The sequence below is a fragment of the Novosphingobium sp. GV079 genome (assembly GCF_003058045.1).
Classification (GTDB): Bacteria; Pseudomonadota; Alphaproteobacteria; order Sphingomonadales; family Sphingomonadaceae; genus Novosphingobium; species Novosphingobium capsulatum.
Window position 1 is genome coordinate 1 of the sequence record NZ_QBUE01000012.1, and the last position, 57,435, is coordinate 57,435.

Annotated in this window: 49 protein-coding genes and 1 tRNA gene (1 of these 50 only partly in view); 24 read left to right on the forward strand and 26 right to left on the reverse strand. The window is 64.2% G+C overall.

Annotated elements, in window-relative coordinates; all coding sequences use genetic code 11:
• The first annotated feature begins 319 nt into the window (after positions 1-319).
• The 5 genes from C8K14_RS15095 (at position 320) to C8K14_RS15115 (ending at position 4,352) form a co-directional block, all read left to right on the forward strand.
• The gene (locus tag C8K14_RS15095) at positions 320-1,558 is read left to right on the forward strand and encodes a tyrosine-type recombinase/integrase (protein WP_107717272.1); all 1,239 of its coding nucleotides are present in this window, start codon (positions 320-322) and stop codon (positions 1,556-1,558) included.
• Between the two features lie 37 nt (positions 1,559-1,595).
• Positions 1,596-1,955 carry a type II toxin-antitoxin system RelE/ParE family toxin gene (locus C8K14_RS15100; protein WP_107717273.1) on the forward strand — a complete coding sequence of 120 codons (360 nt, stop codon included), beginning with the start codon at positions 1,596-1,598 and terminating at the stop codon, positions 1,953-1,955.
• On the forward strand, positions 1,948-2,286 hold the full coding sequence (locus C8K14_RS15105) for a helix-turn-helix domain-containing protein (RefSeq protein ID WP_107717274.1): 339 nt from the start codon (positions 1,948-1,950) through the stop codon (positions 2,284-2,286). Before C8K14_RS15100 ends, C8K14_RS15105 begins: the two co-directional genes overlap by 8 nt.
• A 462-nt stretch (positions 2,287-2,748) precedes the next feature.
• On the forward strand, positions 2,749-3,783 hold the full coding sequence (locus C8K14_RS15110) for a DUF2188 domain-containing protein (protein WP_107717275.1): 1,035 nt from the start codon (positions 2,749-2,751) through the stop codon (positions 3,781-3,783).
• Positions 3,783-4,352 carry a hypothetical protein gene (locus C8K14_RS15115; protein WP_107717276.1) on the forward strand — a complete coding sequence of 190 codons (570 nt, stop codon included), beginning with the start codon at positions 3,783-3,785 and terminating at the stop codon, positions 4,350-4,352. The genes C8K14_RS15110 and C8K14_RS15115 overlap by 1 nt, the downstream gene beginning before the upstream one ends.
• Positions 4,353-4,399: 47 nt before the next feature.
• Here the strand turns inward: C8K14_RS15115 and C8K14_RS15120 are convergent, their stop codons facing one another.
• The 12 genes from C8K14_RS15120 to C8K14_RS15175 form a co-directional block, all read right to left on the reverse strand.
• Positions 4,400-7,333 (reverse strand): DEAD/DEAH box helicase family protein, encoded by a 2,934-nt coding sequence (locus C8K14_RS15120; protein WP_107717277.1) that lies wholly within the window; start codon positions 7,331-7,333, stop codon positions 4,400-4,402.
• The gene (locus C8K14_RS15125) at positions 7,333-9,234 is read right to left on the reverse strand and encodes a DNA methyltransferase (protein ID WP_107717278.1); all 1,902 of its coding nucleotides are present in this window, start codon (positions 9,232-9,234) and stop codon (positions 7,333-7,335) included. Before C8K14_RS15125 ends, C8K14_RS15120 begins: the two co-directional genes overlap by 1 nt.
• A 58-nt stretch (positions 9,235-9,292) precedes the next feature.
• Positions 9,293-9,622, reverse strand: a complete 330-nt coding sequence (locus C8K14_RS15130) for a HigA family addiction module antitoxin (RefSeq protein ID WP_107717279.1) — start codon at positions 9,620-9,622, stop codon at positions 9,293-9,295.
• Positions 9,623-9,631: 9 nt separating this feature from the next.
• A complete protein-coding gene (locus C8K14_RS15135) occupies positions 9,632-9,922 on the reverse strand; it encodes a type II toxin-antitoxin system RelE/ParE family toxin (RefSeq protein WP_107717280.1) in 291 nt (96 codons plus the stop codon).
• Positions 9,923-9,986: 64 nt separating this feature from the next.
• Positions 9,987-10,871 carry an ArdC family protein gene (locus C8K14_RS15140; protein WP_107717281.1) on the reverse strand — a complete coding sequence of 295 codons (885 nt, stop codon included), beginning with the start codon at positions 10,869-10,871 and terminating at the stop codon, positions 9,987-9,989.
• Positions 10,872-11,093: 222 nt separating this feature from the next.
• Entirely contained in the window at positions 11,094-13,835 is a 2,742-nt protein-coding gene (mobF, locus tag C8K14_RS15145; RefSeq protein ID WP_107717406.1) for a MobF family relaxase, read from the reverse strand.
• Entirely contained in the window at positions 13,835-15,658 is a 1,824-nt protein-coding gene (locus C8K14_RS15150; protein ID WP_199223745.1) for a type IV secretion system DNA-binding domain-containing protein, read from the reverse strand. Before C8K14_RS15150 ends, mobF begins: the two co-directional genes overlap by 1 nt.
• Positions 15,655-16,029, reverse strand: a complete 375-nt coding sequence (locus tag C8K14_RS15155) for a hypothetical protein (protein ID WP_107717282.1) — start codon at positions 16,027-16,029, stop codon at positions 15,655-15,657. The genes C8K14_RS15150 and C8K14_RS15155 overlap by 4 nt, the downstream gene beginning before the upstream one ends.
• A 204-nt stretch (positions 16,030-16,233) precedes the next feature.
• Positions 16,234-16,737 (reverse strand): hypothetical protein, encoded by a 504-nt coding sequence (locus C8K14_RS15160; protein ID WP_108350161.1) that lies wholly within the window; start codon positions 16,735-16,737, stop codon positions 16,234-16,236.
• Positions 16,738-16,857: 120 nt separating this feature from the next.
• Positions 16,858-17,055, reverse strand: coding sequence for an AlpA family transcriptional regulator (locus tag C8K14_RS15165; RefSeq protein ID WP_107717285.1), 198 nt, complete (start codon positions 17,053-17,055; stop codon positions 16,858-16,860).
• A gap of 71 nt (positions 17,056-17,126) precedes the next feature.
• Complete coding sequence (locus C8K14_RS15170; protein WP_107717287.1) at positions 17,127-18,032, reverse strand: hypothetical protein; 906 nt, start codon at positions 18,030-18,032, stop codon at positions 17,127-17,129.
• A 226-nt stretch (positions 18,033-18,258) separates the two neighbouring features.
• Positions 18,259-18,335, reverse strand: a tRNA-Pro gene (locus C8K14_RS15175).
• 270 nt (positions 18,336-18,605) lie between these two features.
• On the opposite strand from C8K14_RS15175, the gene yajC reads away from it, so the two are divergent.
• From yajC to secF, 3 genes are all read left to right on the forward strand, one after another.
• Complete coding sequence (yajC, locus tag C8K14_RS15180) at positions 18,606-18,929, forward strand: preprotein translocase subunit YajC (RefSeq protein ID WP_022675251.1); 324 nt, start codon at positions 18,606-18,608, stop codon at positions 18,927-18,929.
• A 77-nt stretch (positions 18,930-19,006) separates the two neighbouring features.
• A complete protein-coding gene (secD, locus tag C8K14_RS15185; RefSeq protein WP_022675250.1) occupies positions 19,007-20,605 on the forward strand; it encodes a protein translocase subunit SecD in 1,599 nt (532 codons plus the stop codon).
• Between the two features lie 17 nt (positions 20,606-20,622).
• Positions 20,623-21,600, forward strand: coding sequence for a protein translocase subunit SecF (gene secF, locus C8K14_RS15190; protein ID WP_022675249.1), 978 nt, complete (start codon positions 20,623-20,625; stop codon positions 21,598-21,600).
• A 147-nt stretch (positions 21,601-21,747) separates the two neighbouring features.
• Here the strand turns inward: secF and C8K14_RS15195 are convergent, their stop codons facing one another.
• Positions 21,748-22,944, reverse strand: coding sequence for a glycosyltransferase (locus tag C8K14_RS15195; RefSeq protein ID WP_199223746.1), 1,197 nt, complete (start codon positions 22,942-22,944; stop codon positions 21,748-21,750).
• A 98-nt stretch (positions 22,945-23,042) separates the two neighbouring features.
• Entirely contained in the window at positions 23,043-23,615 is a 573-nt protein-coding gene (locus C8K14_RS15200; RefSeq protein ID WP_022676005.1) for a helix-turn-helix domain-containing protein, read from the reverse strand.
• Positions 23,616-23,831: 216 nt separating this feature from the next.
• Between C8K14_RS15200 and C8K14_RS15205 the strand changes: the two genes are divergently transcribed.
• On the forward strand, positions 23,832-25,658 hold the full coding sequence (locus C8K14_RS15205) for a DUF885 family protein (protein ID WP_233251101.1): 1,827 nt from the start codon (positions 23,832-23,834) through the stop codon (positions 25,656-25,658).
• Between the two features lie 54 nt (positions 25,659-25,712).
• On the opposite strand, the gene C8K14_RS15210 is transcribed toward C8K14_RS15205, so the two are convergent.
• Positions 25,713-27,506 (reverse strand): ABC-F family ATP-binding cassette domain-containing protein, encoded by a 1,794-nt coding sequence (locus tag C8K14_RS15210; protein ID WP_107717289.1) that lies wholly within the window; start codon positions 27,504-27,506, stop codon positions 25,713-25,715.
• 107 nt (positions 27,507-27,613) lie between these two features.
• On the opposite strand from C8K14_RS15210, the gene C8K14_RS15215 reads away from it, so the two are divergent.
• The 3 genes from C8K14_RS15215 (at position 27,614) to C8K14_RS15225 (ending at position 30,177) form a co-directional block, all read left to right on the forward strand.
• The gene (locus C8K14_RS15215; RefSeq protein WP_369801227.1) at positions 27,614-27,916 is read left to right on the forward strand and encodes a hypothetical protein; all 303 of its coding nucleotides are present in this window, start codon (positions 27,614-27,616) and stop codon (positions 27,914-27,916) included.
• Positions 27,917-28,061: 145 nt separating this feature from the next.
• Positions 28,062-28,736, forward strand: coding sequence for a response regulator transcription factor (locus C8K14_RS15220; protein WP_022676009.1), 675 nt, complete (start codon positions 28,062-28,064; stop codon positions 28,734-28,736).
• Positions 28,737-28,857: 121 nt separating this feature from the next.
• The gene (locus C8K14_RS15225; protein ID WP_107717415.1) at positions 28,858-30,177 is read left to right on the forward strand and encodes a sensor histidine kinase; all 1,320 of its coding nucleotides are present in this window, start codon (positions 28,858-28,860) and stop codon (positions 30,175-30,177) included.
• Positions 30,178-30,244: 67 nt separating this feature from the next.
• Here the strand turns inward: C8K14_RS15225 and C8K14_RS15230 are convergent, their stop codons facing one another.
• The 4 genes from C8K14_RS15230 to rph form a co-directional block, all read right to left on the reverse strand.
• Complete coding sequence (locus C8K14_RS15230) at positions 30,245-31,144, reverse strand: tyrosine recombinase XerC (RefSeq protein ID WP_054130973.1); 900 nt, start codon at positions 31,142-31,144, stop codon at positions 30,245-30,247.
• A 12-nt stretch (positions 31,145-31,156) separates the two neighbouring features.
• Positions 31,157-32,308, reverse strand: a complete 1,152-nt coding sequence (gene hemW / locus C8K14_RS15235) for a radical SAM family heme chaperone HemW (RefSeq protein ID WP_107717291.1) — start codon at positions 32,306-32,308, stop codon at positions 31,157-31,159.
• A 146-nt stretch (positions 32,309-32,454) separates the two neighbouring features.
• Positions 32,455-33,084 (reverse strand): RdgB/HAM1 family non-canonical purine NTP pyrophosphatase, encoded by a 630-nt coding sequence (rdgB, locus tag C8K14_RS15240; protein WP_107717292.1) that lies wholly within the window; start codon positions 33,082-33,084, stop codon positions 32,455-32,457.
• Positions 33,081-33,797, reverse strand: coding sequence for a ribonuclease PH (gene rph, locus C8K14_RS15245; protein ID WP_107717294.1), 717 nt, complete (start codon positions 33,795-33,797; stop codon positions 33,081-33,083). Before rph ends, rdgB begins: the two co-directional genes overlap by 4 nt.
• Before the next feature lie 135 nt (positions 33,798-33,932).
• Here rph and hrcA point away from each other — a divergent pair, with 135 nt between their 5' ends.
• The 3 genes from hrcA (at position 33,933) to C8K14_RS15260 (ending at position 36,034) form a co-directional block, all read left to right on the forward strand.
• A complete protein-coding gene (gene hrcA / locus C8K14_RS15250) occupies positions 33,933-35,009 on the forward strand; it encodes a heat-inducible transcriptional repressor HrcA (RefSeq protein ID WP_107717296.1) in 1,077 nt (358 codons plus the stop codon).
• Positions 35,006-35,572 carry a nucleotide exchange factor GrpE gene (gene grpE / locus C8K14_RS15255; RefSeq protein WP_022677505.1) on the forward strand — a complete coding sequence of 189 codons (567 nt, stop codon included), beginning with the start codon at positions 35,006-35,008 and terminating at the stop codon, positions 35,570-35,572. The genes hrcA and grpE overlap by 4 nt, the downstream gene beginning before the upstream one ends.
• A 210-nt stretch (positions 35,573-35,782) precedes the next feature.
• Positions 35,783-36,034 (forward strand): glycine zipper domain-containing protein, encoded by a 252-nt coding sequence (locus tag C8K14_RS15260; protein ID WP_022677504.1) that lies wholly within the window; start codon positions 35,783-35,785, stop codon positions 36,032-36,034.
• Here C8K14_RS15260 and C8K14_RS15265 read toward each other — a convergent pair whose 3' ends face one another.
• Positions 36,035-36,484 (reverse strand): vgr related protein, encoded by a 450-nt coding sequence (locus C8K14_RS15265; RefSeq protein WP_107717298.1) that lies wholly within the window; start codon positions 36,482-36,484, stop codon positions 36,035-36,037.
• Between the two features lie 15 nt (positions 36,485-36,499).
• The gene (locus tag C8K14_RS15270; RefSeq protein WP_107717300.1) at positions 36,500-37,045 is read right to left on the reverse strand and encodes a copper chaperone PCu(A)C; all 546 of its coding nucleotides are present in this window, start codon (positions 37,043-37,045) and stop codon (positions 36,500-36,502) included.
• Positions 37,046-37,223: 178 nt separating this feature from the next.
• On the opposite strand from C8K14_RS15270, the gene dnaK reads away from it, so the two are divergent.
• Both dnaK and dnaJ read left to right on the forward strand, forming a co-directional pair.
• Positions 37,224-39,131 carry a molecular chaperone DnaK gene (dnaK, locus tag C8K14_RS15275; protein WP_054130975.1) on the forward strand — a complete coding sequence of 636 codons (1,908 nt, stop codon included), beginning with the start codon at positions 37,224-37,226 and terminating at the stop codon, positions 39,129-39,131.
• 120 nt (positions 39,132-39,251) lie between these two features.
• A complete protein-coding gene (dnaJ, locus tag C8K14_RS15280; protein ID WP_022677501.1) occupies positions 39,252-40,391 on the forward strand; it encodes a molecular chaperone DnaJ in 1,140 nt (379 codons plus the stop codon).
• Positions 40,392-40,454: 63 nt separating this feature from the next.
• Here dnaJ and C8K14_RS15285 read toward each other — a convergent pair whose 3' ends face one another.
• Positions 40,455-42,791 carry a patatin-like protein gene (locus tag C8K14_RS15285; RefSeq protein WP_233253933.1) on the reverse strand — a complete coding sequence of 779 codons (2,337 nt, stop codon included), beginning with the start codon at positions 42,789-42,791 and terminating at the stop codon, positions 40,455-40,457.
• A 252-nt stretch (positions 42,792-43,043) separates the two neighbouring features.
• On the opposite strand from C8K14_RS15285, the gene C8K14_RS15290 reads away from it, so the two are divergent.
• Genes C8K14_RS15290 through C8K14_RS15305 form a run of 4 tightly spaced genes read left to right on the forward strand, consistent with a single transcriptional unit; the run spans position 43,044 to position 49,559 of the window.
• Complete coding sequence (locus C8K14_RS15290) at positions 43,044-44,429, forward strand: TIGR03013 family XrtA/PEP-CTERM system glycosyltransferase (protein WP_107717305.1); 1,386 nt, start codon at positions 43,044-43,046, stop codon at positions 44,427-44,429.
• Positions 44,430-44,444: 15 nt separating this feature from the next.
• A complete protein-coding gene (prsK, locus tag C8K14_RS15295; protein ID WP_107717307.1) occupies positions 44,445-46,595 on the forward strand; it encodes an XrtA/PEP-CTERM system histidine kinase PrsK in 2,151 nt (716 codons plus the stop codon).
• The gene (prsR, locus tag C8K14_RS15300) at positions 46,595-47,971 is read left to right on the forward strand and encodes a PEP-CTERM-box response regulator transcription factor (RefSeq protein WP_107717417.1); all 1,377 of its coding nucleotides are present in this window, start codon (positions 46,595-46,597) and stop codon (positions 47,969-47,971) included. Before prsK ends, prsR begins: the two co-directional genes overlap by 1 nt.
• Positions 47,964-49,559, forward strand: coding sequence for a tetratricopeptide repeat protein (locus C8K14_RS15305; protein WP_107717309.1), 1,596 nt, complete (start codon positions 47,964-47,966; stop codon positions 49,557-49,559). Before prsR ends, C8K14_RS15305 begins: the two co-directional genes overlap by 8 nt.
• A gap of 7 nt (positions 49,560-49,566) precedes the next feature.
• On the opposite strand, the gene panB is transcribed toward C8K14_RS15305, so the two are convergent.
• A complete protein-coding gene (gene panB, locus C8K14_RS15310; RefSeq protein WP_054130978.1) occupies positions 49,567-50,436 on the reverse strand; it encodes a 3-methyl-2-oxobutanoate hydroxymethyltransferase in 870 nt (289 codons plus the stop codon).
• 228 nt (positions 50,437-50,664) lie between these two features.
• Here panB and C8K14_RS15315 point away from each other — a divergent pair, with 228 nt between their 5' ends.
• On the forward strand, positions 50,665-52,185 hold the full coding sequence (locus C8K14_RS15315; RefSeq protein WP_107717311.1) for an amino acid permease: 1,521 nt from the start codon (positions 50,665-50,667) through the stop codon (positions 52,183-52,185).
• Positions 52,186-52,273: 88 nt separating this feature from the next.
• Here C8K14_RS15315 and C8K14_RS15320 read toward each other — a convergent pair whose 3' ends face one another.
• On the reverse strand, positions 52,274-52,756 hold the full coding sequence (locus tag C8K14_RS15320) for a pyridoxamine 5'-phosphate oxidase family protein (protein WP_107717313.1): 483 nt from the start codon (positions 52,754-52,756) through the stop codon (positions 52,274-52,276).
• 32 nt (positions 52,757-52,788) lie between these two features.
• Positions 52,789-53,682, reverse strand: coding sequence for an alpha/beta fold hydrolase (locus tag C8K14_RS15325; RefSeq protein WP_107717315.1), 894 nt, complete (start codon positions 53,680-53,682; stop codon positions 52,789-52,791).
• Positions 53,683-53,829: 147 nt separating this feature from the next.
• On the opposite strand from C8K14_RS15325, the gene C8K14_RS15330 reads away from it, so the two are divergent.
• Together C8K14_RS15330 and C8K14_RS15335 are read left to right on the forward strand one after the other, a co-directional pair.
• A complete protein-coding gene (locus tag C8K14_RS15330; RefSeq protein ID WP_107717317.1) occupies positions 53,830-55,077 on the forward strand; it encodes a putative DNA modification/repair radical SAM protein in 1,248 nt (415 codons plus the stop codon).
• A 3-nt stretch (positions 55,078-55,080) separates the two neighbouring features.
• Complete coding sequence (locus tag C8K14_RS15335; RefSeq protein WP_107717319.1) at positions 55,081-56,523, forward strand: UdgX family uracil-DNA binding protein; 1,443 nt, start codon at positions 55,081-55,083, stop codon at positions 56,521-56,523.
• Between the two features lie 61 nt (positions 56,524-56,584).
• Here the strand turns inward: C8K14_RS15335 and C8K14_RS15340 are convergent, their stop codons facing one another.
• Positions 56,585-57,435, reverse strand: the 3' portion of a protein-coding gene (locus C8K14_RS15340; protein WP_107717321.1) for a hypothetical protein. 1,876 nt of this gene lie beyond the right edge of the window; only the last 851 of its 2,727 coding nucleotides appear in the window; the start codon falls outside the window, past its right edge; it ends in the stop codon at positions 56,585-56,587.

Here is a 57,435-nt window from a genome sequence, read left to right on the forward strand (position 1 = left end):
GCCCCGATCGGGGCCCCTGTGCTTTGAATCTGCCGCAACGTCAGTGGCCTACTTTTACTCCGCCACAGTGGCCGGTTTTTGCTCCGCCGTTGACAGGACGAGAGGATTCGAACCTCCGACCCCCACACCCCCAGCCGCAATTTTAGGGGGTTCAGGATGCCTCCGGACGCATCTCAAAAACTTGCTTATTCCAGTCGCTTATGGCATCAAAGAACCAGATTGGTTGTGTGTTTTGGGCGCTTTTTGTTCCGCCGTGTTGCAGGAAGTTGCACCACCACAGCACCACCAGAACGAGGTGATTCGAGTTTTGAGGTGATCCATGCGAGCCGTATTGACACAGGCCATAGTCGAAAAAGCGGTGTTTCCGGTTAAGCCGGTTGACCACCGCGATACACGCCTAAAAGGGCTGGTCTTGCGGGTGATGCCCAGTGGGGTGAAGTCCTTTTATTGCGAATATGCGCGGGGCAAACGGATATGGCTTGGGCGGGCTGATGTGCTGGGGCTGGCCGAGGCGCGCGAGAGTGCCCGCGCTATCCTGGCCGACGTTTATCGCGGCATCGATCCCATCGCGGCGCGCAAGCCGAAGCAGGAGGTTCCAACTTTTCGCACCTTTCTGAATGACGACTATGCGGTGTGGGCAAAGGCCAATCAAAAGGCCCATGCCCAAAACCTCAAGCGGCTTTCGACTGCGTTCAAGGGGCTGTTGGACAAGCGGCTCGACGAAATCAAGGGCCTGGATATCGAACGCTGGCGAGCAGGAGAGGTTGAGCGTGGCCTGAGCCATGAAACGATCAACCGCGACATTTCCTCGATCAAGGCGGCGTTCAACCGGGCGGTGGATTGGGAGATTATCCCCACCAACCCGCTCGCCAAGGTCAAGAAGTCGCGCACGGACGACCTGTTGAAAGTGCGCTACCTGACCGATGCCGAGGAGACCCGGTTGCGCAAGGCGCTCGATGCCCGCGAGGAGCGCCGCCGCGCCGAACGCGATTCGGCCAATCACTGGCGGCGCGAACGGGGCTACGTCCAGTTGCCTAGTCTGCGCACCGTCATGTTCACCGACCATGTTAAGCCGCTGATCCTGCTCTCGATCAACACGGGGTGCCGTCGCGGCGAACTGTTTGACCTCACCTGGTCGAATGTTGATCTGGACCGCCGCATTTTGACCGTGACTGGCGCGACGGCGAAGTCCAAGCGGACGCGCCACATTCCTCTCAATCGCGAGGCCACCCGTGTCTTGCAAGGCTGGCGCGCGCAGGCGGAGGACGACAAGGGGCTGGTCTTCCTCAACGACGAGGGCAAGCGCTTTGACCGGGTTAATTTTTCCTGGCGGCATTTGCTCAAGGATGCCTGCATCTCCAGCTTCCGCTGGCACGATATGCGTCATCATTTCGCGTCGCGGCTGGTGATGGGCGGCGTTGATCTGAACACGGTGCGCGAGCTGCTCGGTCACAGCGATTATGCGATGACCTTGCGCTACGCCCATCTCGCGCCGGAGTTCAAGTTGACGGCGGTGGAGGTTCTGGATCGGCGAACTTCTCTCGCGGCGGTGGCTTGATGGCTCGAATTGACTTTGTTGGCAGATTTGACTACATATGGCCAAGGCTCGTAAAACACTGCGCGCGATCTCGTGGATCAAGGCAGCAAGGAGAGATTTCGAGGCGTTCCCGCCTCGGGCAATGGATCGGGCGTTTGATGCTCTGACCATTGTGGCCGATGGTGGAACGCCCGACATTGCCAAGCCGCTTGCGGGCTTGGGCGCGGGTGTGTGGGAGTTGGCAATCAAGGAGCGTGGTGACGCCTATCGCGTTGTTTACGCTCTGCAATTGGGCGATGATATCTGGGTGGTCCATGCCTTCCAGAAGAAATCGACCAAAGGAATTTCGACGCCTCGCCACGAAATCGACCTCGTGCGGGAGCGGATCAAGCGGTTGAAGGATGTGCTCGATGGCTGACCATGACGATGATTTCGAGCTGGTGCGCGGCTCTGGCAACGTCTTTGCCGATTTCGCCCAGCCAGATGCCAGCATTCGCCAGTTTCGCGCGATCCTTGCCGCCGAAATTGTCAAGGCGCTAGATGCTGGGCGGCTGACGGTGCGTGATGCCGAAGCGCGCACAGGCATCGCGGCGGCAGATTTTTCGCGTATTCGTCAGGCCAAGCTGGACCGCTTTACCATCGATCGGTTAATGCGCATTCTTGACCGATTGAACCAGGATGTCCGTGTGAAGATTTCTGTTATGCCGCGAACGGGGTTGGCGGAGTTGGCGCCTTCTCTCGCTGCCTGACCTGAGCTGATCCCGAGTTGCGACCGAAGGGAGCGGCCCGCGTTGAGGTCCGGGCGGGCGGATAACATGAATGGCCGCCCTGGTCGGGGCTGACTCGGTCAAAGGTGGTTATGCTCCTGCCATCACCTCCGCCGGGTTCGGATGTTGGTGCAGCAAGGCAACGGTTCGCTCGGCATGGGCCCCACAGTTGTACCTTGCAGGGAGGAAGAGGCAGCGCCTCTTTCTCACTCCTAACAGGGAAGGGATGCGCCGCTGGCGGCGCCCATCAGAGGGCAGACGTACCCGCTCTATTTCGTGGCAGAAATTGCAGACTGCCGGTGCGAAATGGTAATCCCTGGTCCGTTGGACGAGCGATGTAGGCCAAGCTGAACGTTACGTGCTGCTTCTGATCGTTGTCTACTTGGCATTTCAGCTATGCAAGGCAATAAAGCCAAGGATCGAATGCGTTGGAGCGGTTAAGCAATGAGCACAACATACCACATGGTACACTATCGTTGCTTTGAAGCGGACGCGACGGCTCTGAATGGCAAGACGCTGGAAACGCTTTGCCGAGAAGCATTGAATACGAGCAATGGCTCCGCTGCCCTTTGGGCGCGACCGGAAGATCGCGTGTTCGACCTAGGCAGTGGTGATGGCCGCAAGATATTCCTGAACAAAGTTGCGGATTTATCCAGCGCAGTATTTGGGGAAATGTGCCTTGCACAATCTAAGGACTTGCAGGCGCTACTCAACATGAAGCCTTCCGAAGTGAAGTTGTCAAACCTGACCACGGCTACCGTCTATGACCTCGACGAGCGGGAAGCTCCGCAGGGATCGCAGTTTGTCCGGGGGCTGGCGTACTGGCTCGCCATCGGGAATCATATGCTATTCGTGAAAACACACTCGATGACGCCCGAACTGGTGCGGTTGTATCTCGATTGGCTGCTCAAATCGCGTGGCGCGGTTGTGGACCCAACCTTGTCGTTCACCCTGAATGCCGAGTTCGACAAGACAGCGACAGCGGGCGACATTGGCGAGATACGCAACCTCCGGGTCGCCGGAAAATCCGCACCACAGGTCATCAATTTTGAGGGCGAAACCGAGAATCGGATGGTCAAAACCTCCCGGAGCATCGCGGACAAGTTCGCCCAGATGCAACAAGCCGTCCCGATCGTAAAGGCGCTGTTCGGCGAGACGAAGGCCAAGTCGCTCATTGAAAGCCTTGGTCCCGAGGAGTATCTTGCTGTCGAAGCATCGGTGAAAGTCCGTGGGCGCCGGACCGAGGAATCGCGCAAGAAGTTTCAAGCCATTGCGAACGATCTTGCGGACGAATCGGACGCCCAGGTGCAAATTGAGGGCAAAGACGGCCAGATCAGGGATGGCGATGCCATCCTGCGGACCCGTATGCCGTTCCACCTACCACACGAAGGCAGCAACCTTTTGGAGTTCGATAACGTCGCCGACCAGCTCCAAGAGGTGTATGCTCGCTTCGTCAAGGACGGAAAGATAACGGCCTGATGGCCCGAACGAAGACCATTGTTGTTACCTTTCTCGCGACCGGACTGTTTGCCTGGGCGGTTCCCCTTGCGCGCCTCTACGGGGCGTTTCAGCCACTCATCGTCGCCCTTTCCATCATGGTCGCTGCCGTGTTTGTGCGGCTGAATCGCGGGATGCCCGCACTCGAATGGAAGAGCCTCGAACCTGACAAGCGCAAAGAACTCACAGCCTCCATTGTCAGAGTGACTACCGAATATGGGTGGATCATCGGTATCAACGCGGTCGCCCTGGCCAGCCTGGTCACGCTGTCGGTGATCGGCGGTACCGATGCCGCGCTGTGGCCGGAGGGTGTCCGCCGGGCCGTCGCCGGCGCGGTGGGCGGTCTTGTCACCCTCTGCGCTGCGCGCATGGCATATGTTGTATGGCGTGATATTGACATCGTTCGATTACAGAAACGCCTAATCGACGGGGCGGCCTCGCGGGAATTAGACGAGCGAGAACGTGCTCTCGCCGATGAGAAGGTGGCGAGCATCCGATCCGCAAACGTCCGGCCCGTCGAGGTCAAGCCTCCCAAGGCATGGGGCGAATAGGCGGCTTGCGCGCTCCCGCTGGCCGGTTCGCTTCGACCATGACGTTATCAAAACGCGAATTTGGCTTGGCCTTTGTCCTCTACCGGCCGCAGTCGAGCGTAAGCGAGAAGTTCGGCAACCGATCCGCCTTTGTCGCGCCAGCTGTAGAAAGTGCCTTCCCCTAGTAGAACGTAATGCCATTCGGCTTTGCTGCGATGTTCGGGTGCAAGCGCATTGATGCGATCACACCATGAGACAGCCGCTTTCCGTTTCCGCAGGACATTCGGGCTTGTGAGCTGGCCTTGGGCTTTCGTCTCCACCAGATAAATTGTGCCGCCCGCTCTCACGAGAAAGTCAGGTGAATAGAAGGCAGGCAAGCCATCTTCCTTGATATAGCGGAGCCGGGCAAACGTGTGTTTCTGTTCATTGATCTTGCAGAACGCATCAACACTGGCGTCCTTCTCGCAAGTCTCCATGAAGCCTTGTTCCAGCCCGCCGTTACGGGATGGATACGGAAGACGGAGGTAAATTGCCTTTCCGACCGCCAGCGACGAGCCTTCGCGCATGGCGAGTTTGGGCACTTCGGACAGGCTGCGGTGCGCCACTTCCGCATCCGCCACAATCACACTGTCTTCCGCTTCGAGAATCGCCCGCGCCCAAACCTTGATGATGTGGTCCGTCACAGGATCGAGCAGCAGCACCCGCCAATTTTCATCGGCCAGCGGCTCGAAATCCTGCTTGAACAGATATTGCCGGATGAAGCCGTCTATGCCTTCGGCCAGTTCGGCGCGGTTGATCTGGATATAGGGAAACTTGCTCGCGTTGGCGAACGTCTTGGAACTGCCGGTGGCTTCCGTCAGCGTAACCGCCTCCGTGATACGGCGCGTGATCCGGGCCAGATAGTCATTATAGCCGGTGGCCGTCATCACCCCGCCATGCACCCGATAATCACCGAACCGGGTCTTTGCCTGCACATCCTCGGAGTGAAATTTCTCCCCGTGACCCAACTGATTTTTCAACTGATCGAGAGAGAATGACCCGAACGACTGCAATGCCGCCGGATCAATCTGAGTATCTTCCAGTTCCTCGACCTGTTCACGCAGGATGAACGGAATGGCAAAGTCGTATTCCTCAAAGCCGTTGCGCAGGCCGACCGAGATAAGATCGCCCGTCGAACTGCCATTCTGATCGTCCTCATCCTCCGATTCAGCGGCCAGCCCCTCGTGGATCAACTCATCATAGAAGCTCTGGAATGCCGGGTGTTCGACAATGGAAAGAATGTCGATCATGTTATTCGGGGTCTTGCCGGTGCGGATTAGCTGCCGGTTTTCCCGCTTAATGTCGTCATATTCGTTGCCGCGCCACATCAGGCGCAGGCCCCGCCCTATGGTCTGTTCCAGCAGGATGCCCGCGCCCGCCGCGCGCAACGGCACGATGACGCAGATATTATTCACGTCGAAACCTTCGCGCAGCATCAGGACGCTGACGATCACGCGCGGCGACTTATGCCGGTCAACGTCGAACAGCCGTTCGCGCAGCACCTTCCATTCGTCAGGCTTCAATTCGCCCTTGCGGTTGGAATCGACCCGCAGCACCTCGTCATCGGCGAGCCCCTCAAGCTGCATGAAATCGGCCACCAGCGGCGTGACTGTGGTGTCCTCGCAGACAACCAGCATCTTCGGATGCTTGTCAGGATCGAGAGCGGCGAAATCCGCTTCGAGCTTTCGGAGTTTGGTCAGCCCCGCCCGCAGCATGATCCGCTGCCCTTCCGAGAGCATCGGATTGCCGTTTTCGTCGCGATCCGCCTTAAAATCCAGTTCCTCGTCGGAAAGCGCGCCGATTTCCGAACGTTTGTCCAGCACCAGCGACTTGACCAGTCCCGCCCTCATGGCTGTCTTTAGGTCGAAATCTACGACGATATGAGGAAAGTAAGATTTGCGGGAGTTCTTTCCAGTACCAACCTCATTGTAAGGCGTGGCTGAAAAGTCCACCTGAACGAAACGGTTGCCCTTTGGTGTGGCAATGAGGTTGAGACTCTTTTGCCATTCAACCTCAGTCACTTCACCTTCGCGCTTGAAATCATGGATATGGTGTGCCTCGTCATTGAAGACCATCAATGCAGGCAAATCCTTGAGATAGGACAGGATGCCGCCACGCTCATAGCGTCGGTTCAGCACGTTGAGATCGTTGCCCTGACTGGTTCCTGGCGTCAGCGGTAGGATGCTTTGCACAACCGCTTTCGGATCAACCGATTGGCCCGGCGCATCAATATCCGTATCTTCCAGCGTTTCCCCTTCTTCTGAGAGGACATGCCAGTTGGATATGGCGATGATGCCGCCAGCCGTTACCTTGCGGCCAATGTCCTCCTTGGGGCAGACTGCACCCTGCACAAAGCGAAAGACCTCGTCCCGGTATGCGTCTGGTATGAATAATTCTTGGAAAATCGACAGGTCGGAGATTGTGAAATCGCGCTTGCCGTCGCGTTCCTTGCCCATGAACGCGTCAAGAAGCCGATCATAAACGATCAGGCCGGGCGCGACGATGAGGAAATTCTTGGTGTAACGGCCACTTTCCGGGCTGCGAGCGGCATTGAGAATCTGCCAAACCATCAGGGCTTGCAGAACCCACGTCTTGCCCGTCCCCGTTGCCATTTTCAGGCAGTATTTAGGATAGGCGTTTTTTGGTGCGCGGATCACCTCGGAATCGCGCGCGTTCGCCAGCATCACGTCCGGCGCGGCGACCTGATAAAGATCTTGCAGCGTGTTGATGCCCAGCACTTCATGGGCATAAATCACGTTCAGCAGGGCTTGCCGCTGTCCGGGGTGAAAATTAAACTTGCGCGCATCCTGAAATTCCCTCTGAAACCACCACTTGAGCAGTTCCGCCGTCATTTCCGAAACCTGATCGAGAATCGGAGCATCGCCGCTTTCCAGCCCAGCGCAAACTTCCTCAACCTTGGCCGTCAGCCCCAGGGCAAGCGACAGGTCATTGATACTCGCCATTATGCCACCTCAACCGTTGCTTCGGCTTCAAACCCGAACACATCGACAACGCGAACGCATACGCGCCGCTTGCCGTCCTTCTTGGGCAGGCCGGTAAGCCGGGCCGTTGTGACAACCCGGTAAGGGTCATCATCATTTTCCGTGTTGCCGCGATAATCCTGCCAGACGGAACGGAACACTTCTCCGTCATAGTCGGGATCGACGCTCCAATATTCAATCAGCGCCAGCGGGTCGGCGTTGATTACCTTTTGGAGCTTTTCGCGGTTGGCTTCGTCTAGGTTCAGGGCTTCGGGTGACAGCAGAACATAGTTTGCAATCGACACCGAAAGGGATTCGTTTTCCCCTACCTGTTCCCGCTTTACCCCGCCCAGCTTCAAATATTGCAGCGACGAGAACCGCACTTCATCAGCCTTGAGCTTGTGGCCTTTCTTCTTGAGCCGGTCGAGTAGATCGGGCGGGATAACTAGCACTTCGAGGCGATCACCTTGGCCCAGGGCTTCAATATCGTGGCCAATGGTGGGCGAAAAATTCCAGCCAAGGATGATAACCTTATCCCATCCGCCCATGAGGTTTTCACGGATTTCAATGGCGCGGCGAAGGGTGGCAAGCCCGGTCATCTTGTTCGGGCTGTCTGCCAGAACAAGTGTCTTGCTCCCCTGTAGCCGTCCCATATTCTTATTCGGGTTTTCTTCAACTGGTAGCGGCAACGCGCCAAAGAGGCCCAGCACGATTTCGGCCAGATCGCCAATGCGGAACTTACTCCCCATAGTGGAGCGCATCTGTTCGACCTGATAATCGCCAATATGCTGATAAAGGAAAGGCTTCGCATTTTGGTCGATCAGGCGTTTACGTGCAACCATACAAGCTGGCTTCCCAAGATCAGATGCGATCCAGCGCCGACCGAGGCGTTCGGCCACAGCAGCCGTTGTGCCTGACCCAGAGAAAAAATCGGCTACTAGCTGACCTTCATTCGAAGATGCTTGTATAATGCGCTCTAGAAGGGCTTCTGGCTTCTGCGTTTTGTAATCAAGTCTCTCCGATGCAACCGGATTTATGATTGGAATAGTCCACACGTCGCCAACAGGGCGTTCACTTGCTCCCTCGGCATACATTAGGGATCCATCTTCATTTTTGAGCCAAATTCTTTCGCCATCGACTTTTTTGGTCACTGGCTGCAACTTCTTGTTTTTAACGGGTTCGGCAACCAGGTTATGGGTGTATTTATCTGATTTTGAATATAGAAAAAGTATGTCATGCCGCGTATCAAATGTTTTTGCCGCCCAACCGGTGCCGAGTTTGTTTTCGTAATGCCATATCACATCATTTCTGAATCTATCTCTTCCGAATACATCATCCATAATCACCTTTACATAGTGACCGACGTGCCAATCCAAATGGACATATATGGATCCAGATTCGGAAAGAAGTTCCTTCATTAAAAATAGTCTTGGCGTAATCATTTTTAGATAAGACGCGGTTCCGTCTGCCCATGTATCTGAATATGCAAACTGTTCAATGGCCGTAGGGCGCTGCTCTACACTTGTGCCGTCAAGTATGATCTTCGTGCGATAGTCAGCTTTGCTGTCGAACGGAGGATCGATATAAATTAGATCAATTTTAGAGCGGAGGGAGGAGGAATCAGCATCTCCAGCCAGAGCGGCTGCCATGGCCAGCATATTGTCGCCATAGATTAGGCGGTTCGCCGCATCTTTGGTTTCCTGAAATTCTTGCTTATCTGCCCTTTGAAAGAAGTCTTGCCAGTTACTGTCCCTTGACGGGATGACCAACTCGCGGGTTTGCAGGCCAAGGCGATAGTTGCTCTCGGCGCGTTCCATTGCTCGTTCGGCCTCGCGTTTCCCTTCGGCCACGATAGACGGCAACTGATCGAGCAAACTTTTCATGCAACATTCCTCTTCGCCGCTTACGTTGCGGCATCACAAAACTTTGTAATCTGAACTGTCAAGCCGACGCTGGCATCCCGTCAGCACCGCCCTGGAACGGGGCAACGTGAATTTCGCTCTCCCGCTTGCGGGTCTGCGCGATGTCAAAGCTGTTCTGCATCCGCATCAGGGTATCCATCGACACGCCGAACGCCTTTTCCATCCGCAGCGCCATTTCGGGCGACAGATGCGCGCGTTCGTTCAGCAGGGTCGAGAGCGTCGCGCGGGTCACGCCCAGCACTTCGGCGGCGGCTGTTACCGAAAGGCCCAGCGGTTCGATGATTTCATGCTTGATGAAGCCGCCAGGATGAGCCGGGTTCTTCAAGCGGATGCCAGCAATCGCACTCATGCCCACCTCCTAGTGGTAATCTTCGTAATCAAGGTCAATGATCTCGATTTCGTTGCGGTCGATCCGAAACGTCATGCGCCAGTTCTTGGTGACGAACAGGCTCCACGTGCCCTTGCGATCGCCGGTCAGCATATGCGCTTTCCAACTGGGGACGGTGCGCAATTCTTCCTCAACTTCCATATCCTGGAGGAAGGAAACCATGCGCCGAACCTTGGCGACAACGGCGGGCTGGAGGCCACTTTCATCGTCATGCTCGATGAAACGCGGCAATCCCTTATGGATCACGTTTCGGATTTTCATGGTTGTTTCTAACAAATCGATCGTTCGGCGTCAAGCTACGCTATACAGGTGAGGGCGGGCGCGGTCACCCCCCGCCCCCTGCCAACCACTCCGCCGCCTTGGCCGCCGCGCTGGCGGCGGTGAAGATGGCGCGGCTGTCGGCCTTCAGGACCTTGAGCCAGGACGCGAGGTAGCTGGCATGATCGGGGCGCGGTCCGGAGGACAGGCCTAGGTCGGCGCACAGGAAGGCCGCGCCAAGTTCAGCGACCAGTTCTTCCATCGCATAGGCTTCATCGCCAAACCGCTTGCCAAAGGTGCGGGCCAGGCGGTGCTCGGCGCCGGACCAGTGCACCAGCTCGTGGAGCAGGGTTGCATACCAGTTCTGGCCAGCATTGCCGGGTTCGGTCGCAAAGAACAGGCGCTTTTCCGGCATGGTGATGGTGTCGGTGATGGGCGTGTAGTGCGCGCTTTCACCCTGGATGCGGATGGCCGCGCCTGTTTCCTCAACGAAGGCGTCGGCGCCGGGGATGGGGTCGAAATCTTCGGCGGCACTGGCATAGGGCATTTCGTAACCCTCGACCTGGGCGACGTTGAACACATGCGAGGCCTGGGCAAAGATGCGACCTGCGCCCTCGCGTTCCTCGGCCTGCTCGTCCTCGGCTTTGTCCAGAACCTTGTAGAACACAATCGGCGCGGCCTTTTCGCCCTTGCGGACCTGCGCGCCCAGCGACTGCCACTGGCGATAGGTGGCCCAGAGGCCATGGCCGTAATGCTGCGCTTCGGCGCTGGCCCAGAGGGCGATGACATTGACGCCGCGATAGGGCTTCTTGGTGGCTGCGTTCATCGGGCGATAGAGCGGGGCGCCGCTGCGGTGCCAGGGCAGCTTGAATTCGCCTGCGCCTGCTTCGAGCATGGTGATGATCTGGCTGGTGATGGTGTCATAGATGCTGGCGGTCTGGGTGCTGGCCATGGTGAAAATCCTTCGTCCTGTCGTTGGGAACGCGGATGAAGGGACAGGCCGGATCGGCCCTGCGGGTCAGCGGAACGCGAAACAGCCAACACGGGAGGGCCTTGGCCCGAATGGAGCGGGCGGGCTGTTGATCCCGCTGGGCACGGCCTGTCGAAGAGGAGCGGTTCATGCCAAAGACGGGGCGCAGGATGCCATGGCCAGCGTGCCGCCAAGCCTTAGGATTCAGCCCAAACCAGCCCCTTGTCCCATGCTCTTGCCGCTGGCGGGGGTGTCGGCCTCCAGCGCCGTCTGCTTTTCGCCCGCGCGCTCGTAGATCGCGGCCACCAGCCTGTCGCGGTCGTCAGTGACGATCACCGCCTCGGACTTCGCGCGGGAAAGCGCGACATAGAGCATCTTCTGGTCCACCAGATTGGCCGATCGGCTGTTGGCGTGGATCAGGACGCGTTCAGCGGTTTGGCCCTGCGCGGCATGTGTGGTCTGGACATAGGCGTGGCGGATATGGGCATCGCGGGGGTTTGCAAGGTCAAGATGCTGCTCCCGGCCATTGGCAAGCTGCAATGTCGCCCGCGATTGGTCGGGGTCAATGCCCGTTATTGTGCCAAGCAGGCCATTGGTCCGCCCCATGGCGCCATCGTTGCGCGTGAACTGGATGCGGTCGCCCTCGCGCAAGTCCATGGTGCGCGGCGCATAGGCCTGCACATGGCCAGCACCCCATTGCCGGGGGTGCCAGTCGATTGTCGCGCCATCAGGTCCGGCAAGGGCAACACGGTTGCGATCGGGATCGACGCCCGTGATGCGCAGCGCTTCGCCCCGGCTCACGCCCTTGGCCGCATAATCGCGGGTGAAGCGGACGATATCGCCAATGGCATAGCTGGCGGCTTCGCGGGTTTCGGCGCGGGTCAGGCCTTTAGCCTCCAGGCTTTCAAACGTCAGCGCCGATGCGGAAAGCTCGCCGTTGGCGGCAAGGTTCTCGCGGATCAGGCCGGTCAGGCGATCTCGCCCTTCGCGCGAAGGCTCGATCACCAGCGTCTTGGCGCGCTGTTCTGGCGACATGATGGTGTAGCGCTGGGCGATCAGCGCAAGCCGCTCCTCCGCACTGGCGGCCTCCAACACCTGGCCGCCGCCGCGTTCCAGCGCTTCCATCGCTTTGCCCGCATGGCCTTCGATGGAGGCCATGACCGCTTCGCGCGTGTCGGCATTGGTCTGGCGCACAACTTCGGCCAGCTTGGCGGTGGGCATGCCCGCCTGCTGCAACTGGGCAAAGGCGGCCCCGGCGCCGACCGATCCCAATTGCCGTACATCGCCAACCAGCACCACGCGAACGCCTGCCTTGTCCGCGCTGGACAACAAGCGGGCCATGTCATGGGCGGACAGCATGGAGGCTTCATCCACGATCCAGACGGCATTTCTGCCAGGCATCTTGGCCTCGGGCGCGAGCAAATGGCGGGCGACCGTATCGCTGCGCAGGCCAAGCGATTGGCCCAGCACGCCCGCCGCCGATGCAGTGGGGGCCAGCGCGGTGACCGCCATTCCGCGTTGCTTCGCCTCGCGGGCATAGGTGGCGAGCACCGTGGTAGTCTTGGCCGTGCCTGCATAGCCTTGGACGGCGGCAACACGGTCGGGCGATGTCAGCAAATCCAGGGTCGCGCGGCGCTGCCCCTCGGTCCAGGTGAAACCGGCCCGCTCGGATTGCCGGGCGGCTTGCTCCACGGCGCGAGCGGCGGCGATTGGCCCGGCGAGCGGCGCGGCCATACCCCGGCCAGCAGCTTCGATGCGCAGCATGCTGCGCTCGGTCTCGATCCCTGATGGTGTGGTGAAGCCAGCAAATTCGGTGCCGCGCCGGTCGAGATAGGGGCGCGGGACCAAGGTGCCAGTCGCTTGTGCTTCGGCAATCGCGGCGGTGATGTCGCCATGCCCCAGCTTGCCAAAGGCATGGTCGCCGACCTCGCGCGTCAACGTGTGGAGGGAAAACACCGCCTCGCGCTCAGACAGTTTGGCGGCGGCAAAGGCCACGGCCTGCCGCGCCAGCAAGGCAGGATCGGACCGCATGGCCTCTGCGCGCGTATCGGCCTCGGCCATCAGCTTGTCCCGCGCGGCCTGATCAAACCCGGCGCCATCGGCGGCGGCGCGCCAAGCCTGCCGCAAAGTGCCATGGTCAACGCTGGCCTTGGCTTCGCGCGTGTCGAGCGCCGCGATCTGCCTCTCGGCGGCACTGGCCTCGGCGCGGGTCTTGCCCCGCTCGGCCAGACGCGCCTCGATCGCGGCGGTGCGCTGGCTGAGGGCTTCGACGGCGGCTTTGGGCACGCCTGCGATCTCGAAAGTGGATTCCTTGCCGCGCTCGATCGTGTAGCCAAGCTGGGCAACGCCATGGGCCAGTTCCTGGCGATAGATCGCGCCAATGTCCTTCTGAAGCTGATAGATGGCGCGCGGCTCCAGACTGCGCCACGCGCCTTGCTGATCGCGTGTGGCGTTCAGAACCACGGCATGGGTGTGCAATTGCGGGTCTTGCGCCCGGCTGGTGTCGTGACGGAAGGTGGCGATGGCAAGATTGCCGGTGGCTTCGCGCTTCACCTCGGCGCCATTCCTGATCCGGGTCGCGGCCATGTGCTTCTCCACATGGGCCAGCGCCACTTTGGCCGCCGCCGCATGGGCCGCGATCAGGCGCTTGTCCCCGGCAACCTCGGCCATGATCGAGACCGATTTGGGCGCGGACAGGGTGATGTCCCATCCGGGGCGATGCTCGACCTTGCCGCCGCGCGTGGTGCCAAGCTGCTCGCCTGCAATGCGCCCCTCCAGCATGGCGCGGAACTGGTCGCGATCGACCTCGCCGGAAAGGCCAAGATGATCCGCCCCCTTGCCGAACCATTCCGATGGGGCGAGGCCGCCTTCCGCGTAATAGTCGTCGGCCTCGTAATAGCTGGCCGCTTGGCCCGCGCTTGATAGCGCGCTGACGGTCGCCACCATCACACCGGCCCCTGCATCTGGCCCGCCGCGCGCGCGTCGCGGCTGATCTGGCTGGCCCGGCTCCACAAGGTTGCGTTGGCAGGCGCGGGGATGAAGCCGAGTTGCCTTGGGCTCCCGCGCGCCGTGATATGATCGGCGGTGAGATGGATGCGCGCCACCGGCAAGCCATCGGGCAGCAGCAGGAAGCCATGGTGAGGCTCCAGCCGCAATTCGCTTTCCAGCACGGCGGGACGAAACTGGCGCTGGGTGTTGAGCGTGGTGCGCGGCAAGTCGGCGCCGAAAGATAGCGTGTCGGTCGAGCTGCGCAATTCGACCTCGCAATCGCCGATGGTCTGGCTGGCCCAACTGCGCGTCTCGCGGTCCACGGTCTGGAGAAACAGCTTGGTGTTGCAGCAGGCCAGCATGGCCTCGGCGATGTTGGTGCCATAGCGGTTGCGCATCTGGCCCAGCGCCTGAAAGGTCAGCACAATCGCAGCGCCAAACTTGCGCCCCTCGGGCAACAGGCGGGCCAGATTGTCCACCTTGGGCAGGTCAGCCAACTCGTCCAGGATGAACCATATCCGCCGATTGGGCGAAGGCGACAGGCCCAGAACGGCGCTGGCCGCGCATTCCAGCCAGCAGGCCATCAGCGGCTTGGAGGCCTCGAAATAGTCCTCCTTGCGCGGCACGAAAATCCACGGCTTGGCACCTTCGCGGGCGTCCAGCCCTGCGATGAAGTCGCGGAAGGCGAAATGCTCGGCAGTGCCATCATCGACGCGCAGGAACTGGATCAGGTTGGCCGCCTTGGCCAGCATGAACAGCACCGAGCCGGTGGCGCGATCAGCATCATCGGCAAAGGTGCGCGCCGATGATGTGTGCAGCAGCCATTGCTTGAGCTGGTCCTTGCTCTTGACCTGCAAGGCCTCCAGCAGGGCTTCGAGCCGACAATTGCCCTCCGCCCAGAGCGAGCGCAGCATGTTGGCGACCAGGATGCGGCTGGTTTCCATCCAGACATCATCGTCCTGGCTGCTGGTATCGGACACCAACTGACGCGCGATGCGGTCGGCGTCGGCGGGATGGGAAATCTCGTCGAACGGCGACCAGAAGGCGCATCGGGCGTCGAAGGGGTTGAGGATGATGTCGCCGCGCTCGGGCCGGTAGTAATGGGCGATGAACTCGCCGCTGGTGTCATAGACCAGCGCCGGTTCTCCGCGCCTTTCGATGCCATCGAGCATCTGGCGCAGCGCGGTGGTCTTGCCGCTGCCCGTGGTGCCCAGCATCGCGAAATGGCGCGTCTCGATCCGGCGAGGAAGCGGGATGGCGCCGATGGAGAGTTCATCGCCCGCTTGTGGCGGGGCAGTGATGCCTGCCAGTGCGGCCTCGTCGATCACCCGCGTGCCGGACAGCACCCGGTCGCCCATCGTGTCCTGCCCCTGATCGACCATGGCGCGACGGAGCAGCTTGATGGCCATGATGCCAAGGCAAAGGCCCATCAGCGCGCCGATAAACATCGTGGCCAGCCACCAATGATAAGCGCTGGCGAAATCCGCGCCATAGGCCACGTCGCTGGCGGCCATGGTCTCGCGGATACCATCGACCAACACATTCATGGCGGGCTCGCGCCCCAAGAGATTGCCCGTCATCACAAGGCCGCGCGCGAACAGGCATTGGAGGGCCAGCGCAAAGGTCTCGGTGGAAAGCACCAGGCGGGAGAGGACCAGCGCCCCGCCAAGCGTCATCACGGCCAGCAGCTTGGCAAAGAAGCCAAGCCGATGCTGGTACTGCGACAGGCGCATCCGCCACAGGGCATGGGCGCGGGTGGTGAAGTCTTGCCCGCCGATCATGGCCGCCCCTCCATGGCCAGGCCGCGCTGGCGATCGAAGGCCGCGCGCGCTTCGGCGGCGATGGCTTCATCGCCCTGGCGGGCACCCAGCGCGGCGTTGCGGGCATAGGCATAGGCGGCGCAGGCCACGAACAGGTTGCGGTCGAGCACGCGCTCCAGCTCGATCAGCCGGACCGCGATGGTGCCGACTTCCTCGGCGATCTCGCGCGTGTCGGCGTCCCGGGCAGCGCCCCCGGCGATGACGGTGAGGCCAGCGTCAATCGCTTGGAGTAGCGTGCGGTACGGTGGTAGGCCCCGCCGCTCGGCCAGAGCCAGCAGCACCCGCTCCTGCTCGGGGCGCAGGCGGATGGTGCGCTTGGTGGCGGTCAGCATGCCCACCTCCCGCGCGCGCTCCGGGCGCGCTCATGGAATGGCGGATTTACGCCATCCGCAAAGCCTGCCGGGCAAGAGCGCGCGGATGGCGCGCTCTGAGACCCGCAGAAAAAGGCTCTGCACATGTGCGTGGGGTGTGTAGTCCTATAGGCGGCGCGATGCGAAGCATCGTGGCTGGCGGATGGCTTTTGCCGTGGGGCCATGTCAGGCATCGTTGTCTCCCTCGGGCTTCCTGGCGGGAGACGCGAAGGCGTGGATCGCCTGCGCTGCCTTAGCGTCGGCGTCAGCGCGATCGGCAAAGGGGCGCTGCGGATGGGCAGGCAGGAATTTGAGCGGGGTCTGGCCGCGCCATTCCTCCACGGCGGCATCGACTGCCGCGCGCAATTTCTCATAGAGGTCGTGGGCGCGCACTGGGTCGATATGCGCCCATTCCAGCTTGCGATAGATATAGGCGCCCAGCGGGAAGTCCTGCCCGTCGATGGTGATCGCTGGGCCTTCGAACTGGACTTGATACCGCGCGCCCCGGAAGCGTTCGAACAGCGGGCGTTCGAGATAGAGCCAATCGAGAATGAACGACCGATAGGCCCGGCCATCCGCGCCCGGGCGGTTGAGCCGCCGCAGGAAGGCCTCATTCATGTCCCTGGCGATCTTGTCCTGGAAGGCTTCGGACGCAAGGATGCTCTCGATCAAAGACGGTTTGTCAGTCATGGCAGTCTCCGCGCGGCGAAGCCTCGCCTCGCCGCGAAAGTGGATTTGGGGAGGGGCATGGACGCAGGCGAGGGCGGTCCCACCCATCAGGTGGGCAGGGGCTGTTCGTGCGCTTGCGGCTCAATATCGGCGGGTTTGCAGCCCGTTCAGCCAGTCTTCGATGTCACCCGAACGCCAGCGAATTTTTCCCGCGCCGATATTGCACGGGCAGGGGAAGGTGCCATTGCGGGCACGACGATAGAGCGTGGTGCGGGATTTGAAGCCGGTGACGTTGAGCACGTCAGTGACGGTGAGAAGTTGCTCGCGATTCGTAACCACGGCGGCGTCCTTTCATTCGTTGGAATGCAAGGCGTGCCAGACGAGGGCCTTTATGCAATTCAGAGCCCCATTCACGGAATTTCATTCAGTGGCAAACTGCGCAAAAAGCGTTGGAAGGGAGGGTAATTGCCCGAATGCACCTTCTCCAGCATGCTGCGGCTATAGCCTTCTTTTTCAAGCTCTTCCTTCTTGCTCTCAAAGCCCTTTCCTGCGAATTCCGGGCGGCGAAAGGCGACGATCAGGTTCAGCACGTTGCGAAAGGCCGTGGCATCTGAGCTAGTGCCCTGGGCATGGTCCAGAAGCCATTGGTGGATCGCTTCAAAGCGGGCTGTATCGTCAAGGTCGATGAGCGTTTTGGACGAAAGCTCGGTCGCGGCGACCATTCCGCGTATGTCGATCAGTATTTCGCCACCCGGGACAGGGCGGCGTCTGATAAGAAGCCAGTCCGTTGGGTTGGTGGAAAGGACCAGCAATTTGCCGCCATCAGCGGCGAAGCATTTCAACCAATCGGCGGCAAGCTCGCGCATCGTACCATCCGGCAAACGCTCGGCTACGCCAAATCTTCCGCCCGCCGCCCGGTTGCAAAATTCCTCCAGGTTAAGGATGCGATCCCGTTCGTCCGGGGTGGCGTTCTGGATCAGGGCTTCAAGGCGCGGCTCTTCGCTGCGATAAGCCCGGCGCATCGTGTTGCCGATCAGCCAGCCAGCTGGCAGGACGGGGGGCAAGGCCAGCAAGGCAGAGATGGGTTGAAGCGCCAGCCAGATGGCGCATGCCAGCAAACCGCCCGCTGCTGCATAGGCTGCCAAACGCCAATATCTGTTTTTGGCAGATCGGCGCGCGGCACCATACCAAGCCGCGTAAGCCTTGGTGCCAATCAGCGCCTCGGGCGTCAGGCTCGCATCAAGGTTGCAAAAGCGGGCAAAGGCAACGGCTGCCCTCTGATATTTGAGATAGTCGCCTTGCGCCGTGTCAGCCAATCCCGTTCGCCTTCCAGAATGCAATGCGGCGCATCCTAATGGCTCTGGCGTAGGGTCGCAATTGACGACGAGAGCCTCGGCAAGGCCGATTCCGAAGCGGCAAAAGGGCAGCTTTTGCGGAAGGGGCGAAATTTTTTTGAGAAGCGATCTGCACCACCAGCGCACCACCAGAAGGTTTTTGCTGGTCCCCCGGAGGGGTGGAATATCGCCTAAGTTACTGAAATATTGGTCGGGACGAGAGGATTCGAACCTCCGACCCCCACACCCCCAGTGTGATGCGCTACCAGGCTGCGCTACGTCCCGACCGGTGGGGCGCCTCTAAGCGGAACGTTTCGGGATGGCAAGCCCCTTGCACGGCATCTTTTTGCGCCGGCCGGGAAATGCCTGTGGATTGTGATGCGCGCAGGGCACGGCGATCGGGGTGCGAAAGGCGCGCCGATGGCGCTTCATTGCCTTGCCTTTCCCAAACTGCTAGCAGCCGCGGCCAATTGCAACAATCGGGGGAAGGTGCGGCCACACGTGCCCCGCCGGGGGTTGTAAACCCTTGTCTCCGATCCCACGAACGGTTCTGTCATGCTCAGCCTTCTCTCCGCCGCCGCCGCCAATGCGGCTTCGCCGCCCGCCTACCTCCAGTTCCTGCCGCTGGTGGCCATGGCCGTGATCTTCTATTTCCTCATCCTGCGTCCGCAGATGAAGCGCCAGAAGGAACACCAGCAGCGCCTGGCCGCCTTGCAGAAGGGCGATTCCGTGATCACCGCCGGCGGCCTGCTCGGCAAGATCGTGCGGATCGACGATGCCTATGTCGATCTGGAACTGGCCCCGGGCGTGCGCGTCAAGGCCGTGCGCTCCACCCTGGGTGAGATCGTGCAGCCCGGCGACAAGCCCGCCAACGACTGACCGTTACCGGACCCTGGCCGATCTCGTTGGTCCAACCACATAGATTTCTGGCCCGATAGATTTCTGAAAGCCCGATCATGCTCGATTTTCCGCGCTGGAAGGTACTGATGCTATGGGGGGTGACCATCCTGGTCGCCCTGGCATCATTGCCTTCGCTGTTTACGGTCTCTGGCCTTGCCTGGCCCTCGGCCCTGCCTTCGCCCACGATCAACCTGGGCCTGGACCTGGCCGGTGGCAGCCACATCCTGCTCGAGGCCGATCCATCGCAAGTGCGCGAGCAGCGGTTGGAAGGCATGGAGGAATCCGTCCGCAACAAGCTGAAGACGACCGATGCCACCATCCGCATCAGCGACATCAGCAACAACAACGGCAGCCTGACCTTCCTGGTTGACGATGTCACCAAGGTGGACGCCGTGCGCGAGGCGATCCTGCCACTGACGTCGGGCGCGGGCCTGACCGGCCAGCGCGACTGGAACATCCAGGTGGTGGACGGCAACCGCTTCGTCCTCACCCCCACGCAGGAAGGCATCGACCAGGCCGTGAGCCAGGCGATGGACACCGCCGTGGAAGTGGTGCGCAAGCGCATCGACGGCCTGGGTACCAAGGAACCAACGATCCTGCGCCAAGGCGCGCAGCGCATCGTGGTGCAGGTGCCGGGCCTGCAGGACCCGCAGCAGCTCAAGAGCCTGCTGGGCCAGACCGCCAAGCTCGAATTCAAGCTGGTCGATCAAAGCGCGCTGCCGTCTGACCTGGCGCGCGGCATTGCCCCGGCCGGCAGCCAGATCCTGCCGTTTGCCGATCCCAAGCAGGGCGTGCCGATCGCGGTCAAGCGCCTGGGCGGCATTCGCGGCGACGAACTGACCAACGCGCAGGCCGGCAACAACCCGCAGACCAACGAACCGGTGGTGAATATCACGTTCAACACCGAAGGCGGCGCCAAGTTCGCCAAGTTGACCACGCAGAACGTGGGCAAGCCCTTTGCCATCATTCTCGATGGCAAGGTGCTGTCGGCACCCAACATCAACGAACCGATCCTGGGCGGCAGCGCGCAGATTTCCGGCCACTTCACCGCTGAAAGCGCGGGTCAGCTGGCAATCTCGCTGCGCTCTGGCGCCCTGCCGGTCGATCTCAAGGTCGTGGAAGAACGCACGGTCGGTCCTGACCTTGGCGCCGATTCGATCCGCAAGGGCGTGATCGCCATGGCGGTCGGCACGCTGGCCCTGGTGGTATTCATCATCGCCACCTATGGCCGCTTCGGCGTCTATGCCTGCCTTGCGCTGGTTATGAACATGCTGATGATCCTGGGGGTCATGGCCACGATCGGCGCCACGCTGACGCTGCCAGGCATTGCCGGCTTCGTGCTCACCATCGGCGCCGCGGTCGACGCCAACGTCTTGATCAACGAGCGTATCCGCGAAGAACGCCATCGCGGCCGCCGCGTCGTGGCGGCGGTCGAAACCGGCTACAAGGAAGCCAGCCGCGCCATCTTCGATGCCAACGTCACCAACGTGATTGCGGCCGTACTGATGGCCAGCTTTGGCTCCGGCCCGGTCAAGGGCTTTGCCGTGGTGCTGATGATCGGCATTGCCACCTCGGTCTATACCTCGATGTGGCTCACCCGCATGTGGGTGGCGCAATGGCTGCGCCGCGCCCGCCCTGCCGATCTCAAGCTGTGACAGGGGAGCGATAACCCATGAAACTTTTGAAGCTCGTTCCCGACAACACCAACATCCACTTCCTCAAGTGGCGCGTGCCGTTCTACCTGGGCAGCCTGCTGCTCATGGCCGCCTCGCTTGGCCTGGTGTTCACCAAGGGCCTGAATCTGGGCGTCGATTTCGTCGGCGGTCAGATGATCCGCGTGACGTTCGAGCGCAGCGCCGAGGCGCCGGTGGCCGACCTGCGCAGTGAAGTGGCCAAGCTCGGCTATGGTGAGCCGATCATCCAGCGCTATGGCAAGCCCAACGAAATCTCGATCCGCATGAAGCTGCCCGAGGGTTCGGAGCATGATGCCGCGCAGTCTGACAAGATGGCGCGCACCATCACGGCCGATATCAAGAGCCACCACACCGATGCGCGGATCGACGGCATCGATTCGGTTTCCGGCAAGGTGTCCGGCGAACTCAAATGGGACGCGTTCAAGGCGCTTGGCCTCGCCGCGCTGGCTGTGGCCGCCTATATCTGGATCCGCTTCGAATGGCAGTTCGGCGTCGGCGCCCTGTTCAGCCTGGTGCACGACGTCACGCTCACGCTTGGCATGTTCGCGCTGACCCAGATGGAGTTCGACCTCAACATCGTGGCGGCACTGCTCACGCTGATTGGCTATTCGCTCAACGATACGATCGTGGTCTACGATCGCGTGCGCGAAAACCTCAAGAAGTATCGTAAGATGCCGCTGCCCGAACTGCTCGATCTGTCGGTCAACGAAACGCTGGCACGCACCATCGTCACGTCGCTGTCGATGCTGATCACGCTGGTGGCGCTGCTCGCGTTTGGGCCGGAAGTGATCTTCGGCTTTACCGCCGCCATCACCCTGGGCATTTTCGTGGGTACCTACAGCTCGATCTACATGGCTGCGCCCATCCTGATCTGGCTCAAGGTCAATCCCAAGAGCTTCGTGCCCACCGAAACCGCGCTGGAAAAGCAGGAGCGCCTCGCGCGCGAAGGCGCCTGATTTTTGGCGATTTAATGTAAGGTTTCGCACCACCCCCAACCCCCTCCTCTGAAGAGGAGGGGGCTTTTTTATGTCTTACTCCCCATCCTCTTCAGAGGAGGGGGGCGGGGGGTGGTGGGAGCCACAACCTAGGCGCAAGTGGCGCGCTCAGCCCGCGACAACCTTGCCGTAAACATCAGCCAGCATTGCGGCGTTGTTTTCCCAACTGAACCGCGCGGCGCAGGCCGCAACCGCTTCGGGTGCGCTGGGCTGGGAAATGAGGGCCGCCAGCGCGCGGGCAATCGCGGCAGGCTCGCGGGCGGCAATGCGCCCGGCGGCCGGCGCCATCAGCACTTCGCGCGCGCCGCCGATATCCGGAATTACCAGCGGCGTGCCGCAGGCCAGCGCCTCGATCCACACGTTGGCCAGGCCTTCGCGTTCGGACGGCAGCACCATCGCGCTGGCGCCGGCCATCAGCACCGGCATGAAATCGTGGCCCAGTGCGCCCATGAAATGCACGCGATGCGCCACGTCCAGCTGGCGGGCCAGCGCGCGCAGCGCCGCCTCGTCGGGGCCGGTGCCGGCCAGGGCCAGGCTCACCCCTTCCATGCCGGGTTCGGCCAGGGCCTTGATCGCCAGGGCCTGGCCCTTGATCGCGATCAGCGCGCCGACGCAGGCCACCAGCGGGCCGTCGGCGGGAATGTGAAAGCGTTCGGCCAGGATTGCGCGCGATGCGGCGCGGGGGCGGGGGTGGAAACGGCCGTGATCAAGCCCGGTATAGTGCACGGTGATGGCGCGTTCGGGCAGGCCCAGATCGGCCATGTCGTCAGCCAGCGCCTGTGACACGCTGAGCAGCGCCCCGGCGCCCTGGGCCGCGGCGGTCATCTGGCGCAGCGCCTCTGGCCGATGTCCCCATACGTGAATGTCTGATCCGCGCGCCTTGATGGCATAGGGCAGGCCGAGCGCATCGGCGATCCGCGCGGCGGCGGGGCCATCGGGATAGAAGAACTGCGCGTCCACCATGTCGAACGGCCGCTCGGCATGCAGCCGCCGCGCCAGCGGCAGCACCGCACGCACGATCAGCGCCGGGTTCAGGCGGCCCGAAAGACCCGGCAGCAGGCGAAACCGGGGATGATGCACCGGCACGCCGCTGCGCCGTTCCATCGGCGGAATTCCCAACAACGGGCGATAGACACGCGGCATCAGTGCGCCGGGCAGGGGGGGCAGGCCGATCGGATTGATCACCGTCACGTCCCAATCGGGCCGCGCGGCCAGCGCTTCCATCTGCCGCGCCACGAACCGGCCAAAACCGGGCCGAAGCGAGGCAGGATAGAGCGTGGACAAGCTGAGCAGGCGCAACGTCATGGCTCAGGGCGTAGCGCGAAAATGCTGCGTGTGCGAGGGCAAGCGTACCGGAATGGACACAAAGGGCCTGGAGGGCCAGATATTGCGGCGGATTGGCGTCAGAGTGGGCGAACCAGAACTTCGGCCACGGCAATCCACGCCGGGCGATCGATCACCAGTTGCCGTTGACCAGGCCCGGGCGGGAGCAGCGCCACGCGGCCATCGCGATGGTCGATCATCCGGCCAAAGGCAAAGCGCCCGCCCGGCCGCGGCGCAAGCACATCGCGGTTGAGACCACGGCCGATCTCGGCGGCGTCGAGCCGGCGCAGCCATACCTGGTCACCCGCCCGCCAATCACCCGCGCTGGCTTCCACAGACAGCGCCATCAGCCCCTCGCGCCCCAGCAGCGTGTCGGGCAATTGCGCCAGGATCGGGGTTGGCACCGGTTCGGCGCCGACCGGGGTGAGGCGCGCCACGACATGTGCCTGCGCGTCGTCTCCCGCGCGCACGAGCAGTTCGGGATCGATGCCCAGGGCGGCGCCGATCCGGTTCATCCACTTGAGTGAAAGCGATCGGGTGCCGGTTTCCAGGCGGCCGATCGTTTGCGCCGTAGTGGCGGGATTACAGCGCGCGGCAACGTCGGCCAGCGTAAGCCCCTTTTGCCTGCGAATTTCGCGAATTCTGTTGATCATCGGGGATGGTCCACATCTACAGGCGTGAGGTGTTATGCTTTCTTACCCGTAATTTGGACGGCAGGGCAAGCATCCTTGCACAATTGATCACGAGAACCGGCGTTGGTCGATTCATATCGTGATTTGGTCGATTGCCGTATCATTTTGATTGTCGCTGCACGGTGGCCGTGGCACCTCGTCTCACTTGAAACAAAAAGCCAGGGAGCGACCCTTTAGATGATGCACGGTTTGGAACGACGCGCCTTCCTTTCGCTGGCTGGCGGCACCATGGCGGGTGGCCTGCTGGCCGGCATGCCGGGCTTGGCTTTCGCCCAAGATACTGGCGACGCAGCATTTGTTTCCCTGCTCGATCGCATTTTCTGGTCCAGCCTGTTGATCGAGCCGGAACGCGCGACCGGCCTTGGCCTCGATACCGGCGTGCGCGCCATGCTGCGCCACCGGCTCGACAGCGCCGGGCAGGGCGGCCGCGAAGCCAGCCTGGCGTTTTATCGCGATGCCCGCGCTGCGGTCGCCGGGTTCGATCCGGCCGGATTGAGCGCTGCCAACAAGCGCAATCGCGCCATCGTCCTGCATCGCCTGGGTGACCAGTTGAGCGGCGCTGCCTTTGATATCGATGATCCGCAAACGCCGTTCACTATCGATCAGCAGCGCGGCGCCTATTTCTCCGTGCCTGATTTCCTCGATAACCAGCATCCGATCGAAAAGCTCGACGATGCCGAGGCCTATCTCGATCGCCTGGCCGCGTTCCCGGTCGTGCTTGATGATCAGACCGCCGAAGTGGCGCGCCAGGCCGGCTTGGGCCGCATTCCCCCGGCCTGGGCGATCGATCTGGCGCTGGGCCAGATGGGCAAGCTGCGCGGCGTGCCGGCTGGCGAAAGCGGGCTGGTCACCTCGCTGGTGCGGCGCGCCCGTGAAAAGGGCCTGGCCGGCGATTGGCAGGGCCGCGCCACGGCGATCGTCAAGGACAAGGTCTATCCCGCGCTCGATCGCCAGATCGCGCTGCACCGCCGCCTGCGTGGCAAGTCGGCGCCCGGCGATGGCGTGTGGCGCCTCAAGCGTGGCGATGACATCTACGCCGCCGCGCTCGCCAGTGCCACCACCACCACGCTCAGCCCCGAGCAGGTGCACAAGATGGGCCTGGAGCAGGTGGCCGATATCACCGGCCAGCTCGATACCGTGCTCAAGGCGGCCGGGCACACTACCGGCACCGTGGGGGAGCGGCTGTCCGCGCTCAACCGCGCCAGCGACCAGCTCTATCCCGATACTGCGCAGGGCCGCACCGATCTGATCGCGGGGCTCAACAAGAGCGTGGCCGCGATGCGCGAAAAGCTGCCGCGCGCCTTTGCCGATATCCCCAACGATCCGCTGGTGATCCGCGCCGTGCCCACCGATATCCAGGATGGTGCGCCCAACGGCTATTACAACAGCGCCCCGCTCGATGGCTCGCGGCCGGCGATCTATTGGATCAACCTCAAGTCGGTGAACGACTGGCCCAATTATACCTTGCCCTCGCTCACCTATCACGAAGGCATTCCCGGGCATCATCTCCAGGGTGGCTATGCCCAGGGTGGCGGTGAGCTGCCGTGGATTTTGCGCGATTACTTCATTTCCGCCTATGGCGAGGGCTGGGCGCTCTATGCCGAGCAGCTGGGTGACGAACTGGGCGGTTATAACGGCATCGAACGTGCCGGCTATCTCCAGTCGTTCCTGTTCCGCGCCGTGCGCCTGGTGGTCGACACCGGCATCCACCACTATCGCTGGAGCCGGGAAAAGGCGACGGCCTACATGGTCGAGAAAACCGGCTTTACCCAAGCGCGCAGCCAGCGCGAGATCGAGCGTTATTGCACGATGATCGGCCAGGCCTGCAGCTACAAGATCGGCCACACCGCGTGGGTCGCCAACCGCAAGAAGGCGCAGGCGGCGCTGGGCGACAAGTTCAGCCTGCCCTGGTTCCACGCCGTGCTCAAGGAAGGCTCGATGCCGCTCTCGATGCTCGAAGCGCGGATCGACGAGCGCATTGCGGAGCGTTTGCGCAGCGCCTGATCAACACGGGAGCCGGGTGGCCTTGTGGCCGCCCGGCTCCCGTTGCCAGAACGTTCAGGCGCCTTCGACCTGTTCGGCCAGTTCGAGCCAGCGTTCCTCGGCCGCTTCCTTTTCCCCGCGCGCCTTGGCTACGGCCTCGCTCAGCGCGGCAAAGCGCTTGGGATCGCGGCTATAGAGCGCCGGATCGGCCAGCGCGGCTTCATCGCGCGCGATCGCCGCATCGAGTTCCTCGATGCGCTTGGGCAGCATTTCGTAGTCGCGCTGGTCCTTGTAGGTCAGCTTGGCCTTGCGCGGTGCCGGTGGCGGCGGGGGAGGGGCCGCCTCGGCCACCTTGCTCGCGCCCACCTTGGGCTGGGCGGCCAGGCGCGCCTTGCGCTGGCGCTCCCAATCGGCATAGCCGCCCACCACGATATCGACCTTGCCCGAGCCATCCATGCCCAGGGTGATATTGACCGTGCGATCGAGAAAGTCACGGTCGTGGCTGACGATCAGCACGGTGCCCTCGTAGTCGCCGATCACTTCCTGCAACAGGTCGAGCGTTTCTAGGTCGAGGTCGTTGGTCGGCTCGTCGAGCACCAAGAGGTTGGAGAACCGCGCAAACTCGCGCGCCAGCAGCAGGCGCGAGCGTTCGCCGCCCGAAAGCGTGCCCACGCGCGCTTCGACCAGGCCGGGATCGAACAGGAAGTCCTTGAGATAGCCGTGGATATGCTTGCGCACACCGCGTACGTCGATCCAGTCGCCGCCTTCGGCCAGCACATCGCGCACACGCTTTTCCGGCGCCATCAGGCTGCGCTGCTGGTCGATCACTACCCCGGTCAGCGTCTGGGCCAGCGTGACGCTGCCTTCGTCGGGCGCCAGTTCGCCGGTCAGGATTTTCAGCAGCGTGGTCTTGCCCGCGCCGTTGGAGCCGACCAGGCCGATGCGGTCGCCGCGCTGGATACGCAGCGAAAAGTCCTTGATGATCGTGCGATCGCCAAAGCGCTTGGTCACGTGGTCGGCCACGATCACCGACTTGGTCTTGCTGTCGTCGCTGGCGATGGCGAGCTTGGCCGCGCCTTGCGGGCCGGTCATCGCGGCGCGTTCGGCGCGCATTTCGTGCAGCTTTTCCAAGCGGCCCATGTTGCGCTTGCGCCGCGCGGTGACGCCGCGATGCAGCCAGTGCTCCTCGATCTTGAGCTTGGCATCGAGCTTGTCGGCCGCGCGCGCCTCTTCGGCGTGGACCTGCTCCATCCACGCTTCATAGCCGCCAAAGCCCACTTCCTTGCGGCGCAGGCTACCCCGGTCGAGCCACAGCGTGGCGCGCGTCAGCCGCGTCAGGAAGGTACGGTCGTGGCTGATCACCACGAACGCGCCGTTGAAGCGTTGCAGCCAGTCTTCCAGCCATTCGATCGCCGCCAGGTCGAGGTGGTTGGTCGGCTCGTCGAGCAGCAGCACATCGGGATCTTGCGCCAGGGCGCGGGCCAGCGCCGCCCGGCGCCGCTCCCCGCCCGAGGCGTTCTGCGCTTCGCGCGCCAGGTTGATGCCCAGCTGATCGGCGATGGCTTCCACTTCGTGCGGTTCGGGCGCATCGGGCCCGTGCAGCGCGAAATCGCGCAAGGTGGCAAAGCCCTTGAAGAACGGGTCCTGCTCCAGCGTCACCACGCGCGCGCCGGGCTGGACCGAACGCTTGCCCTTGTCGGCATCGATCGTGCCGGCAATTAGTTTGAGCAGGGTGCTCTTGCCCGCGCCGTTGCGCCCGATCAGGGCGAGACGGTCACGCGGGGCGATTTGGATGTCGAGGTCCTGGAAAAGCCAGCCGGTGCCTTGATGCAGGCCCAGCCCTTCCCAGCTCAGGATTGGTGCTGCCATAAGCCCCTGCGCTTAGCGGCGGGCTGGCCACAGGTCCACCTGAACATGGCGAAACGGTGCTATTCACAACTTGTTCAATAGGATTGTTGCATGCACAAGGCATGACGATGCTCCGCCGCCTTCTCCTTGCTGCTGCCAGCGTGCTGGCCCTGGCTGCCGCCGCACCAGCGGCCAACGCCCAGATTCGCAACGAACAGGACCGTGCCCGCCAGGATTTGGCAGCCGGCCATGTGCGCTCGCTGCGCGAGATCGAGGCGCGCGTATTGCCGATGATGCGCGGCGCCCAGTATCTCGGGCCTGAATACGATCCCCAGGCGCGGGCCTATCGCTTGAAATTTATTCGCGAGGGCCGGGTGGTGTTCGTCGATGTCGATGGCCGCACTGGCCAGGTCATGGGCGAATCGCGCTGATATCCCCCGCCGGTTACACGGCATGATGCGCCACGCGGGAACCGTTTCTTGACCGTTCAGGTTCCTGTCGCCATCTAACCTCCATTCCAGCACGTTCGCGCCGCCCGTCCATCCGGGCAGCCGGCGCCAGAAGGGGCCAATTGCCATGCGTATCCTGATCGTCGAGGACGAACCGACCCTGGGGCGGCAGCTCAAGTCCACGCTCGAGCAGAACGGCTATGCCGTGGACCTGTCGACCGATGGGGAAGACGGCCACTTCCTTGGTTCGACCGAAGACTATGACGCGGTGATCCTCGATCTGGGCCTGCCCGAAATCGACGGGCTCACCGTGCTGGGCATGTGGCGCAAGGAAGGCCGCAAGTTCCCCGTCCTCGTGCTCACCGCGCGTGACAGCTGGTCCGACAAGGTTGCCGGCCTCGATGCTGGCGCTGACGATTATCTCGCCAAGCCGTTCCAGACCGAAGAACTCATCGCCCGCCTGCGCGCGCTTATCCGCCGCGCCTCGGGCAATTCCTCGTCCGAACTGATCGCCGGCGATGTGCGCCTCGATACCCGCTCGGGCCGCGTCACCCTGCAGGGTGAGCCGGTCAAGCTGACGGCGCAGGAATACAAGCTGCTGTCCTATCTGCTCCACCACAAGGGCAAGGTGGTCAGCCGCACGGAATTGATCGAACACATCTATGACCAGGATTTCGATCGCGATTCCAACACCATCGAAGTGTTCGTCACGCGCATTCGCAAGAAGCTGGGCGCCGATGTGATCACCACGATCCGGGGCCTGGGCTACAGCCTCGACGATCCGGCGGCCGTGCGCGGATAAGGGCTGCGGCGTGAACCGGCTGGCCCGCCTCCTGCTGCGGCTGGGCTTCGGGCGCCACCGCGCCGAAGCCGCCGCTGCCACGGCAGGCGGGCGCCAGCACACCGGCTCGCTGTCGCGGCGCATGCTGCTGATCGCGTTTGCCTGGGTCACGGTGCTATTGCTGGGCGGCGGGCTGGCCCTTGATCGCACGCTGACCGGGCTGGTCACCCGCAATTTCGATGACCAGCTCAACTACATGCTCACTGCCATGGTCGCTTCGGCCGAAATCGGGCCCGATGGGGAGGTGTTCTTCAACCGCACCCTGGGCGACCAGCGCTTTCTCGAACCCAATAGCGGCCTCTATTGGCAGATTTCGGGGCAGGGGCATGACGATTTCCCCTCCCGCTCGCTGTGGGACCGGACGCTGAAGCTGCGCGCCGATCACGTCGACACCGCGCCGCACATCTACGATTCCAACCAGTTTGGCGATAACGAGCGGCTGCGCATGATCGAACGCTCGGTTATCCTGCCGGGCAGCAACACGCTGTGGCAGTTCTCCGTGGCGGCCAGCCGTGGCGAACTCGATGCGCAGATCACCCGCATCCGCGCGATCCTGGTCTGGTCATTCCTGGTCTTGGGCATGGGCCTGTTCATCATGGCTGGCCTGCAAACCTATTATGGCCTGGGTCCGTTGCGCCGCGTGCGCCGCGCGATTGCCGCCATGCGCGAAGGCGGCGCATCGCGCGTGAACGAGCCGCTGCCTCTGGAAGTCCAGCCGCTGGTCGAGGAAATCAACCTGCTGCTGGCCCATTCCGAAAAGCAGGCAGAAGAGGCGCGCACCCATGCCGGCAATCTCGCCCATGCGCTGAAAACGCCGCTGACCGTAGTGATGAACGCAGCCACCGCCCACGCGCCCGACCTGTCCGACACGGTGATCCGCGAAGCGGCGGTGATGCGCCGCCAGGTCGATCACCATCTCGCGCGCGCCCGCGCCGTCGGCCGGCGCGCCACCGGCCTGTCGCGCGCCACGGTATGGGAAAGCGCCGATGCCGTGGTGCGCGCCGTCACCCGGCTCTATGCCGATGTGCGCTTTGACCTCGATGGCAACCGCGAGGCGGGGGTGGCAATCGAGCGGCAGGATCTGGACGAGATCCTGGGCAACCTGATCGAGAACGCGGCCAAGTATGGCGGCGGATCGGTGTTCATCACCATCGACGCCGTGCCCACCGATCCGCGCTTTTGCGATATCTGGGTGGAAGACGACGGCATGGGCATACCCGAGGCGGAGCGCGAGCGGATTTTCGACCGTGGCGCCCGGCTCGATACCGGCAAGCCAGGCACGGGCCTCGGCCTGGCCATCGTGCGCGACGTGGCCGAACTCTATGGCGGCGCGGTGACGCTGGGCGAAAGCGAAGACCTGGGCGGTCTGCTAACGACCCTCAGATTGCCCCGCGCCAAATAAAAGATCCTCCCTCCGCGCCAGCGGGGGAGGGGAACCGCCTGCAAAGCGGGTGGTGGAGGGGGGTGAGCTACTCCCCCCGCTCGCGCGGATGGGCATTGCGATAGGCATCGAGCAGCGTGGCGGCATCCACCCGCGTATAGATCTGCGTGGACGACAGGCTGGCATGGCCCAGCAATTCCTGCAGGCTGCGCAAATCGGCTCCGGCGCCCAGCAGATGCGTGGCAAAGCTGTGGCGCAGGGCGTGGGGCGTGGCTGTGGCCGGCAGGCCCAGGGCCACGCGGGCGCGTGCCATCGCGCGCTGCACCAGGCCGGGCGAGAGCGGCCCGCCCTTGGCGCCGCGAAACAGCGCGGCGTCGCGCTCCAGCGGCCAGGGCACTTGCGCGGCATAGTCGGCCACCGCCTGGCGCACCGCCGGCAACAGCGCGATCACCCGCTGGCGCCCACCCTTGCCGGTCACCACCAGCCGCTCGCCCAGCGGCAGTACGCTGGCGGGCAGGGCCAGCGCCTCGGCAATGCGCAGGCCGGCGCCATAAAGCAGCAGCAGCACGGCGCGGTCGCGCGCGGCGATCCAGGGCGCGGCCTCGTCGGAAACCATCTCGGCCAGGGCCACGGCATCGTCGGGTGAAATCGGGCGGGGCAGGCCCTTCTTCACGCGCGGCCCACGCAGGCGCGGCGCTACGGCATCGGGCAGGCCGGCCTGGGCGCGGGCAAAGGCCAGGAACGCCTTGAGCGCGGAAAGCTCGCGCGCGGCAGAGGTATTGACCAGGCCCTCCGCGCGCCGCTCGGCCAGATGCTGGCGCAGGCGCGGGGCATCGAGCCGGGCCAGGCTGGCCCAGTCCTGCCCGGCGGGCAGAGCATCGAGCAGGCGCTGCGCGGTCTTGTGATAGGCGCGCACGGTGTGGGGCGATCGGCGCAGCGACAGCGCCAGGTGATCGTGCCAGGCAATCAGCAGGTCTGCCCGGTCCATGCCGCTTTTCCCTCAGCCTACCAGCTCGGCCGGCACCAGTTCGGCCAGCAGCGCATCGAGCAGCGGCATCCCCGCCTCGGTCACCACCAGCCGCGTGCCCTCGTCGCGCAGCAGGCCGCCACGCGCATGGAACGCGCGCTTGGACGGGTCGATCAGCGCGCTTTCCGCCAGGCCAAAGCGGCGGGAGAGGGCGGCGACATCCACCCCTTCATCCAGGCGCAGGCCCATCAGCAGCGCTTCGCTGGCCTGTTCGGTCCGGCCCAGCGCGCGTTGTTCCACCAGGCCATGGCCTTGCTCTGCCACCGCGCGCAGATAGTTTTCCGGCTTGCGATGCCTGACCGTGGCAGTTTCCAGCCGCCGGCCATGTGCACCCGGCCCGATCCCGGCATAGTCGCCATAGCGCCAATAGGTCAGGTTGTGGCGGCTCTGCTCGCCCGGTCGGGCGTGATTGCTGATTTCGTAGGCGGGCAGGCCGGCCGCGGTCATGCGTTCGCGGGTCAGCGCAAAAAGGTCGGCCGCGGCATCATCGTCAAGCGGGGTAAAGCGCCCTTCGCGCACCAAAGTGGCAAAGCGCGTGCCCGGTTCGATCGTCAGCTGATAGAGCGACATATGCCCGGTGCCCAGCGCCAGCGCCCGTGCCAGTTCGGCGTCCCACGTTTCCGGCGTGTGGCCCGGCCGGGCATAGATCAGGTCAAACGTCACGCGGGCAAAGTGACGCTGCGCCACGTCCAGTGCCGCCAGTCCCTCGTCTGCATTGTGCAGCCGGCCGAGGAAATGCAGCGTCTCGTCATCCAGCGCCTGGAGGCCCAGCGACACGCGGTTTATCCCCGCATTTGCCAGCGCGGCAAAATTGGCAGCTTCCACCGATGATGGATTGGCCTCCAGCGTGATCTCGATATCGCTGGCCAGGCGCCAGTGCTGCCCCGCCGCTTCGATCAGCCGCGCCACAAGCGCCGGCGGCATCAGCGATGGCGTGCCGCCGCCAAAGAAGATCGAGGTCAATTCCCGCGCCGGCAGCAGCGCCGCCTCGTGCGCCATGTCGGCCAGCAGCGCGCTTTCCCATGCCGCCATGTCGGTCTTGGCGCGCACATGGCTGTTGAAGTCGCAATAGGGGCACTTTGCGAGACAGAACGGCCAATGGATATAGAGCGCGAGGGGGGGCATTTGTTCTCCGGGAAATCGTGCGCAAGGCTTCACACCACCCCCAACCCCTCCCCTAAAGAAGAGGGGGCTTTTTCGGGTCTCGCTCCCCCCCTCTTCAGAGAAGGGGGTCGGGGGGTGGTGGGAAGCCTGACGCAACCCAGCCCCTTCTACCCCGCAAACTGCGCGGCGACCAGCTTGGCAAAGGCATCGGCGCGATGGCTGATGGCGTGCTTTTCGGCCGGATCGAGTTCGGCAAAGGTGCGCGTATCGCCCACCGGCACGAACACCGGGTCATAGCCAAAGCCCAGCGTGCCGCGCGGCGGCCAGGTCAGCGTGCCATCGGCCCGCCCTTCATAGCTGACCGCTTCGCCATCGGGCCAGGCAATCGCCAGAACGCAGGAAAACCAGCAGTCGCGCGGGGCATCCGGGCCCAGCTCGGCCAGCTTGCCCTCAACCTTGCCCATTGCCATGTACCAGTCGCGGCCGGGCCCGCCTTCATAGGGCGCCGCTTCCGCCCAATCGGCGGTATAGACGCCGGGCGCGCCGCCCAGCGCGGCCACCGAAAGCCCGGAATCGTCAGACAGCGCCGGCAGGTTGGCCGCGCGGGCAGCCGCGTGGGCCTTGATCAGCGCGTTTTCCACAAAGGTCGTGCCGGTTTCCGCCGGTTCGGGCAGACCAAGCTCGCCCGCCGACAGGCATTCCAGGCCATAGGGAGCCAGCAGCGCCTGGATTTCGCGCAGCTTGCCCTTGTTGTGCGTGGCGATGACCAGCTTGCCGGGGGCGAGCGTGCGGCTCACCGCGCCACGGCCTTTTCCTGCGCGGCGAAGATGTCGGTGCAGCCCAGGCGCGCCAGGCGCAGCAGGCGCAGCAGCGCTTCCTCGTCATAGGTCGCGCCTTCGGCGGTCGCCTGCACTTCGGCGATGTGGCCGCCTTCGATCAGCACGAAGTTGGCATCGGCATCGGCCGAGCTGTCTTCGATATAGTCGAGATCGAGCACCGGCGTGCCCTTGACGATCCCGCACGAGATCGCCGCGACCTTGCGGGTCAGCGGATCGTCCTGGATCGCACCGGCATCCATCAGCTTCTGCACCGCCAGGCGCAGCGCGACCCATGCGCCCGAGATCGAGGCCGTACGGGTGCCGCCATCGGCCTGGATCACGTCGCAATCCAGCGTGATCTGGCGTTCGCCCAACTTCTTGAGATCGGTCACGGCGCGCAAGCTACGGCCGATCAGGCGTTGGATTTCCTGGGTGCGGCCCGATTGCTTGCCCTTGGCCGCCTCACGGCTGCCACGGGTGTGGGTGGCGCGGGGCAGCATCGAATATTCCGCCGTCACCCAGCCTTCACCCTTGCCGCGCATGAACGGCGGCACGCGCTCTTCCACCGAGGCCGTCACCAGCACCTTGGTGTCGCCAAAGCCGATGAGGACCGAGCCCTCGGCATGCTTGGTGAAGTTGGTCTCGATGGTGATCGCCCGCATCTGATCGGCGGCGCGGCCGGAAGGACGCATGTTGAGGTTTCCTTGCAAGGGTGGGTGCCAGAATTGCGCGCTGCCTTGGCCGATTGCGTGATGGCCCGCAAGCAATTCCGCGCGGCATGCAATTCCCTTGAGCCTTGGGCCAAGGCTTCTACATATGGCTCTGGTATGAACGGCTCCACGCTTACCGATCTGTCCAACCGCGCCCGCGATATCTTCCGCCTGGTGGTGGAGGGCTATATCGCCTCGGGCCAGCCGGTTGGCTCCAAGACGCTGGCTGGCGCGGGCGGGGTCAATCTGTCGCCCGCCTCGATCCGCTCGGTATTGCAGGAACTCCAGGACGCCGGGCTGCTGGCCGCGCCGCACACCAGCGCCGGGCGCATGCCCACCGAAATGGGCCTGCGGCTGTTCGTCGACGGCATCATGCAGGTCGCCCAGCCGAGCGAGGCCGAACGCGCGCAGATCGAACGCGGCCTCAAGCGCACCCGCGCGCAGGGCGGCACGATCGAGGCGGCCCTGGCGGCGGCAACCTCGGCGCTGTCAGAGCTTTCGGCCGGGGCAGGGGTGATCATGGTGCCGCGCCGCGAACCGCGGCTGATGCAGCTTTCGTTCGTATCGCTGTCGCCCACGCGCGCGCTGGCCGTGCTGGTGGCCGAAGACGGTGGCATCGAAAACCGCGTGATTGACCTGCCGGCGCCCACCGCGCCCTTCATGCTGGAACAGGCCTCCAACTATCTCACCGCGCGTCTCGCCGGCCGCACCCTGGCCGAGGCAGTTGCTGCGATCCGCGCTGAAATTGCCGGCGGGCGCAGCGCGCTCGATGCTGCCAGCGCCGATCTGGTGCAGCGCGGCCTGGCAGTATGGAGCATCGACGCGGCCCAGCGCCCGGTCCTGGTGGTGCGCGGCCAGGCCAACCTGCTGGATGAAGCCGCGCTCGGCGATATCGAGCGGGTGCGCCTGCTGCTCGATGAACTGGAAAGCGCCGAGGCGATTGCCGGCGTACTTGATGCCGCGCGCGAGGCGCAGGCCACGCGCATTTTCATCGGCAGCGAGAACCGCCTGTTCTCGCTTTCGGGGTCTTCGGTGATCGCTTCGCCCTGGCGCGACGGCGAGGGGCGGGTGGTCGGTGTAGTGGGGGTGATCGGGCCAACGCGGTTGAATTATGCGCGCGTCGTCCCCATGGTGGATTTCACGGCCCAATCCTTGGGCAAACTTATCGGACAAGACGGATTTTCACGCAAATGACGGATAACGAGACGCGCCCGCAAGATGCAGAGCTGGAAGCCGAACTGGCTGGCGTGCCCGAGGATTTGAAGGAATCCGGCGCCGCTGGCCACGATACCGAGTTGGCGGCCCTGCGCGAATCGCTCGAGGTGGCCAAGCAGGACGTGCTCTATGCCAAGGCAGAGACACAGAACGTGCGCCGCCGCATGGAAAAGGACATTGCCGATGCGCGCGCCTATGCCGCCACCAGCTTTGCCCGCGACATCCTGTCGGTGGCCGACAACCTGGCCCGCGCACTGGAAACCATCCCGGCCGACCTGCGCGAGGACGACAAGTTCAAGAACCTGGTCACCGGCCTGGAAGCCACCGGGCGCGAGATCGAAAAGGTTTTTGGCAACCACGGCATCAGCCGCATCGCCGCCAAGGGCATGCCGCTCGACCCGCATCAGCACCAGGCTATGATGGAAGTGCCCTCGGCCGAGCATGAACCCGGCACCGTGGTGCAGGAACTGCAGGCCGGCTACACCATCAAGGACCGCCTGCTGCGCCCGGCCATGGTCGTGGTGGCCAAGAAGCCGGATTGATAGCGTAAGATTTCCACCACCCCCAACCCCCTCCTCTGAAGAGGAGGGGGCTTTAGAGTCAAAGTCTTAACTCCCCATCCTCTTTAGAGGAGGGGGTCGGGGGGTGGTGGAACCCTCGCACCGCAAACCCAGCAACACGCTGTTAAGGAACCAAACCCCGTGCTCCATCGTAACCTCTTGTGACAACGGGAGGCAGATGGAGCAGATCTCATGGGTAAGAAGTTCCTGATCCCCGCCGCCATTGCGCTTGGTGCCCTGTCGCTGGGCGGCTGTGCGCGCAACTATGCCGGTGAAGGTGGCCTGGCCGGGGCTGGCGTCGGCGCCGCGGTAGCCGGCATTTCCGGCGGCAATATCGGCACTGGCGCAGCGATCGGCGGCGCTGTGGGCGCGGCCGCCGGCTCGCAGGTCAAGAAGGATTGCTGGCGTACCGACGCCGATGGCCGCAGCTATCGCGTCTGCTGATCAGAACGGCAGGACTGCCCGATAGGCCGCCAGCGGTGGCTTGTCGGGCAGTGCCATGCCTTGCGCCAGCAGGAAGGCGTGGCGCGCTATTTCCGCCTGTTGTTCCAGGCCATAGCGGGCAAACGGCTTGCCCGGCACCAAGTCATAGGCATAGCGACAGAACGGATGGCGCTGCAGGGGCAGAAAGACGCCCCGCTGCCATTGCCACACGTGGCACAATTCGTGGATCAGAAGCCCTTGCAGGCTGAGGTGCTCTTGCGCGAAATCGGCTGACCAGAAATCGGCGCCGGGGTGAAAGTGGATGTGCCCCATCGGCGCCATCACCACGTTCACCCCTTGAAACGGCCACCAGCGGCGGCGCCGCACTTCCACCCGCTGCCAATCGATCGCCGCACCATAGACGCTGCGTCCTAGCGCCACTTCGCCCGGCGTCAGCTTGCGCGCGACCATGATGGCGCGCTGGCCTCACATATGATCCATGTGGTCCATGCTGCCGCCGGCTGCGGCTGCGGCTCCAGCTGCTGCGGCGGCGCCGGGCGCGACGACCTTGGCCTTGGTCGTTGCCTTGTCACCGTTGTCGAGGGTGATGGTGAGTTCGGTCACCCCCCCGGCCTTGAGCGTGGGGGCGAGGTCGAACAGCATCACGTGGTTGGCACCGGGCTTGAACTCCACGCTCTTGCCCGATTGCAGCGGCACCGCCTTGAGCGGCGACATCTGCATCATGCCATCCTTCATCGCGCTTTCATGCATTTCCGCGCGGCCCGCGCCTTCGACATGCACGGCGACCAACTGGCGGTCGGGCCCGCTGCCCTGCGCCAGGGTGAAATAGGCAACGCCCGGATTGCCGGCCACGGCGGGCAACTGCACGGTTGCATCGGTCAGCGTGGTGCCCGGTGCGTTTTCGGGCGTGGCATCGAGGCTTGCGGCAACGCTGGGGCTTTCCTGCGGCGCAGGCTTGCTGCATCCCGCCAGGGCAAGACAGGCCATGCCGGCCAGAACAGGTGCGCGCATGCGATGCGATCCTTCTTTTCAAGCGAGGTGAAAATGTGACACAGCCATAGCACGCGCGGGGCTTGTGCCAAGCGCAAGCGCACCTATATCCCGCCCGTAACGAGCCGCCAAGGTGGCGCCTGCCCACAAGGGGGACGCCCGATTAAGCGGTGTCAACACGCGAAGGATATGGGGAAACATGGCTAAAGTTATTGGTATCGACCTCGGCACGACCAACAGCTGCGTCGCGGTGATGGACGGGGGCACGCCCAAGGTCATCGAGAATTCGGAAGGCGCGCGCACGACGCCTTCGATCGTGGCTTTCACCAAGGACGGTGAGCGCCTGATCGGTCAGCCGGCCAAGCGCCAGGCCGTGACCAACCCTGACAACACGATCTTTGCGGTCAAGCGTCTGATCGGCCGTCGTTTCGACGATCCGCTGACCCAGAAGGACACCCAGCTGGTGCCCTACACGATCACCAAGGGCAAGAACGGCGATGCATGGGTTGCGGCCGGTGGCCAGGATTACAGCCCGTCGCAGATTTCGGCCTATACCCTTCAGAAGATGAAGGAAACCGCCGAAAGCTACCTGGGCGAAACCGTGACGCAGGCAGTGATCACCGTGCCGGCCTACTTCAACGACGCGCAGCGCCAGGCGACCAAGGACGCCGGCCAGATTGCCGGCCTTGAAGTGCTGCGCATCATCAACGAGCCGACTGCGGCCGCGCTGGCCTATGGCCTCGACAAGCAGGACGGCAAGACCATTGCCGTGTACGACCTTGGCGGCGGCACGTTCGACATCTCCATCCTCGAAATCGGCGATGGCGTGTTCGAGGTGAAGTCCACCAACGGTGACACGTTCCTGGGCGGTGAAGACTTCGACACCGCGCTGGTCGAATACCTGGCGGACAAGTTCAAGGGCAAGGAAGGCCTTGATCTGCGTGGCGACAAGCTTGCCCTGCAGCGTCTCAAGGAAGCGGCGGAAAAGGCCAAGATCGAACTGTCTTCGGCCCAGACCACCGAAATCAACCTGCCCTTCATCACCGCACGCATGGAAGGTGGCAGCACCACCCCGCTGCACCTGGTGGAAACCATCACCCGTTCGGACCTCGAACGCCTGGTCGGCAAGCTGATCGAGCGCACGCTCGAGCCCTGCCGCAAGGCGCTGGCCGATGCCGGCCTTTCGGCCAAGGACATCGACGACGTGGTGCTGGTCGGCGGCATGACCCGCATGCCCAAGGTGCGCGACGTGGTGAAGGACTTCTTCGGCAAGGATCCGCACACCGGCGTGAACCCTGACGAAGTCGTGGCCATGGGCGCGGCCATCCAGGCCGGCGTGCTCCAGGGCGACGTCAAGGACGTGCTGCTGCTCGACGTGACCCCGCTTTCGCTGGGTATCGAAACGCTGGGCGGCATCATGACCAAGATGATCGACCGCAACACCACGATCCCGACCAAGAAGAGCCAGGTCTACTCGACCGCGGAAGACAACCAGCAGGCCGTGACCATCCGCGTGTTCCAGGGTGAACGCGAAATGGCGCAGGACAACAAGCTGCTGGGCCAGTTCGACCTGCTCGGCATTCCGCCCGCACGGCGCGGCGTGCCCCAGATCGAGGTGACGTTCGACATCGACGCCAACGGCATCGTCAACGTTTCGGCCAAGGACAAGGGCACCGGCAAGGAACAGCAGATCCGCATCCAGGCATCGGGCGGCCTGTCCGACGCCGATATCGACCAGATGGTGCGCGATGCTGAAAAGTTCGCGGCTGACGACAAGAAGCGCCGCGAGGCGGCCGAGGCCAAGAACAACGCCGAAAGCCTGGTCCACGCCACCGAGCGCCAGCTCGAAGAGCATGGCGACAAGGTTGACGCGGGCCTCAAGGCCGAAATCGAGGCAGCCCTGGCCGAAGCCAAGACCGCCATCGAAAGCGGCAATGCCGAAGACATGACCGCCAAGACCCAGGCCCTCACCGACAAGGCGATGAAGCTGGGCCAGGCGATCTATGAAAAGGAACAGGCCGGTGCCGCCTCTCCGGGGGCTGAAGCACCCAAGGACGATGGCGTGGTCGACGCCGAGTTCTCGGAAGTGGACGACACCAAGGCTTGATCTGCAACATAACCCCCTCTCTTGCCACGCATGGTGGCAAGGGACGGGGAGAGGGGACCAGGAACGCCTTTAACATGGCATTGCCCAGGCCCTCTCCCCGTGCGGGGCGAGGGCTTTGTTATGGCAGTTGAAGCCGATTATTACGAATTGCTGGAAGTGGAACGGACGGCTGATGACAAGGTCATCAAGTCTGCGTTCCGCAAGCTGGCGATGAAATTCCACCCCGACAAGAACCCGGGGTGTCAGGATTCCGAGGCCAAGTTCAAACAGATCAACGAGGCCTATGCCTGCCTCTCCGATCCGCAAAAGCGCGCCGCCTATGATCGCTATGGCCATGCCGCGTTCCAGCAGGGCGGCCCCGGTGGCGGCGGTGCAGGCGGTTTTGGCGGCGGCGATTTCGGCGACATTGGCGATATCTTCGAAACGATCTTCGGCGGTGCCTTTGGTGGCGGTGGCGGCCGGCAGCAAAGCCGGCGCGGCGCCGATTTGCGCTATGACATGGAAGTGACTCTGGAAGAGGCGTTCCATGGCAAGACTGCCGAAATCAGCGTAGAAGTGTCGCAGACCTGCGAACCGTGCAGTGGTTCCGGCGCCACGCCTGGCACTTCTGCCCGTCGCTGCAACCTGTGCGGCGGCCATGGCAAGGTGCGCGCACAGCAGGGCTTTTTCATGGTGGAGCGGGCCTGCCCCAACTGCCACGGTCGCGGCGAAGTGATCGAAAAGCCCTGCCGCCATTGCCGTGGCGAAGGCCGCGTCGATGCGCCGCAGACGCTGGCGGTGGATATTCCTGCCGGCGTCGATACCGGCACGCGCATCCGCCTGGCTGGCAAAGGCGAGGCCGGGCCCAATGGCGCCCCGGCGGGCGATCTCTACATCTTCCTTCACATTGCCCGGCACAAGGTGTTCGAGCGCGACGGCACCACGCTGCTGACCCGCGCCCCGATCAGCTTCACCACCGCAGCCTTGGGTGGCGAAATCGAGATCCCCGGCCTGGACGGCAGCCGCCACGCGATCGAGATTCCCGCCGGCATCCAGTCAGGCAAACAGCTGCGCAAGCGCGGTGCGGGCATGCCCGTGCTGCAAGGGCGCGGCTCTGGCGATCTTGTCGTGGAAATCCAGGTGGAAACGCCCACCAAGCTTTCGGCGCGCCAGCGCGAACTGCTGCGCGAATTCCAGAGCACCGAAACCGGCGAAGAATGCCCGCAATCCAAGGGCTTTTTCGAACGCATCAAGGATGCCTGGACCGATTTGACGGAATAACATCGGGCAAGGCGTCCACCACCCCCAACCCCCTCCTCTGAAGAGGAGGGGGCTTTTTTATGTCTACTCCCCATCCTCTTTAGAGGAGGGGGTCGGGGGGTGGTGGAAGCCACCATCAAACTTCGCCAAAACCTCCGCCCGCACGCTTGGCACCAACTCAGCCTCTGCCCGCAACCTAGGCTCCTCTTCCGCCAAAATCGCCAGGAACGCATCGCGCTTGAAGGTCTCGATCAAAGCAGCATCAAGCGGCTCGTCCAGCGTCGAACAGACCATGTCGATCAGCCGTTCCGCACCATTGAGCCGGCCCCACAGATAGTCATTCTCGCGCCAGGCACGGCTGAAGAACGCGCCGAAGTGGGTGAATGCAATGCCCTTGAGGCAGGCGCGCGTGCCGCCGCTGCGGATGGCGGTGGCATCTTCGGGCGAAATACGGTCGACCTTGACCGGGTCGAACTCACCCAACCCATCGCCTTGGAACAGCGGCAACGTGGCGACGTCATAGAACGGAAAGCCCAGATAGGCGTGCAGGAAACGGCGGCGCAGTGCCTTGTCCATCATGCCCAGCGCATGGACGAACAGCCCGTCCACTTCATCATCCAGCCGCGCCAGATCGCGCCGCGCGGCAATCGCGGCCAGCACCGCGCCGGGGTCTTCGCGCACCACGGCGGCGCTGGCCGCAAAGCCGGGGCCAAGGCCGCTCAGGCTGGCGCGCGCCTGATAAAGCGCCTGGGCGCGATAGACCACGTCGCGTGCTGCCTCGCGCGCGGCCGGGTCGATGCCGGCGGCTTCGTCCCAATCGGCGGTCAGCCGGCGGGCCAGAAGTTTCAACCGGCGGATGCGGAATGCCAGGTCGTGCGCGCGGAAAAAGGCGATGGCCGGCGCCGTCGCACCTGCGCCGCGCGCGCTCAGGTTGTCGAGGCCAAGCTGGTTGAGGTGGCGCCACAGCGCTTCTTCCACCCCGGCGTTGTCATCGGCGGGCAGGGCCTGGGTGATCACCTCGGCCAGATCGGCGACGATCCCCGCCAGCTTGACCTGGGCATAGCCATGAAAGGCATAGCCGGCCTGTTCGGCCGCGGCCTGCTGCGCGCGGGCGCGCCAGGTGATCAGGCGCTTGGGGTTGGGCCAATCGAAGAACAGCGTGTGGCCAAACAGCTTGGCCACGGTTTCCTCGATCTCGCCCTGCAGCGAATCGACGATCGCGCGCAGCCGCAGGCGCTCGCGCGATTGCCGCTCTAGCGCCTCCAGGTTGTCGCGAATCGGTTGCTCGCGCGGGATGGTGGACAGCGCGCCAAAGATCGCCGCGATAAACCCCACAGGCGCGGCTGCCGGCGCGGCATCGCCGGGCGCATGCGGCGCCGGATCAAGATAGACGAAGCGCCGGTCGACCTCGCGCCGGGAAGGGCGGCTGCCCAGCGCGGCCATGGCCGGGGCGAACGGGCGGTTGACCAGCACGGCGCCATCCACCAGCGCGGCCTGGTCCACCGTGCCACGCCGCCAGCGGTTGGGCATGATCCGCTGCAGAAAGGCCGAGCGGCCCCGCCAGGTTTCGCCGCGTTCGGCCACCAGGCGGTCAATCTCGGCAATGGTCAGCGGCGGAAACGCACCGGGAAAGCTCGCTGTGGCGCGCGCGGCCAGGACCAGTTCGGGCAGTGGAGCCAGGCCTTCGCCGGTATGGGCGCGGGCCTCGGCGCGAAAGCCGATGCCCAGGCGGTGTTCGTTTTCCTCTACCAAGGGCGGGCTGTTGAGCCGCAGCGGCGCGGGATGCCCGGCAAAATCGGTGGCCGTCACCATCAGGTCGATCGGGTGGCCCGGCGGCAGCAGCGGTGCGGCGTTGCCGCTGCGCGCCATCGCATCGAGCGCTTCGGCCAGGAGACGCGAAAAACCGATGCCGCTGAACGGCGGGGCAAACCAGCGCGCGCGGATCAGGCGCGAGATCTTACGGCGCACTTCGCCCCAGGCCTTGCTGTGGCGTGTTTCGTAATCCACCTGCTGCGCCAGTTCGCCACCCCGTGCGCGCAGGGCTGGCCAGCGCAGCACGGCCCAGACCAGCGGCTGCGCCCAGAACTTGGCAAAGCGCCCCCATGGCCGGGCGTCGGGATCGAGCAGCACGTCGCAATCGGCGCGGGCCAGCCACAGCCGCGTCAGCGGCTCCAGGCTTTGCCCGGTGGCAAGCGCCTGGCCCAGGAATACGGCATTGATGCCACCGGCGCTGGCGCCCGAGAGGATATCGACCAGCACGCGCAGGCGCAGGTTGCGCTGGGCGTGGATGGTGTCCAGCAGGGCGATCCACACTGCCTCGATCCCCGGCTCTGGCACGGGCGCTGTGGCAGAGCCGGCCTTGGCGTTGACCGCGCAACTGGCCCGCGACAGGTGCCACAGTTCCTTGGTAACCCCATGCATATACACCGCCAGGCTTATGCCGCCGGTGGAAACAAGGGCCAGGCGCAGTTCTTTCTGCCGCATCGCCAGACCATGACAGGGATTGAAGCGCTCGACCAGTAGGGGCGAGAGGCTGTAAGCCTGTCCGACGCTATTAACCGCGACTTGTCAGATTCACCGACAATTTACCCGTGCGGGCCTATCCCCGCCACAGAACGATACGCGCAGTTACCGATCCGCCCCGGCAGGGCGCAGCTGGATACCCTTGGCCTGATGATCCGCTTGTTCAAACACTATATTCCCAACGCGGTCTTCCTGCTGGGAATCATCGATTTCTGGCTGCTGGTGCTGGCGGGTGAACTGGGCTGGGTGGTGCGTGCGCACCAGATTGGCATCGATGTGGGCTATGCCAGCGATCGCCTGTGGCCACTGCTTACCTTTGCCGTGCTGGTGCAGACCGCGATGGTCTCGGTGGGCGTCTATGGCTCTGACGCGCTGCGCTCGATGCGCTACGCCACGGCACGGCTTATGGTCGCCGTCAGCCTTGGCATCATTGCGCTCTCGGTCGTCTATTTCCTGATCCCCGGCCACACGCTGTGGCGGTCCAACCTGTTCTACGCCATGGTCTTTTCCATGGTCCTGCTGGTGGGCGTGCGGCTGGTGCTGGGCGGGTTCCTCGGCACGGCGGCGTTTCGCCGTCGCGTGCTGGTGCTGGGCGCGGGCAAGCGCGCCGATCGCCTGCGCAAGCTAGGCGAGCGGCCCGAGGCCGGCTTCGTTATCGTCGGCTATGTCGCGATGAGCACGCAGCACCCGCTGATCGAGGAAGCGATCAGCCGCGATGCGCTGCCCAATCTCACGCGGTTTGTCGAAAACCTCGGCGTGAGCGAGGTGGTGCTCGCGCTGGAAGAGCGGCGCAACGCCCTGCCGCTCAAGGACTTGCTGCGGATCAAGACCACCGGCGTGCATGTGAATGACTTCTCCACCTTTGTGGAGCGCGAGACCGGCCGGGTCGATCTCGACACGGTCAATCCCAGCTGGCTGATCTTTTCCGATGGGTTTTCCTCGGGCCGCATGCTGTCGGGCGCGATCAAGCGTGCCTTCGATATCTGCGCCAGCCTGCTGCTGCTGGCGCTGACCGCCCCGATCATCGTGGTCTTCGCCATCCTGGTAAAGCTCGACAGCAAGGGGCCGGCGTTCTTCCGCCAGACCCGCGTCGGCCTCTATGGCGAGACGTTCAACCTCATCAAGCTGCGTTCCATGCGCACGGATGCCGAGGCCGGCGGCGCGCAGTGGGCCGCCAAGAACGATCCGCGCGTTACCCGCATCGGCCGCCTGATCCGCAAGCTGCGTATCGATGAACTGCCGCAGACCTGGACCGTGCTCAAGGGGCAGATGAGCTTCGTCGGCCCGCGCCCCGAACGGCCCGAATTCGTGTCAGACCTAGAAGAGCATCTGCCCTATTATGCCGAACGCCACATGGTGAAGCCGGGCATCACTGGCTGGGCGCAGATCAACTATCCCTATGGCGCCTCGATCGAGGATTCGCGGCACAAGCTGGAATACGATCTCTATTACGCCAAGAATTACACCCCGTTTCTTGACCTTTTGATCCTGCTGCAAACCCTGCGCGTCGTGCTGTGGCACGAAGGCGCGCGTTAAGCAGGCGCTGCCGCGATGCTGGCCCCTGTGGGATGGACAGGATTGGGCCAATGGGCCTTTGTGCTGGCGGCCTTTGCCGGGCTGGTGCTGGGCGTGTGGCAGATCGACCGGCAACGGCGCGGTCGCCCGGTCAGCCGCGCGGGAATCGCGGCGGTGCTGGTTGGTGCGGTCTGGGCCCTGTTGCAGGCCGCATTGGGCCCGCACGCGCCCGTGGCGCTCTTGGCCGATATGGCGCGCAACCTGGCCTGGCTGCTGGTGGTCTATGCCCTCTTCGCCCGGGATGGACGGCATGAATCCGTAGCGCCGGTGCGGCCGGTGCTGATCGTGCTGGCCGTGGTGGAACTGCTCCAGGTCGTGCTGCTCGTGCTCGATTGGCGCTTTGCCGCGTTCCCGGTGGCACGGGCGATGATTTTCCAGATTGCGGTGATGCTGCGCCTGCTGGTGATCACTGGCGCGCTGGTGCTGGTGCACAATCTCTATGCCGGGGCGATGACCGCGCAGCGCAGCGCGGTACGCTGGACCTGCGCTGCCCTGGCGGTGATCTGGGGCTACGATCTCAATTTCTACACCATCGCCTATCTGGTGCGCGGCACGCCGGCCGAACTCGTCAGCCTGCGCGCGCTCGCCGCGTTGCTGGGCGTGGCCCTGCTGGCGGCCGGCGCCGTGCGCGAGCAGACCACCGGGCGCTTTTCGCCGTCGCGCACGGTGGCGTTCCAGTCGCTCTCGCTGCTGGTGATCGGCGGCTACATGCTGGTGATGGTCGGCGTGGCGCAGTCCATCGCCTGGGCAGGTGGCAGTGCCACGATGCTGACCCAGCTTGGCTTCGTGTTTGCCTCGTCGGTGCTGGTCCTGGCGCTGATGCCCTCTGGGCGCCTGCGCGGCTGGCTCAACGTCATGCTGTCCAAGCATTTCTTCCAGCACCGCTATGACTATCGCGCCGAATGGCTGCGCTTCAACGCCACGATCGGCCGGGGTGGGGCACGGGGGCCGGGCGGGATGACCAGTGGCGCGGGCGATACCGTGCCGTTGCATACCCGCGTGATCCAGGCCGTGGCCGATATCACCGACAGCGCGCGCGGCGCTTTGCTGATGCCGGCCGATAGCGGCGAACTGGTCCTGGCGGCACGCTGGCAATGGCCCACGCTCGATGTGCCGGCCCAGGGGCTCGACGCAGCAGGCGCCGCCTTCTTCGAAACCCACGGCTTCATCGTCGACCTTGATGAAGTGCGCGGCGGCATCGACCACCGCGGCGAGGCACAGGCCACGCCCGTCTGGATGATCGAGGAAGAGGCCGTCTGGGCCCTAGTGCCGCTGCTCCATTTCGATCGGCTGGTCGGCCTTGTCGTGCTCGGCCGCCCGGCGGTGGCGCGCCAGCTCGATTGGGAGGATTTCGATCTGCTGCGCGTGGTGGGCCATCAGCTGGCCAGCTACATCGCCGAAAACAATGGCCAGCTCGCGCTGCTCGAAGCCAGCCGCTTTGATGAATTCAACCGCCGCATCGCCTTCGTGATGCACGATATCAAGAACCTGGCGAGCCAGCTCGGCCTGCTGGCGCGCAACGCGCAGCGCCACGCCGACAATCCCGAGTTCCGCAAGGACATGCTCGTCACGCTGAGCAACTCGGCCGACAAGCTCAACGCCCTGATCGCCCGCCTGTCGCGCTATGGCGCCGGCAATGTGGAGCAACTCGCCGCGGTTGATGCCGTGGCGGTGGCCCAGGCGCTGGCCGGTCGCTGGCCGCATGGCGTCAGCGGGGCGCAAGTGGTGGTGACGGTGCATGGCCCCTGCACGATCATGGCCAACCGCGAAACGCTGGAGCAGGTGCTGGCCCACCTGGTGCAGAACGCCATTGATGCCAGCCCTGCCGGGCAAAGCGTGCGGGTCGAACTGCGCAGTGAGGCGCTGCACGGCTGCATCGACGTCGTCGACACCGGCACCGGCATGAGCGCCGAGTTCGTGCGCAACAACCTGTTCAAGCCATTCGTTTCCACCAAGGCCGGCGGCTTTGGCATCGGCGCCTTCGAAGCGCGCGAACTGGTGCACGCCATGCGCGGCCGGCTCGACGTGGAAAGCCGGGAAGGGCTGGGCAGCCGCTTTTCCGTGCGCCTGCCGCTTGCTGCCGCCGCTGCCCTGTCTCCACCCTATTCCCAGCAGGACGTTGCATGATGACCGACACCCGCGCCAAGCAGCTGCCCAAGCTGCTCATCGTCGAAGATGATCCGGGCCTCCAGGCGCAGCTCAAGTGGGCCTACGAGGATTTCGAGGTGTTCATCGCCGGCGATCGCGCCAGCGCGCTTACCCTGTTGCGCGCCGAAGAGCCGGCAGTGGTCACGCTCGATCTGGGCCTGCCGCCCGATCCCGATGGAGTGAGCGAGGGCTTTGCCGTGCTGGACGAGATCATGGCAATCAAGCCCGATACGAAGGTTATCGTGGCCTCGGGCCACGGCGCGCGCGAATCCGCGCTGCGTGCGGTGGCGCAGGGTGCCTATGATTTCTATCCCAAGCCGGTGGATATCGACGCCTTGGGCCTGATCGTGCGCCGCGCCCTGCATCTTCACCGGATCGAGGCGGAAAACCTCAGCCTGGCTACGCGGGCGCCGGCCGATCACCGGGTGCTGGGCAACATGATCACGGCAGCACCGGAAATGGTCAAGGTTGCCCGCACGATCGAGCGGGTGGCCAATACCAATGTCTCGGTCATGCTGCTTGGCGCCAGCGGCACCGGCAAGGAACTGCTGGCGCGTGGCCTGCACGAGGCATCGAGCCGGGCGAGCAGCGCTTTCGTGGCGATCAACTGCGCGGCGATCCCGGAAAACCTTTTGGAAAGCGAGCTGTTCGGCCACGAAAAGGGCGCGTTCACCGGTGCGGTCAAGACCACCGAGGGCAAGATCGAACTGGCCAATGGCGGCACGCTGTTCCTTGATGAAGTGGGCGACATCCCGCTGCAGTTGCAGGTCAAGCTGCTACGCTTCCTGCAGGAACGCACGATCGAGCGGATCGGCGGGCGCCGCTCGATCGCGGTCGACACGCGGATCGTCTGCGCCACGCACCAGAACCTCGAGGCGATGATCGCCGAAGGGCGCTTTCGCGAAGACCTGTGGTATCGCCTTGCCGAAATCGTCGTGAAGATCCCCAGCCTGGCGCAGCGGCCGGGTGACGCCACTTTGCTCGCCAAGGCGTTCCTCACCCGCTTTGCCGCGCAGATGAACCCCTCGGTCAAGGGCTTTGCCCCCGATGCCTTGGCCGCGATCGACGGATGGGGCTGGCCGGGCAACGTACGAGAGTTGGAAAACCGGGTGAAGCGCGCGGTGATCATGGCCGATGGCAAGCTGGTGGCGGCCGCCGACCTCGATCTGCCGCTGGCCGATGCTGGGGCAGACAATCCGCTCAACCTTAAGGCGGTGCGCGAGGCGGCCGATCGCAAGGCGATCCGCCACGCCCTGGCGCGCAGCGAGGGCAACATTTCCAGCACGGCGCGTCTGCTCGGTATCAGTCGGCCGACGCTTTACGACTTGCTCAAGCAATATGACATGCATGGGTAACCGCAGGCGTGCCTTGCTCGTGTCGCTCGCGGCAACGCTCCTGGCCCTGGCGCCGGTGGGGCAGGCGGCGGCCGATGGCCCGCCGCTCGACGCGGTGCGGGCCAAGGCGCGGGCGGCCTTGGTGCGGCGCGATCCGATCTCGGCCGAAGTGGTCCTGCGCGAAGCCATGCGCCAGGGTGCGCCGGCCGATGCGCTGCGCGCCGATCTTGCCGCGGCGCTGCTGGCGCGCGGTGCTTTGGCCGATGCCCACACTGTGCTCGATGGCGCGGCGCAGTTCACGCCCGATACCGCCGCGCTCGGCTGGCGCATGCGCGGGCAACTGGCCCTGGCCGAAGGGCGCTTGCCGGCGGCGGGCCAGGCGTTTGACCAAGCCTTGCGGCTCACGCCCGACGACGCCGATCTGTGGGTGGCGATCGCCCGCCTGCGCTTTGCCGGGGGGGAGCAGGCGCAATCGGTGCAGGCAGCGGCACGGGCGGTGGCGCTGGCCCCACGCAATGCCCGCGCCCTGGCGCTGCGCGGCATGCTGGTGCGCGAACAGTTCGGGCTGCGCGCCGCGCTGCCGTGGTTCGAGCAGGGCCTCAGGATACATCCGCAAGATCCTGATCTGCTGACGGAATATGCTGCCACCCTGGGTGACATGGGCCAGGCCCGCGCCATGCTGGTGGTGGTACGCAAACTGGCCGAGGTGGACCCGGGCAACCCACGCGCGCTCTATTTCCAGGCCGTGCTGGCCGCCCGCGCTGGCAAGACCGAGCTTGCCCGCACCCTGCTGCAACGCACCGGCACCGCGCTGAGGGACATGCCCGCGGCCATGCTGCTGGGCGGGGTGCTGGAATATCGCGCGGGCAACTACAGCGTTTCGGCGGGATTGCTGGCGCGGCTGGTGCGGCTGCAACCGGCAAATCTCCAGGCACAGCAATTGCTCGCCCGCGCCATCGCGCGCGAGGGCGATCTGCGTCAGGTGGCTTGGCGTTGGGATAGCGTGGCGCGGCAGCCCTTTGCCACGCCCTATCTGCAAGCCACGGTGGCGCGCGCCTGGCAGGGGCTGCGCCAGCCACAACGGGCCAAGGATTTGGCCACCGTTGCCGCCCGCATGGGCCCGATGCGGCCCTTCACGGCGATCCCGCCCGATCTGCCGCTGGGCGCGCTCGCGCTGCGCTATCAGGATGGCCCCAATTTTGCCGACGTGGCGGTGCCCTATGTCCGTGGCCTGCTAGCCGCGCGGCAGTTTGACCAGGCGCGGGCCGTTGCCGATCGGCTGCGCGCGGCCAATCCCGGCGCGGCAGAAGCCTGGCTTCTGGCCGGGGACGCTCGCATGATCACCAATGACGCGCGCGGTGCGCTTGCCAGTTATGATGCCGCGGCAGCGATCCGGTTCAACGAACCGGTGCTACGCCGCATGGACGCAGCCTTGCGCGCGGCGGGCCGGGCCAGGGACGCCGACGCGATGACCGCGCGCTATCTGGCGCAAAATCCCGAAAGCCTCTTGGCGATGCGGCTGCTTGCCGTGGCCTGGGCCGGGGAAGGGCGCCAGACAGAAGCCCAGGCCATGGCCCGCGCCCTGGCTGCGCGGGGGCAGGTGCGTTAGGCGCCTGTTACTTGGGCTGGTACGTCTGCTCCGGCCCCGGAAACGCGCGCTCGCGCACTTCCTGGGCATAGTGGGCGGCCGCTTGCTCGATCGTGCCGGCCACTTCGGCATAGCGCTTCACAAAGCGTGGCACGCGCTCGAACATGCCCAGCATGTCTTCGGTCACCAGCACCTGGCCATCGCACTGGGCCGATCCGCCAATGCCGATCACCGGGCAGGGCACGGCCTGGGTGATGGCAATGGCCAGCGGTTCCACCACGCCTTCGGCCACGATGGCAAAGGCGCCGGCATCGGCCAGCGCGCGCGCGTCGGCCAGGATCTTGTCGGCTTCGGCCTGGCTGCGGCCGCGCGCGCCATAGCCACCCAGCACGTTCACCGCCTGCGGCGTCAGGCCCACATGGCCCATCACCGGGATGCCGCGCGCCACCAGGAACGCCACTGTTTCGGCCATGGCCGCGCCGCCTTCCAGCTTGACCCCGGCGCAGCCGGTGTCCTTGAGCAGCCGCGCCGCCGCCGCAAACGCCGCTTGTGGTGATGCTTCGTAGCTGCCGAACGGCATGTCCACGATCACCACCGCATGATATGAACCGCGCACCACGGCAGCGCCATGGGCGGCCATCATGTCGAGCGTGACCGGAACGCTCGATGGCAAGCCATATATTACCTGGCCCAGCGAATCCCCCACGAGCAGGATATCGCAATGCGCATCCAGCAATTGCGCCTGGCGCGCGGTATAGGCGGTGAGCATCACGATCGGCTGCGTCGTCTTGCCATCCACCTTGCGCTGGCGAATGGCGGGCACCGACAGGCGCTTCATCGGCGCCGGGGTGGGATGGGCGCGGCTGGTGGCCGTGTCGAGCTGAAAGGTGGTGGACATGCGCACTGCTTTCCCAAAAGCTGGCCCCAAAAGCCGGTCAGGTGTGGCGCGCGCTTCTATACCATGGGGCAAAACCCGCAAGGGCAGGGGGCATTGGCACATGCAGATGAAAAAAGGCCCTTTGCCAAGCCATAGGTTGCCGCTAGCGTTGCGGCCCATGACCTGGTTACCGGTGCAACGTGTTGGCGTGGGGGTTCCCGCCGCACCGGTCCAAGGCGGGAGATTTCAATGTTTGGACGCGTCAAACCACTCGACGCTATTCTGGCGACAGCCGAAAAGAAATCATTGCACCGCTCGCTCGGTGCATTCCAACTGACCATGCTGGGCGTTGGTGCCGTGATCGGCACCGGTATTTTCGTGCTTACCGCAGAAGCCGCGCAAAAGGCCGGGCCGGGCATGATGATCAGCTTCATCATCGCCGGCTTCGTCTGTGCGGTAGCGGCGCTGTGTTACGCCGAAATGGCAGCCATGGTGCCGGTCTCGGGTTCCGCCTATACCTATAGCTACGCCGTGATGGGCGAACTGGTGGCCTGGATGGTCGGCTGGGCGCTGATCCTGGAATATGCCATTGCCGCTGGTGCCGTTTCGGTGGGCTGGTCGGGCTACATGATCGGCTTTGTCCAGAACAGCCTGCACATAACCGTGCCGCTGGAATTGGTGCGTGGCCCGTTTGACGGTGGCCTGATCAACTTGCCGGCCATGGGTATTGCCGTGGTGATTACCGGCCTGCTGATCCTGGGCACCAAGGAAAGCGCCACGGTCAACGCGGTGCTGGTCGCCATCAAGATCGTCGCCCTGTCCCTGTTCATCGCGCTGACCATTCCCATGGTCAAGGCAGGCAACTTTCAGCCCTTCGCGCCGCTGGGCTTCACCGGCATTTCCGGCGCTGCGGCATCGATCTTCTTCGCCTATGTCGGCTTCGACGCGGTTTCTACTGCGGCAGAAGAGACCAAGAATCCGCAACGCAACATGCCGATCGGCCTGATCGGCAGCTTGGCAATCTGCACCGTATTCTACATGCTGGTGGCCGCTGGCGTGATTGGCACTGTTGGCGCGCAGCCGGTGTTCGGCCCCGGCCATGTTGCTCTGTCGCCCGGATCGCCCGCGCTGTCTGATGCCTGCAAGGCGATCGGTGAAAACGCCGTGGTCTGCTCCAAGGAAGCCCTGGCGTGGACGCTGCGTTCGGTCGGCCACCCGATGGTGGGCTGGCTGGTGGGCCTTGCCGCCATCCTGGCGCTGCCTTCCGTCATCCTGATGATGATGTTCGGCCAGACCCGCATCTTCTTCGTGATGAGCCGCGACGGCCTGCTGCCGGAATTTTTCTCCAAGATTCATCCGCGTTTCCACACGCCGCACGTGATCACGCTGCTCACCGGGGTGTTCGTGGCGCTGTTCGCTGCCTTCTTCCCGGTTGGCCTGCTGGCCGATGTGTCGAACTCGGGCACGCTGTTCGCGTTCGCGGCGGTGTCGATCGCGGTGCTGGTGCTGCGCCGTACCGATCCCACGCGCAAGCGTCCGTTCCGCACGCCCGCGGTGATGATCGTGGCGCCGATCTCGATCCTGGGCTGCATCTATCTGTTCGGCAGCCTGTCGGCCGCAACGATCCAGCTGTTCATCGGCTGGGCCGTGATTGGCCTGATCGTGTACTATGCCTATAGCCGCAGCCGCAGCCATGTCGGCCGTGGCCTGACCGAAGTGCACGAAGGCGATGCTGACCTGCCGCCCAGCTCGGTGCCGCCGATCGACTGATCGCGCACCACTTTGGGCCGGTAATAGGAAGGCCGCCGTTTCCCTGGGGAAGCGGCGGCCTTTGCCTATTGGAACGCGGTCGTTCCGTTTAGAGGCTGGTTTCGGCGTAGCCACCCTTGATGCTGTCGCCCACGGGCAGGCCCAGCGCCATCTTCACCGCGCCCATCACGCCTACTTCGCCTGACCAGATGGCTGCTTCGCCCAGGTCCATGCGCAGGAACAGCAGGTTGGGATCGTTCTTGCCGCCCGGAAACCAGGATTCGACCATGCGGCTCCAATGCTTGTCAAGCAGGCCACGGTCGGTTTCCTCGCTCAGCGCGCCGGTGAAGCGGGCGAATAGGTCATGCCCCTTGGCAGCATAGGTCGCCGTGGCGCCGCCCTGCGCGGCAAAGCGATTGTCGCGCAAGGTGAAGAACCAGATGGCGTGGTTGGCATCGCGGTCAAGCTGCGCGGTCATCGGCGCGGCGCTTTCGGGATCGGCATCCAGTTGCAGCATCACGAAAGGCGAATGGGCCAGTTCCTTCCAGAACTTTTCCTTCAGTTCCGCCGGGTTGCCTTGGTCATAATGCATCGTTTCTCTCCTGTGAAAGGGGGGCGTTCGGGTCAGACGTTGGGGGTGATGAGCATTTGCGCCGTCACCGCATCGATCGCGGCCTGGCGATCATCCGGGCGACGCCCGGCGAGGAATTCGGTGAGGTCAGCGATCAGCCGTTCGGTTTCCGTGGCAAACACGCCGTGCGGTGCGCCGGAGTATTCGACCAGCATGGCATGGGGGACGGCGCGGGCCACCGCGCGGCCGGTCGCCTCGATCGGCACGGTCTTGTCGCCCGTGCCGTGGATCACCAGTGTCGGCACGGTAAAGCTCGCCAGGTCACCGCGGAAATCGGTGGTGGCAAAGGCCTTTGCCGCGGCCAAGGTCGGCAGCAACCCGGCTTGCATCGCGTGGTTCCACGACAGCGCGCGCTGTTCGTCGCTCACCGGTTGAGCCAAGAGGCCAACCCCATAGAAATCCTTGATGAACCCGGCCATGAACTTGGCCCGGTCGGCCAGCATGCCCTCGGTCATCTGGTTGAAGGTCTCTTGCGGCACGCCGTCAGGATTGTCTTCGGTCTTGGCCATGAACGGCACAACCGATGAAACCAGCGCCACCCGCCCGATGCCATCGGCACCGTGGCGGGAAAGATAACGGGCAATTTCCCCGCCACCCATGGAAAAGCCGACGAGCGCCGCGCCCGGCCGCGCGTCGGTGGCTGCCAGCACATCGGCGAGATCGTCGGCGAACGTGTCATAGTCATAGCCATGACCTGGCTGATCCGACCGGCCGAACCCACGGCGGTCGTAGGCGATGGCGCGATAGCCCGCGCCAGCCAGGGCGTTCATTACCGGATCCCAGCTATCGGCATTGAGCGGCCAGCCATGGATCAGTACCACGGCAGGACCTTGCCCCCAGGCCTTGACGTAAAGCTGGGTGCCATCGCGCGTCTTGATCATGGGCATGGTTCGCAAAACTCCGCAAATCGTCTGCCCCTCCGCGCCTATAACCGGTTGAGGGGGAAGAGCGTTCCGGTGCCCTGCCCAAAATGCCGTGGGCGGTTCGCCGCATCGGCACTGGCATTGCCAGAAAGAAGAACGTATAAGGAACGAATGTCGCAACCCTCGGTCATGGAACGGCTCGGTATCCTGGCCGATGCTGCCAAATACGACGCTTCCTGTGCCTCATCCGGCACGGCCAAACGCAACAGCGCCGGCGGCAAGGGCCTTGGCTCGACTGAGGGCATGGGCATCTGCCACGCCTATGCGCCCGATGGGCGGTGCATCTCGCTGCTCAAGATCCTGCTGACCAACCACTGCATTTTCGATTGCCACTATTGCGTCAACCGCAAGAGTTCCAACGTGCGCCGCGCGCGCTTCACGCCGCAGGAAGTGGCTGACCTGACGATAGCGTTCTATCGCCGCAACTATATCGAGGGCCTGTTCCTGTCCTCGGGCATCGTGCGGTCATCCAACCACACGATGGAACAGTTGATCGAGGCGGCCCGCATCCTGCGCGAAGAGCACGAATTTCGCGGCTATATCCACCTCAAGACGATCCCCGAGGCTGATCCCGAATTGGTCGCGCGGGCCGGGCTATATGCCGATCGCGTGTCGATCAACGTGGAATTGCCCACCCAGGCGGGGCTGGCGCGGCTGGCGCCCGACAAATCCACACCCGTGATCGAGGGGGCGATGGCCAGCATCGGTAGCGCCATTGTCGAGGCCAAGGACGCGCGCAAGCGCTTCCGCCACGCGCCGCGCTTTGCCCCGGCCGGGCAATCGACCCAGATGATCGTTGGCGCCGACCAGGCCAGCGACGCTGATATCGTCGGCCGCTCGGCCACGCTCTACAGCCGCTTTCGCCTGCGCCGCGTCTATTATTCCGCGTTCAGTCCGATCCCCGATGCCAGTGCGGTCTTGCCGCTGCAACGCCCGCCCCTGATGCGTGAACACCGGCTCTATCAGTCTGACTGGCTGATGCGCTTTTATGGCTTTGCTCCGCACGAGGTGCAGCAGGCGACCGATGCGGGCGGCATGCTGCCGCTCGATATCGATCCCAAGCTCGCCTGGGCGCTGCGCTTTCGCGACGCTTTCCCGGTCGACGTCAACCGCGCCCCGCGCGAGGCGCTGCTGCGCGTGCCCGGGCTGGGCGTGCGCGCGGTCAATGCACTGCTGTCGGCGCGGCGGCAGCGCCGGCTGCGGCTGGAAGACGTGGGCCGGCTGACCGTTTCGCTCACCAAGGTGCGGCCCTTCATCGTCACCGCCGATTGGCGGCCCACGCTGCTGGTCGATCGGGCAGACTTGCGCGCCAGTCTGGCCCCGCCCAAGGCGCGGCAGCTGGAACTGTTCGGGGCCTGATCCTTGCGCGTCTGCCTGCCCGCGCCCGATGATACCGAAGCCTGGCGCACGGCGGCGCGCGGGCTGATCCTGGCCGGGATCGCGCCCGATGCGGTGTCGTGGGAAGAGCCGGGGCAGGGGCCCGGCGATCTGTTCGCGCAAGATGCCGCGCCGATCCCGCCGCCACGGCCCGATGCACCGCCGGTGCGCGCCAGCAAGGCGTTTCTCAACCTGGTGCGCATGGCCCTGCTGCACCGTGCGCCCGAACGCTTTGATCTGGCTTATCGCCTGCTCTGGCGCCTGCAGGGCCAGCCGCGTCTGGCCGAGGATGCGGCCGATCCGCTGGTGCGCCGGCTGGATCAATTGTCGCGTCCGGTGCGCCGCGACATCCACAAGATGCGCGCGTTCCTGCGCTTTCGCAGCGTGGCCGAGCCTGATGGCAGCGAGCGCTATGTCGCCTGGTTCGAACCGGATCATCATATTCTGCGCGCCAATGCCGGCTTTTTCGTGCGGCGTTTTGCCGCGATGCGCTGGTCGATCCTGACGCCGGCGGGATCGCTGCACTGGGCCGGCGATGTGCTGGAGGAAGGGCCACCGGCCACTCGCTTGGATGCACCCGGCGGTGATCCGCTGGAAGAATTGTGGCGCACCTATTACGCCAACATTTTCAATCCGGCACGGCTCAAGGTGGGCGCCATGCTCAAGGAAATGCCGCGCAAGTATTGGAAGAACATGCCCGAAGCCGCGCTCATTCCCGAGTTGATCGCCGGGGCCCAGGCGCGCGAGGCGGCCATGGTCGATCTGGGGCGGCAGGAGTTCGGACCTGCGCCGGATAGCCTGGCCGATCTGGCCACCGGCATTGCCGGCTGCCGCCATTGCGCGATCGGCTGCAACGGCACCCGCGCCGTGCCGGGCGAAGGCACGCGCCGCCGCGCGTTCATGATCGTGGGCGAGCAGCCGGGCGATACCGAAGAAATGGAGGGCCGCCCGTTCGTTGGCCCGGCTGGCGAGGTGCTGCGCAGCCAGTTGCAGGCTGCCGGGATCGATCCGGGGCAGGGGTGGCTGACCAACGCGGTCAAGCATTTCAAGCATCAGCCCACCGGCAAGCGTCGCCTGCACCAGACGCCCACGGCCGGTGAGATCGATACCTGTCGCTGGTGGCTGGACCGCGAGCGCGAGCTGGTGGCGCCGCGCCTGATCCTGGCGCTGGGCGCCAGCGCCGCGCGCGGGTTGATCGGCCGGACTGCCAGCGTGCAGCGCGAGCGTGGATTGCTTGCCCGGCAAGGCGACACAGACATCTGGCTTACCTGCCACCCCAGCTATTTGCTGCGTCTGGATGGCGCGGCGCGAGAGGCGGAGCAGGCGCGGTTCGTGGCGGATTTGTGCGGGTTTGCGCAGGCGTTGGCGGCAGCGTTCCACCACCCCCCGACCCCCTCCTCTAAAGAGGAGGGGGAGTTAACAAGCTGAAATCAAAGCCCCCTCCTCTTCAGAGGAGGGGGTTGGGGGTGGTGGGAAGCCTAAACCAACCTCACGCCCGCAGCCGCTCGATCCCCTGCGCCAGCGCCACATAGAGCTTGCCCATGTCGGACGAGAGCAGCGTCACGCCGAGGGCATTGCCATCGCGCGTCGAGAGCAACTGGCGCAGCATGCCTTCGAAATCGTGAATATAGCGGTTCACGTGGCCGCGGAATTCAGCATCGCCGGCATAGTGCTGCTGCACCGCCTTGGCATCGGCACTGTCGAGCAGAGTGACGGCGCGGCGGGTGAAGATGCCGCGATCGCCGCGAAGGTAGGAAGCCCAGGCCGTTTCCGAAACATCGGCTGACAGCGCCTGGGCAATGTCGATCGCGGCGGAATTGAGGGACTCGGTGATCAGTGCGGTGCGGCGCGCGAAGTCGTTGTCGACCTGTTCTTCGGCACGTTCGCGCGCGCGGGCAACGCGGTTCTCCAGGTTGGTGGCCAGTTCGTCCACCTTGGCCAACTGGTCGCGCATCTGCACGGCGCTGTCGCGGCTGGCATCGGCGGCGTTGTCGATGGCCTGCTCCAACCGGGCGATCAGTTCGGCGCCGCGGCCTTGCAACACGCGCGCGAATGCGGCGTTGCCTTCCTCGCCCAGCCGCGCGGCAAGGGCCTCGATCTCGTCCTTCAGGGTTTCGCCCATGGTATCGCCAGCGGCACGGGCGGCGGCATTGAGGCGATCGATCGCGGTGGCCATGGTGCCGGTGATGTCGCCCGAAAGCGCTTCGGCCTCGCGACGCGCGGTTTCCAGCGTGGCGCGCACTTCATTGAGCTGCGCACGCTCGGCCGCGGCTTGCTGGGCAAAGGCTTCGTGCAGGCGGGCGACATGGGCCAGCGCCTCGGCAATGTCGGCGCTGGTGC

Coding starts and splice junctions, on each gene's coding strand:
- C8K14_RS15095 (WP_107717272.1), top strand. CDS start 320: ATGCGAGCCGTATTGACACAGGCCATAGTCGAAAAAGCGGTGTTTCCG.
- C8K14_RS15100 (WP_107717273.1), top strand. CDS start 1,596: ATGGCCAAGGCTCGTAAAACACTGCGCGCGATCTCGTGGATCAAGGCA.
- C8K14_RS15105 (WP_107717274.1), top strand. CDS start 1,948: ATGGCTGACCATGACGATGATTTCGAGCTGGTGCGCGGCTCTGGCAAC.
- C8K14_RS15110 (WP_107717275.1), top strand. CDS start 2,749: ATGAGCACAACATACCACATGGTACACTATCGTTGCTTTGAAGCGGAC.
- C8K14_RS15115 (WP_107717276.1), top strand. CDS start 3,783: ATGGCCCGAACGAAGACCATTGTTGTTACCTTTCTCGCGACCGGACTG.
- C8K14_RS15120 (WP_107717277.1), bottom strand. CDS start 7,333: ATGGCGAGTATCAATGACCTGTCGCTTGCCCTGGGGCTGACGGCCAAG.
- C8K14_RS15125 (WP_107717278.1), bottom strand. CDS start 9,234: ATGAAAAGTTTGCTCGATCAGTTGCCGTCTATCGTGGCCGAAGGGAAA.
- C8K14_RS15130 (WP_107717279.1), bottom strand. CDS start 9,622: ATGAGTGCGATTGCTGGCATCCGCTTGAAGAACCCGGCTCATCCTGGC.
- C8K14_RS15135 (WP_107717280.1), bottom strand. CDS start 9,922: ATGAAAATCCGAAACGTGATCCATAAGGGATTGCCGCGTTTCATCGAG.
- C8K14_RS15140 (WP_107717281.1), bottom strand. CDS start 10,871: ATGGCCAGCACCCAGACCGCCAGCATCTATGACACCATCACCAGCCAG.
- mobF (WP_107717406.1), bottom strand. CDS start 13,835: ATGGTGGCGACCGTCAGCGCGCTATCAAGCGCGGGCCAAGCGGCCAGC.
- C8K14_RS15150 (WP_199223745.1), bottom strand. CDS start 15,658: ATGATCGGCGGGCAAGACTTCACCACCCGCGCCCATGCCCTGTGGCGG.
- C8K14_RS15155 (WP_107717282.1), bottom strand. CDS start 16,029: ATGCTGACCGCCACCAAGCGCACCATCCGCCTGCGCCCCGAGCAGGAG.
- C8K14_RS15160 (WP_108350161.1), bottom strand. CDS start 16,737: ATGACTGACAAACCGTCTTTGATCGAGAGCATCCTTGCGTCCGAAGCC.
- yajC (WP_022675251.1), top strand. CDS start 18,606: ATGCTCAGCCTTCTCTCCGCCGCCGCCGCCAATGCGGCTTCGCCGCCC.
- secD (WP_022675250.1), top strand. CDS start 19,007: ATGCTCGATTTTCCGCGCTGGAAGGTACTGATGCTATGGGGGGTGACC.
- secF (WP_022675249.1), top strand. CDS start 20,623: ATGAAACTTTTGAAGCTCGTTCCCGACAACACCAACATCCACTTCCTC.
- C8K14_RS15195 (WP_199223746.1), bottom strand. CDS start 22,944: ATGACGTTGCGCCTGCTCAGCTTGTCCACGCTCTATCCTGCCTCGCTT.
- C8K14_RS15200 (WP_022676005.1), bottom strand. CDS start 23,615: ATGATCAACAGAATTCGCGAAATTCGCAGGCAAAAGGGGCTTACGCTG.
- C8K14_RS15205 (WP_233251101.1), top strand. CDS start 23,832: ATGATGCACGGTTTGGAACGACGCGCCTTCCTTTCGCTGGCTGGCGGC.
- C8K14_RS15210 (WP_107717289.1), bottom strand. CDS start 27,506: ATGGCAGCACCAATCCTGAGCTGGGAAGGGCTGGGCCTGCATCAAGGC.
- C8K14_RS15215 (WP_369801227.1), top strand. CDS start 27,614: ATGCTCCGCCGCCTTCTCCTTGCTGCTGCCAGCGTGCTGGCCCTGGCT.
- C8K14_RS15220 (WP_022676009.1), top strand. CDS start 28,062: ATGCGTATCCTGATCGTCGAGGACGAACCGACCCTGGGGCGGCAGCTC.
- C8K14_RS15225 (WP_107717415.1), top strand. CDS start 28,858: ATGCTGCTGATCGCGTTTGCCTGGGTCACGGTGCTATTGCTGGGCGGC.
- C8K14_RS15230 (WP_054130973.1), bottom strand. CDS start 31,144: ATGGACCGGGCAGACCTGCTGATTGCCTGGCACGATCACCTGGCGCTG.
- hemW (WP_107717291.1), bottom strand. CDS start 32,308: ATGCCCCCCCTCGCGCTCTATATCCATTGGCCGTTCTGTCTCGCAAAG.
- rph (WP_107717294.1), bottom strand. CDS start 33,797: ATGCGTCCTTCCGGCCGCGCCGCCGATCAGATGCGGGCGATCACCATC.
- hrcA (WP_107717296.1), top strand. CDS start 33,933: ATGAACGGCTCCACGCTTACCGATCTGTCCAACCGCGCCCGCGATATC.
- grpE (WP_022677505.1), top strand. CDS start 35,006: ATGACGGATAACGAGACGCGCCCGCAAGATGCAGAGCTGGAAGCCGAA.
- C8K14_RS15260 (WP_022677504.1), top strand. CDS start 35,783: ATGGGTAAGAAGTTCCTGATCCCCGCCGCCATTGCGCTTGGTGCCCTG.
- C8K14_RS15265 (WP_107717298.1), bottom strand. CDS start 36,484: ATGGTCGCGCGCAAGCTGACGCCGGGCGAAGTGGCGCTAGGACGCAGC.
- C8K14_RS15270 (WP_107717300.1), bottom strand. CDS start 37,045: ATGCGCGCACCTGTTCTGGCCGGCATGGCCTGTCTTGCCCTGGCGGGA.
- dnaK (WP_054130975.1), top strand. CDS start 37,224: ATGGCTAAAGTTATTGGTATCGACCTCGGCACGACCAACAGCTGCGTC.
- dnaJ (WP_022677501.1), top strand. CDS start 39,252: ATGGCAGTTGAAGCCGATTATTACGAATTGCTGGAAGTGGAACGGACG.
- C8K14_RS15285 (WP_233253933.1), bottom strand. CDS start 42,791: ATGCATGGGGTTACCAAGGAACTGTGGCACCTGTCGCGGGCCAGTTGC.
- C8K14_RS15290 (WP_107717305.1), top strand. CDS start 43,044: ATGATCCGCTTGTTCAAACACTATATTCCCAACGCGGTCTTCCTGCTG.
- prsK (WP_107717307.1), top strand. CDS start 44,445: ATGCTGGCCCCTGTGGGATGGACAGGATTGGGCCAATGGGCCTTTGTG.
- prsR (WP_107717417.1), top strand. CDS start 46,595: ATGACCGACACCCGCGCCAAGCAGCTGCCCAAGCTGCTCATCGTCGAA.
- C8K14_RS15305 (WP_107717309.1), top strand. CDS start 47,964: ATGGGTAACCGCAGGCGTGCCTTGCTCGTGTCGCTCGCGGCAACGCTC.
- panB (WP_054130978.1), bottom strand. CDS start 50,436: ATGTCCACCACCTTTCAGCTCGACACGGCCACCAGCCGCGCCCATCCC.
- C8K14_RS15315 (WP_107717311.1), top strand. CDS start 50,665: ATGTTTGGACGCGTCAAACCACTCGACGCTATTCTGGCGACAGCCGAA.
- C8K14_RS15320 (WP_107717313.1), bottom strand. CDS start 52,756: ATGCATTATGACCAAGGCAACCCGGCGGAACTGAAGGAAAAGTTCTGG.
- C8K14_RS15325 (WP_107717315.1), bottom strand. CDS start 53,682: ATGCCCATGATCAAGACGCGCGATGGCACCCAGCTTTACGTCAAGGCC.
- C8K14_RS15330 (WP_107717317.1), top strand. CDS start 53,830: ATGTCGCAACCCTCGGTCATGGAACGGCTCGGTATCCTGGCCGATGCT.